Source organism: Serratia proteamaculans, from assembly GCF_946227095.1.
Taxonomy (GTDB): domain Bacteria; phylum Pseudomonadota; class Gammaproteobacteria; order Enterobacterales; family Enterobacteriaceae; genus Serratia; species Serratia proteamaculans_E.
In genome coordinates this window covers 115,344-173,014 of the sequence record NZ_CAMISV010000007.1, presented here as the reverse complement: position 1 = coordinate 173,014, position 57,671 = coordinate 115,344, and the positions used below count along the sequence as shown (strand labels likewise).

At 56.3% G+C, this 57,671-nt stretch carries 50 protein-coding genes and 2 tRNA genes (2 of these 52 cut by a window edge); 18 read left to right on the top strand and 34 right to left on the bottom strand.

Annotated elements, in window-relative coordinates; genetic code table 11:
• The 5 genes in view from OC597_RS15760 to OC597_RS15740 are tightly spaced (at most 10 nt apart) and all read right to left on the bottom strand, a layout consistent with a single transcriptional unit that may run on beyond the window.
• Positions 1 to 82 carry the 5' end (the start) of a putative FMN-dependent luciferase-like monooxygenase gene (locus OC597_RS15760; protein WP_261256005.1) on the bottom strand. Its footprint begins 965 nt before the window's first position, so the window shows 82 of its 1,047 coding nt (coding positions 1-82); it begins with the start codon at positions 80 to 82; its stop codon lies beyond the left edge, outside the window.
• On the bottom strand, positions 72 to 1,745 hold the full coding sequence (locus OC597_RS15755; RefSeq protein ID WP_262209448.1) for a dipeptide ABC transporter ATP-binding protein: 1,674 nt from the start codon (positions 1,743 to 1,745) through the stop codon (positions 72 to 74). Before OC597_RS15755 ends, OC597_RS15760 begins: the two co-directional genes overlap by 11 nt.
• Positions 1,742 to 2,632, bottom strand: a complete 891-nt coding sequence (locus OC597_RS15750; protein ID WP_262209446.1) for an ABC transporter permease — start codon at positions 2,630 to 2,632, stop codon at positions 1,742 to 1,744. The genes OC597_RS15755 and OC597_RS15750 overlap by 4 nt, the downstream gene beginning before the upstream one ends.
• Positions 2,629 to 3,573, bottom strand: a complete 945-nt coding sequence (locus tag OC597_RS15745) for an ABC transporter permease (RefSeq protein ID WP_261285179.1) — start codon at positions 3,571 to 3,573, stop codon at positions 2,629 to 2,631. Before OC597_RS15745 ends, OC597_RS15750 begins: the two co-directional genes overlap by 4 nt.
• A gap of 10 nt (positions 3,574 to 3,583) precedes the next feature.
• Positions 3,584 to 5,209 (bottom strand): TIGR04028 family ABC transporter substrate-binding protein, encoded by a 1,626-nt coding sequence (locus OC597_RS15740; RefSeq protein ID WP_261255998.1) that lies wholly within the window; start codon positions 5,207 to 5,209, stop codon positions 3,584 to 3,586.
• Positions 5,210 to 5,384: 175 nt separating this feature from the next.
• Here OC597_RS15740 and OC597_RS15735 point away from each other — a divergent pair, with 175 nt between their 5' ends.
• A complete protein-coding gene (locus OC597_RS15735; protein WP_261255995.1) occupies positions 5,385 to 5,633 on the top strand; it encodes a hypothetical protein in 249 nt (82 codons plus the stop codon).
• Positions 5,634 to 5,648: 15 nt separating this feature from the next.
• Here OC597_RS15735 and OC597_RS15730 read toward each other — a convergent pair whose 3' ends face one another.
• Positions 5,649 to 6,944, bottom strand: a complete 1,296-nt coding sequence (locus tag OC597_RS15730) for an MFS transporter (RefSeq protein ID WP_261255993.1) — start codon at positions 6,942 to 6,944, stop codon at positions 5,649 to 5,651.
• Between the two features lie 300 nt (positions 6,945 to 7,244).
• Between OC597_RS15730 and OC597_RS15725 the strand changes: the two genes are divergently transcribed.
• Entirely contained in the window at positions 7,245 to 7,961 is a 717-nt protein-coding gene (locus tag OC597_RS15725) for a FadR/GntR family transcriptional regulator (protein ID WP_261255991.1), read from the top strand.
• A 42-nt stretch (positions 7,962 to 8,003) separates the two neighbouring features.
• Here OC597_RS15725 and OC597_RS15720 read toward each other — a convergent pair whose 3' ends face one another.
• Positions 8,004 to 9,257, bottom strand: a complete 1,254-nt coding sequence (locus tag OC597_RS15720; RefSeq protein WP_261255989.1) for an enolase C-terminal domain-like protein — start codon at positions 9,255 to 9,257, stop codon at positions 8,004 to 8,006.
• Positions 9,258 to 9,594: 337 nt separating this feature from the next.
• On the opposite strand from OC597_RS15720, the gene OC597_RS15715 reads away from it, so the two are divergent.
• The 3 genes from OC597_RS15715 (at position 9,595) to idnD (ending at position 12,880) form a co-directional block, all read left to right on the top strand.
• Positions 9,595 to 10,362, top strand: coding sequence for an SDR family oxidoreductase (locus OC597_RS15715; protein ID WP_099064573.1), 768 nt, complete (start codon positions 9,595 to 9,597; stop codon positions 10,360 to 10,362).
• 107 nt (positions 10,363 to 10,469) lie between these two features.
• On the top strand, positions 10,470 to 11,834 hold the full coding sequence (locus OC597_RS15710) for an MFS transporter (protein ID WP_261255985.1): 1,365 nt from the start codon (positions 10,470 to 10,472) through the stop codon (positions 11,832 to 11,834).
• Positions 11,834 to 12,880: an L-idonate 5-dehydrogenase gene (idnD, locus tag OC597_RS15705; protein ID WP_261284963.1), complete on the top strand. Its 1,047-nt coding sequence runs from the start codon at positions 11,834 to 11,836 to the stop codon at positions 12,878 to 12,880. The genes OC597_RS15710 and idnD overlap by 1 nt, the downstream gene beginning before the upstream one ends.
• A gap of 27 nt (positions 12,881 to 12,907) precedes the next feature.
• Here the strand turns inward: idnD and OC597_RS15700 are convergent, their stop codons facing one another.
• Positions 12,908 to 13,537 carry an alanyl-tRNA editing protein gene (locus OC597_RS15700; RefSeq protein WP_261284964.1) on the bottom strand — a complete coding sequence of 210 codons (630 nt, stop codon included), beginning with the start codon at positions 13,535 to 13,537 and terminating at the stop codon, positions 12,908 to 12,910.
• 84 nt (positions 13,538 to 13,621) lie between these two features.
• On the opposite strand from OC597_RS15700, the gene OC597_RS15695 reads away from it, so the two are divergent.
• The gene (locus OC597_RS15695) at positions 13,622 to 14,557 is read left to right on the top strand and encodes a LysR family transcriptional regulator (protein WP_262209442.1); all 936 of its coding nucleotides are present in this window, start codon (positions 13,622 to 13,624) and stop codon (positions 14,555 to 14,557) included.
• Here the strand turns inward: OC597_RS15695 and alkB are convergent.
• Positions 14,540 to 15,187 (bottom strand): DNA oxidative demethylase AlkB, encoded by a 648-nt coding sequence (gene alkB, locus OC597_RS15690; RefSeq protein ID WP_176979563.1) that lies wholly within the window; start codon positions 15,185 to 15,187, stop codon positions 14,540 to 14,542. The two genes, OC597_RS15695 and alkB, sit on opposite strands and share 18 nt — an antisense overlap.
• A gap of 140 nt (positions 15,188 to 15,327) precedes the next feature.
• On the opposite strand from alkB, the gene rarD reads away from it, so the two are divergent.
• Positions 15,328 to 16,221 carry an EamA family transporter RarD gene (gene rarD / locus OC597_RS15685; protein ID WP_262209440.1) on the top strand — a complete coding sequence of 298 codons (894 nt, stop codon included), beginning with the start codon at positions 15,328 to 15,330 and terminating at the stop codon, positions 16,219 to 16,221.
• Between the two features lie 25 nt (positions 16,222 to 16,246).
• Here the strand turns inward: rarD and OC597_RS15680 are convergent, their stop codons facing one another.
• The 9 genes from OC597_RS15680 to citC all read right to left on the bottom strand — a co-directional run bounded on the left by OC597_RS15680 (position 16,247) and on the right by citC (position 25,120).
• Entirely contained in the window at positions 16,247 to 16,942 is a 696-nt protein-coding gene (locus tag OC597_RS15680; RefSeq protein WP_262209439.1) for a 4'-phosphopantetheinyl transferase family protein, read from the bottom strand.
• 103 nt (positions 16,943 to 17,045) lie between these two features.
• Complete coding sequence (gene agp, locus OC597_RS15675; RefSeq protein WP_261255970.1) at positions 17,046 to 18,275, bottom strand: bifunctional glucose-1-phosphatase/inositol phosphatase; 1,230 nt, start codon at positions 18,273 to 18,275, stop codon at positions 17,046 to 17,048.
• 150 nt (positions 18,276 to 18,425) lie between these two features.
• Positions 18,426 to 19,889: an anion permease gene (locus tag OC597_RS15670; RefSeq protein WP_261462733.1), complete on the bottom strand. Its 1,464-nt coding sequence runs from the start codon at positions 19,887 to 19,889 to the stop codon at positions 18,426 to 18,428.
• A 28-nt stretch (positions 19,890 to 19,917) separates the two neighbouring features.
• Positions 19,918 to 20,802, bottom strand: coding sequence for a triphosphoribosyl-dephospho-CoA synthase CitG (citG, locus tag OC597_RS15665; protein WP_410071717.1), 885 nt, complete (start codon positions 20,800 to 20,802; stop codon positions 19,918 to 19,920).
• A complete protein-coding gene (citX, locus tag OC597_RS15660; protein ID WP_262209438.1) occupies positions 20,780 to 21,328 on the bottom strand; it encodes a citrate lyase holo-[acyl-carrier protein] synthase in 549 nt (182 codons plus the stop codon). Before citX ends, citG begins: the two co-directional genes overlap by 23 nt.
• Before the next feature lie 4 nt (positions 21,329 to 21,332).
• Entirely contained in the window at positions 21,333 to 22,838 is a 1,506-nt protein-coding gene (gene citF / locus OC597_RS15655; protein WP_261425988.1) for a citrate lyase subunit alpha, read from the bottom strand.
• The gene (gene citE, locus OC597_RS15650) at positions 22,838 to 23,758 is read right to left on the bottom strand and encodes a citrate (pro-3S)-lyase subunit beta (protein WP_017893387.1); all 921 of its coding nucleotides are present in this window, start codon (positions 23,756 to 23,758) and stop codon (positions 22,838 to 22,840) included. The genes citF and citE overlap by 1 nt, the downstream gene beginning before the upstream one ends.
• A complete protein-coding gene (gene citD / locus OC597_RS15645; RefSeq protein ID WP_262209436.1) occupies positions 23,742 to 24,050 on the bottom strand; it encodes a citrate lyase acyl carrier protein in 309 nt (102 codons plus the stop codon). Before citD ends, citE begins: the two co-directional genes overlap by 17 nt.
• On the bottom strand, positions 24,047 to 25,120 hold the full coding sequence (citC, locus tag OC597_RS15640; protein ID WP_262209434.1) for a [citrate (pro-3S)-lyase] ligase: 1,074 nt from the start codon (positions 25,118 to 25,120) through the stop codon (positions 24,047 to 24,049). Before citC ends, citD begins: the two co-directional genes overlap by 4 nt.
• Positions 25,121 to 25,442: 322 nt before the next feature.
• Between citC and dpiA the strand changes: the two genes are divergently transcribed.
• From dpiA to OC597_RS15615, 5 genes are all read left to right on the top strand, one after another.
• Positions 25,443 to 26,129 carry a two-component response regulator DpiA gene (gene dpiA / locus OC597_RS15635; RefSeq protein ID WP_262209432.1) on the top strand — a complete coding sequence of 229 codons (687 nt, stop codon included), beginning with the start codon at positions 25,443 to 25,445 and terminating at the stop codon, positions 26,127 to 26,129.
• A gap of 113 nt (positions 26,130 to 26,242) precedes the next feature.
• Positions 26,243 to 29,332 (top strand): beta-galactosidase, encoded by a 3,090-nt coding sequence (locus tag OC597_RS15630; RefSeq protein ID WP_262209430.1) that lies wholly within the window; start codon positions 26,243 to 26,245, stop codon positions 29,330 to 29,332.
• A 113-nt stretch (positions 29,333 to 29,445) separates the two neighbouring features.
• Positions 29,446 to 29,521: transfer RNA gene (locus OC597_RS15625), tRNA-Asn, on the top strand.
• A gap of 298 nt (positions 29,522 to 29,819) precedes the next feature.
• Entirely contained in the window at positions 29,820 to 30,797 is a 978-nt protein-coding gene (locus tag OC597_RS15620; protein ID WP_262209428.1) for a DUF1852 domain-containing protein, read from the top strand.
• A gap of 27 nt (positions 30,798 to 30,824) precedes the next feature.
• Complete coding sequence (locus OC597_RS15615; RefSeq protein ID WP_261462726.1) at positions 30,825 to 31,856, top strand: methionine synthase; 1,032 nt, start codon at positions 30,825 to 30,827, stop codon at positions 31,854 to 31,856.
• A 68-nt stretch (positions 31,857 to 31,924) separates the two neighbouring features.
• Here OC597_RS15615 and OC597_RS15610 read toward each other — a convergent pair whose 3' ends face one another.
• Positions 31,925 to 32,536: an NAD(P)H oxidoreductase gene (locus tag OC597_RS15610; protein ID WP_262209427.1), complete on the bottom strand. Its 612-nt coding sequence runs from the start codon at positions 32,534 to 32,536 to the stop codon at positions 31,925 to 31,927.
• A 101-nt stretch (positions 32,537 to 32,637) separates the two neighbouring features.
• Between OC597_RS15610 and OC597_RS15605 the strand changes: the two genes are divergently transcribed.
• Both OC597_RS15605 and katG read left to right on the top strand, forming a co-directional pair.
• The gene (locus OC597_RS15605) at positions 32,638 to 33,555 is read left to right on the top strand and encodes a LysR family transcriptional regulator (protein WP_262209426.1); all 918 of its coding nucleotides are present in this window, start codon (positions 32,638 to 32,640) and stop codon (positions 33,553 to 33,555) included.
• 334 nt (positions 33,556 to 33,889) lie between these two features.
• Positions 33,890 to 36,088, top strand: coding sequence for a catalase/peroxidase HPI (katG, locus tag OC597_RS15600; protein ID WP_262209425.1), 2,199 nt, complete (start codon positions 33,890 to 33,892; stop codon positions 36,086 to 36,088).
• Positions 36,089 to 36,137: 49 nt separating this feature from the next.
• Here the strand turns inward: katG and OC597_RS15595 are convergent, their stop codons facing one another.
• Positions 36,138 to 37,025, bottom strand: coding sequence for a LysR family transcriptional regulator (locus OC597_RS15595; RefSeq protein ID WP_262209422.1), 888 nt, complete (start codon positions 37,023 to 37,025; stop codon positions 36,138 to 36,140).
• Between the two features lie 175 nt (positions 37,026 to 37,200).
• Here OC597_RS15595 and OC597_RS15590 point away from each other — a divergent pair, with 175 nt between their 5' ends.
• The gene (locus OC597_RS15590) at positions 37,201 to 38,730 is read left to right on the top strand and encodes an MFS transporter (RefSeq protein WP_262209420.1); all 1,530 of its coding nucleotides are present in this window, start codon (positions 37,201 to 37,203) and stop codon (positions 38,728 to 38,730) included.
• A 22-nt stretch (positions 38,731 to 38,752) separates the two neighbouring features.
• Here OC597_RS15590 and OC597_RS15585 read toward each other — a convergent pair whose 3' ends face one another.
• The 6 genes from OC597_RS15585 to OC597_RS15560 form a co-directional block, all read right to left on the bottom strand.
• A complete protein-coding gene (locus tag OC597_RS15585; RefSeq protein WP_262209418.1) occupies positions 38,753 to 40,378 on the bottom strand; it encodes an MFS transporter in 1,626 nt (541 codons plus the stop codon).
• A 117-nt stretch (positions 40,379 to 40,495) separates the two neighbouring features.
• Complete coding sequence (locus tag OC597_RS15580) at positions 40,496 to 41,317, bottom strand: alpha/beta fold hydrolase (protein ID WP_261255937.1); 822 nt, start codon at positions 41,315 to 41,317, stop codon at positions 40,496 to 40,498.
• 151 nt (positions 41,318 to 41,468) lie between these two features.
• Positions 41,469 to 42,890, bottom strand: a complete 1,422-nt coding sequence (locus OC597_RS15575; protein WP_410071721.1) for an MFS transporter — start codon at positions 42,888 to 42,890, stop codon at positions 41,469 to 41,471.
• 190 nt (positions 42,891 to 43,080) lie between these two features.
• Positions 43,081 to 44,271: a sugar transporter gene (locus tag OC597_RS15570; protein WP_099063765.1), complete on the bottom strand. Its 1,191-nt coding sequence runs from the start codon at positions 44,269 to 44,271 to the stop codon at positions 43,081 to 43,083.
• A 161-nt stretch (positions 44,272 to 44,432) separates the two neighbouring features.
• Positions 44,433 to 45,374, bottom strand: coding sequence for a sugar phosphate isomerase/epimerase family protein (locus OC597_RS15565; RefSeq protein ID WP_261425974.1), 942 nt, complete (start codon positions 45,372 to 45,374; stop codon positions 44,433 to 44,435).
• 24 nt (positions 45,375 to 45,398) lie between these two features.
• A complete protein-coding gene (locus OC597_RS15560) occupies positions 45,399 to 46,577 on the bottom strand; it encodes a Gfo/Idh/MocA family protein (RefSeq protein ID WP_261255930.1) in 1,179 nt (392 codons plus the stop codon).
• Positions 46,578 to 46,897: 320 nt separating this feature from the next.
• On the opposite strand from OC597_RS15560, the gene OC597_RS15555 reads away from it, so the two are divergent.
• Both OC597_RS15555 and OC597_RS15550 read left to right on the top strand, forming a co-directional pair.
• Entirely contained in the window at positions 46,898 to 47,929 is a 1,032-nt protein-coding gene (locus OC597_RS15555) for a LacI family DNA-binding transcriptional regulator (protein ID WP_261255928.1), read from the top strand.
• Positions 47,930 to 47,976: 47 nt separating this feature from the next.
• Positions 47,977 to 48,663, top strand: coding sequence for an aspartyl/asparaginyl beta-hydroxylase domain-containing protein (locus tag OC597_RS15550; protein WP_261255927.1), 687 nt, complete (start codon positions 47,977 to 47,979; stop codon positions 48,661 to 48,663).
• On the opposite strand, the gene OC597_RS15545 is transcribed toward OC597_RS15550, so the two are convergent.
• The 5 genes from OC597_RS15545 to OC597_RS15525 form a co-directional block, all read right to left on the bottom strand.
• Positions 48,660 to 49,376, bottom strand: coding sequence for an ABC transporter ATP-binding protein (locus OC597_RS15545; protein ID WP_261255925.1), 717 nt, complete (start codon positions 49,374 to 49,376; stop codon positions 48,660 to 48,662). The two genes, OC597_RS15550 and OC597_RS15545, sit on opposite strands and share 4 nt — an antisense overlap.
• Entirely contained in the window at positions 49,373 to 50,248 is an 876-nt protein-coding gene (locus OC597_RS15540) for an ABC transporter ATP-binding protein (protein WP_099063759.1), read from the bottom strand. The genes OC597_RS15545 and OC597_RS15540 overlap by 4 nt, the downstream gene beginning before the upstream one ends.
• On the bottom strand, positions 50,245 to 51,531 hold the full coding sequence (gene livM / locus OC597_RS15535; RefSeq protein WP_261255922.1) for a high-affinity branched-chain amino acid ABC transporter permease LivM: 1,287 nt from the start codon (positions 51,529 to 51,531) through the stop codon (positions 50,245 to 50,247). Before livM ends, OC597_RS15540 begins: the two co-directional genes overlap by 4 nt.
• Positions 51,532 to 51,541: 10 nt before the next feature.
• On the bottom strand, positions 51,542 to 52,456 hold the full coding sequence (locus tag OC597_RS15530; RefSeq protein ID WP_085117590.1) for an ABC transporter permease subunit: 915 nt from the start codon (positions 52,454 to 52,456) through the stop codon (positions 51,542 to 51,544).
• A 150-nt stretch (positions 52,457 to 52,606) separates the two neighbouring features.
• The gene (locus OC597_RS15525; protein ID WP_099063757.1) at positions 52,607 to 53,725 is read right to left on the bottom strand and encodes a branched-chain amino acid ABC transporter substrate-binding protein; all 1,119 of its coding nucleotides are present in this window, start codon (positions 53,723 to 53,725) and stop codon (positions 52,607 to 52,609) included.
• A gap of 489 nt (positions 53,726 to 54,214) precedes the next feature.
• Here OC597_RS15525 and OC597_RS15520 point away from each other — a divergent pair.
• Positions 54,215 to 54,290: transfer RNA gene (locus tag OC597_RS15520), tRNA-Asn, on the top strand.
• A gap of 192 nt (positions 54,291 to 54,482) precedes the next feature.
• Here OC597_RS15520 and OC597_RS15515 read toward each other — a convergent pair.
• The 3 genes from OC597_RS15515 to OC597_RS15505 form a co-directional block, all read right to left on the bottom strand.
• Complete coding sequence (locus tag OC597_RS15515; RefSeq protein WP_262209412.1) at positions 54,483 to 54,611, bottom strand: hypothetical protein; 129 nt, start codon at positions 54,609 to 54,611, stop codon at positions 54,483 to 54,485.
• A gap of 314 nt (positions 54,612 to 54,925) precedes the next feature.
• Positions 54,926 to 56,539 carry a restriction endonuclease gene (locus OC597_RS15510; protein WP_262209411.1) on the bottom strand — a complete coding sequence of 538 codons (1,614 nt, stop codon included), beginning with the start codon at positions 56,537 to 56,539 and terminating at the stop codon, positions 54,926 to 54,928.
• A 246-nt stretch (positions 56,540 to 56,785) separates the two neighbouring features.
• Positions 56,786 to 57,671, bottom strand: the 3' portion of a protein-coding gene (locus OC597_RS15505; protein ID WP_262209409.1) for an IS30 family transposase. Its footprint extends 275 nt past the window's final position; the window shows 886 of its 1,161 coding nt (coding positions 276-1,161); the start codon falls outside the window, past its right edge; the stop codon is at positions 56,786 to 56,788.

Sequence of the window (57,671 nt, the reverse complement as noted above, 5' to 3'; positions counted from 1 at the left end):
GCTCGGTTGCCAACCGATAACGCTGTTGTGCACTGCCCTGATCCAGCAGGCGGGTGAAAAAACCCAGTCTTTTACTGCTCATAAATTGCGTCCTTAATCTTGGGCTGTTCGGCATAAAACTGACGGCCGGGAATGGCCTCAATCAACTGACGGGTGTAATCACTGCCCGGCATGGCGAACAGCTCGCCGGTCGCGCCGCTGTCCACCTGTACCCCTCGATGCAACACCGAAACGCTGTGTGAAATCTGCCGTACCGTGGCCAGATCGTGTGAGATAAACAAATAGGTCAGCCCCAGTTCCTGCTGCAAATCCTGCAACAGCCGCAGGATCTGCGCCTGTACCGTGACATCCAGGGCCGAGGTCGCTTCGTCCAGCACCAGTACCCGTGGTTGCAACACCAGCGCCCGGGCGATCGCCACCCGCTGACGTTGGCCGCCGGACAGCTCGCGCGGCTTGCGACTCAGCAACTCGTCCGGCAGCGCCACCCGTTCAAACAGTTCACGTACCCGGCGATAACGCTCGACTTTGCCCAGCGGTTCAAAGTTCAGCAACGGCTCTTCAATCACCTGATACAGCGTCTGCGACGGATCGAGCGAACCGAACGGGTTCTGATACACCAACTGAATGCGACGACGGAACTGCCGCAGCGCTTCGCCCTTCAACTGGGTGAAGTCGACGCCGTCGATAATGATTTGCCCGGCGTCCGGCCGTTGAAAACCGAGCAGGCAGCGTGCCAGCGTGGTTTTGCCGGAGCCGGATTCCCCTACCAGCGCATGGGTGGTACCACGCGGCACGCTAAACGACACCTGATCCAACGCACGGTAAGTTTTGCCCCCCACACCGGCCAGGCGGAAATCTTTCACCAACCCATTAACCTGGATCGCCAGCTCTTGCGTACTGTTCCGGGGTTGCGGCACCGCTGCACGGGTCAGCGATGGCACATCGGCAAACAATCGGCGGGTATAATCGCTGGTGGGGGCACGCAGCACTTCGGCGGTCACGCCCTGCTCCTGAACCCGACCATGGCGAAACACCAGCAGCCGGTCGGCACGCTCCGCCGCCACTGCCAGATCGTGGGTCACCAGCAGCACCGCGGTACCAAACTCCTGCCGCAGTTCGTCGATCAGATCGAGAATGCGCTTTTGCACCGTGACATCCAGCGCGCTGGTTGGCTCATCGGCGATAATCAGCGCCGGTTGCAGCGCGATAGCGATGGCAATCAACACCCGCTGTTTCATGCCGCCGGAAAGTTCATGCGGATACTGACGCGCCCGCAGCTCCGGGTGGGTCAGACCAACCCGGGTCAGTAATGCCACCACCCGCTGCTGCACCTGTTTGCGCGGCAGGCGACGGTGAATATTGAGGATTTCCGCCACCTGTTCGCCGATCGTCTTCACCGGGTTAAGCGAGCTGGACGGATCCTGTGGGATCAAACTGATTTGCGCGCCCCGCACCGCGTCCAGACGTCGTGATGACCAATGGCTGATATCGGTGCCGTTGAGACGGATAGCGCCCTGCTCCAGACGGCCATTTTCCGTCAGCAGGCCAATGATTGCCTGCGCGGTGGTGGTTTTGCCCGAACCGGACTCGCCGACCAAAGCCACCACTTCCCCCGGCTGAATGGCGAACGACACCTGATGCACCACCCGCTGGCTACCGGTCGCGCCCTGATAGGCAATCGACACCTGCTCCAGCGCCAATACCGGCGTGGCCGCCGCCCGTTGTAATGCCGTCTGAATACTCATGGCTGCGTTCTCCCCAATGCACGGCTGATGCGGTTGGCCGCCAGCACCACTGCCACCACCGCCAGCCCCGGAAAGGTAGTCAACCACCAGGCGGTGGAAATGTAGTTGCGCCCTTCGGCGATCAGCAACCCCCACTCCGGCGTCGGTGGCGGGGTGCCATAACCCAGGAAGCTCAGGGTGGCGATCGCCAAAATAGCGCTGCCAAACTGCAACGCCGAGAAGGCGATCACCGAAGTCAGCGAGTTCGGCAGAATGTGCCGCCACAGCACCGCCCAGAAGGTACCGCCGCTGCCATAGGCCGCCTCGACGTAATCACTGTGCCGCACCCGCACTACCTCTGCGCGCGCCAGGCGGGCAAAGTTGGCGACGGAAGTAATCCCGACGGCAATGGCGGCATTAACCGTGCCAAACCCCAGTAAAATAATGATGCTCAGCGACAGCAGCAGGCCGGGAATAGACAGCAAGACGTCGACAAAGCGCATCACCGCTTCGTCCGCGATGCCCCCCACCGCACCGGCAATCAGCCCCAGCGCGGCACCCAACAATAAACCCAGCGCGACTGCCACCAGCGCTGCAGACAGCGTCTGCGAGGCACCATAGACAATGCGCGCATACAGATCGCGCCCCAGTTGATCGGTGCCCAGCCAGTGTTCGCCGCCCGGCGCCAGCCGCTGCGCACCGGCGATACCTTCGGTGCCGCTGTAGGCGGTGAATAGCTGGGGCGCCAGCGCCCACAGCACCGCAATGGCGATCACCGCCCAGGCCAGCAGCAAGGTCAACGGCACACGACGACGGCGTGGACGGCTGGTCGGTAAGGTTCCTTCACTTTCCAGACCGCCCAGATCTCGCTCCGGTACGACCGCTTTTTCATAGGAGATACTGCTCATACGGCGACTCCTGTGTGGGTTTTCAGTCGTGGATCCAACAGCGGGAACAGCAGATCCACCAGCAGATTGAGGGTGACGAAAGCGGCGGCGGAGATCACCACGATCGCCTGCAGTACCGCCACGTCCTGATTCAGCACCGCCTGCAGGGTCAGTTGTCCCAGCCCGCTGCGGCCAAACACGGTTTCGGTGATCAGCGCGCCGGCAATCAGTTCACCAAGCAGAATGCCGGCTATGGTCAGCGCCGGCAGCATGGCGTTGCGCGCCACATGCCGCCACAGCACCCCGCTACGGCTGGCACCTTTGGCGCGTGCCACGGCGACAAACGGCTGGGTCTGCACCTGGTCAATGCTGCGGTTCAGGATCTGCGCCAGCGGGGCGGAGATCGGCACCGCCAGGGTCACAATCGGCAGGATAAGCCCTTGCCACTCACCTGGGTTGATCACCGGGATCAGCTTGAGTTGGAACGAAAACACCTGGATCAACACAATACCCAGCCAGAAGGTCGGCACCGAAACGAACAGCGACGGCAGCGATTGCAGGGCCGATCTCAGCCAGCCAAAGCCGGTCAGATTGGAGATAAAGGCAATCGCCAACGCCAGCAGCAGCGCCAGCGTAAAGCCCAGCACCGCCAGTTGCAGCGTGGCGGGCAGGTTGGTGGCCAACAGTTCGGTGACCGGTACCCCGGCCTGAATGGAGTAACCCAGATCCCCCCGCAGCACGTTACCCAACGCATGCAGATACTGCTGCCACAGCGACACATCGGCACCATAGGCGGCACGCATATCGGCGATCTGAGCCGGACTGAGTCCCATGTCCGGATTCTGGAACTTAATCAGGATCGCATCGCCCGGCAGCACCTGCAGCAGGAGAAACGACAGACTAAAGGTCGCCCACAGCACCAGCAGCGCTTGTGCGATACGCCGCGCCAGATATCGGCTCATCATGGTCTCCCTAATGTTTCTCTAACCAGGCGCCGTAGAAACTCGGGCGACCCACGGCTTCGAAACTCACCCCCTTCAGATAAGGCGCGCCGGCAAATACCTGCGGCTCCTCAAAGAATGGGATCACGTACGCCTGATCGAGCAGGTAATTTTGTGCCTCACCGGCAATCTGCAGGCGTTTTTGCGCATCCACCTCAGAGGCAATGCCCAGCAGTAGCGCGTTCAGCTTGTCGTCGCTGAACTGGCTGTTTTTACCGGAGCCGCCTTGCTGCAACAGCGCATCGCGGTTGGTCGGGTAGAACTGGCTTTTAATCACGTCCGGATCGGCCCGCCCCACTTCCACCACCGCCGCCGGGGTTTTCTGCGGGTCGAGGTTATCGGCCACCCGGCTACCGGCGTCACCGGCCAGAATGTTCAAGCGCGCGCCGACCTTGCCCCACTGCTGCGAAACCAGTTGCAACACCGCCTTGTTCTGCGGTTGCGGCAGTGATTCATAGACATTCAGCAGCAGTTTTTTACCGTCTTTCTCACGCAGGCCGTCGCTGCCCTTTTTCCAGCCCGCCTCATCCAGCAGGCGGTTGGCCAGTTGCGGATCGAACTTCAGCTTGGCGGACAAGTCGACAAAACCAGCGGCGGAAGAGGCAATCACCGATTTGGCCTGTGGGTAGTTAACCGAGAACAGCGTATCGACGATCTGCTTGCTGTCGGTGGCATGCAGTAGCGCCTGACGCACGCGCAGGTCGCTTACCAGCGGGTTATCCGGTCGGAAGGCGACGCTGTCATTCACGCCACGCGTTGGGGCCGCGTAGATGGTGAAACCCTGATCCTGAGTCTGCTTCTCGTCGTAGGCCTGGATCTGGCGAATAAAGTCTGCCTGCCCGGCTTGCAACGCACCAATGCGCACACTGTCCTCACCGGTGACAATCACCTTGATCGCGTCCAGATTGGCGCGCCCTTGCTGAGCCAGCCTGGCCGGACCCCAGTGATAATCTTTGCGAACGCTAAGGCTGACCTCACGCCCCAGCGTCTCGGCGCTGACCACAAACGGGCCGGATCCGATGATATGGCGCGCATCGCCGAGTTGGTCATAGTTGCGGTTCAGGGTGCTGAGCGAAACCAACCCCGAGCCAATCGTGGCGGTACCCTGCAGGAAACCTGGCGACGAGTGCTTGAAGTAAAATTTGACGGTTAACGGGTCGATCACTTCGCTGTGGTCGTAGTTATTGATGACTTCAGACACCGGCAGGCGTTTCTCTTTATTGCCCAGGCCATAGGTGTCGAAGTTTTTCGCTACCGCGCTAGCATCCAGCGGAGTGCCGTCGGAGAAGGTCACGCCCGGCCGCAGCTTGAAGGTGTATTCGGTTTTGTCGGCGTTGCTGCTCCAGGATTCGGCGATCCACGGCTCAATCTCCAGCGTTTGCGGGTTCTGGTAGGTCAGTTTGTCAGTGATTTGATTGAGGATGCCGCCATTGGGGTAGAAACCGCCGGAAGGCGGGTAGAGGTTGGTGTGCGCCTGCTGTTCCAGATAGATCAATGTGCCGCCCTGCACCGAGGCCAGCGCCGGACTCATCGCCGCCGCCAGGCCCAATGCCACCGTTATCCCGCTGGTTAATCTATTGAAAGAGAAATTAAACATCGTATGCCACGCCTTCTTTATTTCGGAATGTTATGGGTTAGATAACAAACCAAATCGGCGAGGAGTTGAACGAACTAATTTCGCTAACCAATGGCGGAAAATGCACAAGGCATCGGTGGTTGGCAGAACGGATGTTTTGTTATAACGTATCAGAAATCAAACCGGGAAGACCAAAATGAAAATTCAGCTCTCGCTGTTGTTCCTTGGCTTGTTAGCCGGACGCGCCGCCGCGTTTCAGTCCAGGGTGCCAGAACCCCAGCCTGAACAGACGCGCGCAGCGGAAAATAATATCGAGAATAGGTTTTACGGCTTTCATGCGCTGGATGCGCAAACGGTCAATGTCGGCACCTGCGCCGCCTTGCCGCAGGCCGGATGCCAGTGTGCTTTCTGCACCATGCTGCGACAGGCCGGGCCGACGAAATAACCGGTCCGGCATAGCTTATCGGCAGGCTGCGACGCCAGGGGTCACAACTTTTTGTGGTGTGTTAGAGAAACGGGTCAGTGCCGTCAGTACCACCGCGATGACCAGCGAAGTGCCCATAAAGATATAGGAAGCCTGCGGCCCCTGCGTAATACCGTTGAGATAGCCGACAATCCAGGCCCCCACAAATGACCCCAGTGCGCCAAAACTCACGATAAATGCCATCGCCCCCGCCATCACGTTGCGTGGCAATAGCTCCGGGATCGCCGCAAAGAACGGGCCATAAGGCGTATACATAGCTCCGCCGGCAATCACCAGCAAGACGTAGGACAACCAAAAATGGTTAGCACCCAGTGTGAAAGACGCGCAGAAACAAACCGCCCCCAACCCCAGAAACAACAGCACCACCAGCTTGCGCTGTTGATACTTATCAGAGAAATAGGATGCACCAAGCATCAGCGGCACCGCCAACAAATAAGGTGCAGCAGACAACCAGCCGGTAGCGACAATCCCCATGCCGGAAGCGGTTTTCAAGATCGACGGCAGCCACATAATGAAACCGTACATACCGATATTCCAGAAGAAATGAATAAACGACAGTGCCAATACCTTGCGTGACCGAAAGGCCTCGCCGTAATTTTTAATCGGTTGCATACCGGTCTGTTCAGCGGCGAGGGCGGCCTCAAGAGCAGCTTTCTCCTGCTCACTGAGCCAGGTGGCATCTTTTGGCCGATCGACAAAGATCACCCACCAGATTGCCGCCCAGATAATGGCCGGCACCCCTTCAATGATAAACATGCCACGCCAGCCAAAGGCGTCCACCAGATAACCGGACAGTATCGACATCCACAGCACGGTAATCGGGTTGCCAAGAAACAGGAAAGTATTGGCTTTCGAGCGTTCCTGCTTGGTAAACCAATGGCTGAGGAACACCAGCATCGCCGGCATCACGACGCTTTCCGCCACCCCAAGCAGGAAGCGGATCGCCGCCAACGTTGCCACATTGCTGACCAAACCGGTAGCGGTGGCCAAAATGCCCCACAACACCAGGCTCCAAAAAATCAGCCCCTTGGCACTGCGTTTCTCGGCGTAAATTCCTCCCGGCACTTGGAAAAAGAAATAACCGAGGAAAAATAGCGCCCCCAAGAGTGAAGACATACCCGGCGTAATATTGAGATCGTGCGCCAGCCCTGCGGCCGCTCCAAATCCGTAATTGGCACGATCCAGGTAGGCCAGGCTGTAGGTAATGAAAGCCAGCGGAATAAGCTTTCGCCAGCGGATCGGTGCCAGCTTGGTGGGTAAATTGATGCTCATATTCGTTTTCCCCAGGAATTTTAATGGATGCCGGTTTATACCTAATGACCGCGCTTGTTGGTGCCCTTTTAAACATCTGATGTCATACCTTAACCTGTATGACATCACTCAAGGTTAAAAATGAATCACATTTCGGTCGTATTCAATGGCCAGTGCTTCGAATTGAAATGACGATCACAAAATAAATTTATTCTCCCGACCTGGTGTCAGCCACGCAAAAATGTGGCGAACAGCTTCACACCTGCGGCATGGCGTGCTATACCACAGGCATGTTGTAGGACAACTTATGCGATGGATATCATGAGTCTTCAATCAATCCAAAAACACAACGTGGTCAACGCGGTCTATGAGCAAATAAAGGAAAAACTGTTGGACGGCAGTTGGCCGCCTGGCAGCAAACTCCCCTCAGAAGCGGAACTGACCACCTCTTTCAACGTCAGCCGGGTCAGCATTCGCAGCGCGGTGCAGCGTCTGCGCGATCTGGGCATCGTGGTGACCCATCAGGGCAAAGGCAGTTTTGTCGCCCAACACCTCAATCCACAGAGCCTGTTCAATGAACAGCAACCGATCATGCACCTCAGCCGTGAAGAGTTTCACGACATGATGGTGTTCCGCCAAACGGTGGAGTTCAAATGTATGGAGCTGGCGGTATTAAACGCCACGCCCGAGGACATTACCGCGCTGGAACAAGCCCTGAACCGCATGCTGATCAACAAAGACGATTACAAAAAGTACTCTCAGGCCGATTTTGAGTTTCACCTGGCCATAGCCAAAGCGTCACAGAACAAGGTGTTCTACAACGTGATGAACTCAATCAAAGACACCTATTACTACTACCTGGAAGAACTGAACCGGGCATTGGGGATTTCTTTGGAAAGCGTCGAGGCACACATCAAGGTGTTTATGGCGATTAAAAACCGCGATTCTTCTACCGCCGTTGCAGTACTCAACGAGGCGATGGCGGACAACGTCACCGCCATCGAAAAACTCAGACAGGCCACACCGGACACCGAGTGATGCACTTTCAAAGGGCGCAATTAAATGCGTCCACAGGTGAGGTTAAGGCCGTGACGCCGTGCCGTCCGGCGTACGTGCCAGAGTCCAGGACGGGATACCGCCGATACACGGGTACTGCGCCGCTTTTTGCTCATCGATATCTATACCTAACCCTGGGCGAACGCTCAGGTAGGCATAACCCCGCTCAATTTCCGGACAGCCGCTAAACACTTCACGCAAGGCGTCATTCATCGGCGTGTATTCCTGAATACCAAAATTGGTCACGCTCATATCCAGGTGCAGGTTGGCGGCGACGCCGACTGGAGAAATGTCGCCCGGCCCGTGCCAGGCGGTACGTACCCCATGGATTTCACTCAGCGTCGCCAATTTTTTCGCCGGGGTAATACCGCCAATGGTGCTGACGTGACAACGGATATAGTCGATCAGGTTATTGGTAATCAGCGGTTTCCAGTCATTGACGTTGGTGAACAGCTCCCCCATTGAGATCGGCGTGGAGGATTGTTGGCGCAACATTTTCAGCCAGTCGATATTTTCAGGTGCCACCGGGTCTTCGAGGTAAAACAGTTGGTATGGCTCCAGCGTTTTGGCCAGTTGAACGGCGGCGATTGGCGTTACCCGCTCATGTACATCATGAATAAACTCAATGCCGAAGCCCAGCTTATTGCGCAGGTGTTCAAACAGACGCGGCACGCTTCTCACGTAGGCATCCGGATCAAAATAGATGCCCGGCGTACTGCCGCGCGGGGAACGTTTGGGCTGAATATTTTTTGCCCGCGCCAACTGGGTAGCAATCAGTTTCAGATCGTCCGTGCCCGCCCCGCCGTACATTCCCATCTGACAACGCACATATTGGTAGCCCTCTTCCATGCGTGCACGGATGTTGTCCTCTACCTCAAACTCATCGCTGCCGTCGGTATGGCAATACAGCGCAATACCGTCGCGGCATTGGCCGCCCAAGAGTTCATAAACGGGCAGACCGGCGACTTTCCCTTTGATGTCCCACAGCGCCATATCCACACCGGACAGGGCATTGTTCATGATCGGACCGCTGCGCCAGTAGCCGCTTACGCAGGCAGACTGCCAGATATCCTCGATGCGCGATGGATCCTTACCGATTAGAAACGGTGCCATATAGTCGTCGATGGCCGTTTTCACCGCATGAATGCGTTGAGTGAAGGTCGCGCACCCCAGGCCATATAGGCCCGGTTGGTTCGTCTCGACCTTCACTACAGCCAGATCGATACCGCCTGGCGCGGTGAGAATAGTTTTCACGCCGGTGATTCTTAGATTACCCACTGTAAACTCCTTTGCCGCCAACTCATCAGTTGTCCTACAAGGTGTGGTTAAATTTATATCATCGATAGTGCATGGGCTAAAGCGTCGTTCAAAAATTATGTGCGCTGTGTCATGAAAACAAACCCAACCAATTGTTTTACATTGCAATTGTTTAATGTTGGATTTTTCTTTTGTGATCCGCGCTTCAAAAACCATTTAACAGAATTGATTTCTGCCAAGGCTTAACGCAACGTTTATATGAATGATGTCATACATGTTGAACGGCACTAAGCTTAACACGATGCCAATAACGGTACATGCCGAATCAGGATCCTATAACCAACAGTAAGAGGTTGATATGTCTGCTCTGTTCGATTTAACGGGGAAAACGGCGCTGGTCACCGGTTCTTCTCGCGGATTAGGTTTTTCCTACGCTGAGGGGTTGGCTGCGGCCGGAGCCAGCGTCATTTTAAACGGTACGCAACCTGCAACGGTACAGGCCGCGGTCGAGCGACTGCAATCTCAAGGTCTGCAGGCGCGCGGTTTCGCCTTTGACGTTACCGATGAACAAGCCATAGAGGCGGTATTCAATCAGCTCGACGAGGAACGGGTTGAGGTTGATATTGTGATCAATAATGCCGGTATTCAGTACCGTAGCCCCCTGCTCAACCTGGAGTTGGAACAGTGGCAGCGGGTGCTCGATACCAACCTGACCAGCGCATTTATCGTTGGTCGAGCCGCCGCTAGGCGGATGATCGCCCGCGGTAAAGGGGGGAAAATCATTAACATCGGTTCGCTGACCAGCCAAGCCGCCCGCGCCACGGTTGCGCCTTATACCGCCGCCAAAGGTGGCATCAAGATGCTCACCTGTTCAATGGCCGCCGAGTGGGCCGAGTTTAATATTCAGTCCAACGCCATCGGTCCGGGTTATATATTGACCGATATGAATGCCGCGCTGGTTGATAACCCCGAGTTCGATGCCTGGGTGAAAGCCAGCAATCCCTCTAAACGCTGGGGTAAACCAGAAGAGCTGATCGGCACCGCCGTGTACCTCGCGTCCAATGCTTCCAACTACGTGAATGGACAGATTATTTACGTCGATGGCGGTTGGTTGGCCGTACTGTAACCCTGACCCGCTTTAAATCTGTTTACTTACCCGTGGCGTATGACTGTTACGGGGGCATCTCTGTAGCCAAAATTTATAAAAATAAACACCCTGACCAGGACAACACTATGAAAGCAACAAAATCGCGATTCTTTATTCTGTCGCTGTTGTTTATTGTGACGGCTATAAATTATATGGACCGGGCCAACCTGTCCGTCGCCGGCAGTAAAATTCAGTCTGAGTTCGATCTCAGCGCCACCCAACTGGGTTTACTGTTTTCCATGTTTACCTGGTTCTACGCCGCCAGCCAGATCCCGGTTGGTTACGTACTGGATCGCATTGGCTCACGGATACTTTACGGCAGCGCCATTATTCTGTGGAGCGTCTTTACTTTCCTGATGGGCTTCGCCTCGCATCATTTGTTCGCCACTGCAACAGCATCATTCTTAATGCTGCTGGCCTGTCGGGCGCTGATTGGTATTGCCGAAGCCCCCTCCTTCCCCTCCAACACCAAGATCATCGCCAGTTGGTTCCCCGACCACGAGCGGGCACGCGCCACGGCGATTTATTCCAGCGCACAATATATCGGGCTGGCACTGTTAACCCCGGCGTTGTCCTTTGTGGTGGCGGATTACGGTTGGGAGATGTCATTCTACCTGTCCGGCGGCGTTGGCATCCTGTTTGGCATTTACTGGTTAGTTAAATATCGCGATCCGCAACACAGCAGTAAAACCAACCAACAGGAGTTGGATTACATTCGTGAAGGCGGTGGCTATGGTTCAAAAAACCAGGCCTGTGTCAGTGAAAAAGTGCGCTGGCGCGATATCGCCTTTTTCCTGAAGAATCGCACCGTCTGGGGCCTGTTCATCGCCCAGTTCGCTTGCTCATCCACACTCTATTTCTTCCTGACCTGGTTTATTGTTTACCTGGAGAAAGGTCTGCACTTACCGATCGCCAAAGCCGGGCTGGGTGCTTCATTCCCCTATCTGATGGCGATGGCAGGCGTACTGTGTGGCGGTACGCTGAGTGATATGCTGCTGAAAAAGGGCAAATCCCGCACCTTTGCCCGCAAACTGCCGGTGATGTCCGGCCTGTGTCTGACCATGATTATCTGCCTGGTCAATTTTTTCGAAGATCAACCGGTCATCGCCATCGCCATCTTGTCCATCGCCTTTTTCGCCAACGCCTTTTCCAATCTGGGTTGGGTGGTCTGGAGCGATGTGATCCCACGTAATTTTATCGGCACTATGGGCGGCTGCCTGAATATCTGCGGCAACCTTTCCGGCATCATCAGTCCAATAGTCATTGGCGTCATTCTGCAACGCACCAATAACTTCCACTATGCAATGTGGTATATCGCCGCCGTAGCCCTGATGGGTCTGTTGGCCTACACCTTCCTGGTCGGCAAGATTGAAGTGATCGTACCCCCGAAATCCGATCAACCTTTAGCACCGCGCTCCAACGCGGATCTCCACAAACTTGAGGCAAAATAATGAGCAAACGGATCCTAAGCTGTAAAGCCTGCTTCGCCTACGGTGAAAAAGATGTGCGCGTTGAGCAACGCGAGCTGGAATACGATGAGAATGACGTACTGGTGAAGGTCGAACGCGGCGGTATCTGTGGCTCGGATATCCATTATTACCAGCACGGCCGTGCCGGCATGTCGATCCTCAAACACCCGATGGTCGTCGGGCATGAATTCGTCGGTACCCTTAGCCAGGTGCCGGCCGGTTCGGCATTGCGGGTGGGACAGAAGGTGGCCATCAATCCGTCGCAACCCTGTAATCATTGCGAATACTGCCTGGCAGGCAAACAGAACCTCTGCGCCACTATGCGTTTTATGGGCAGTGCGCAGTTTAATCCGCACGTTGACGGCGGATTTTCCGAATACGTGGTAGCCACAGAACAACAATGCATTCCCTATCGCGATGACGTATTCCCACAGATCATGGCCTTTGCCGAACCGCTGGCGGTTGCCATTCATGCCGTCAATGTCGCGGGCACGCTAGTGGGCAAACGTGTGCTGGTGATCGGTGCCGGCCCTATTGGCTGTTTGATCCTGGCCGCCGCCCGCAGTGCCGGTGCCGCCGAACTGGTGGCTTCCGACGTCAGTGAACGCTGCCTGGAGCTGGCGCGACAAATGGGCGCGACCAACACCTTTAACCCGCTGGAGGAAGGCAGCGCTACTGTTTATCAGAGCAATAAAGGCTATTTCGACGTGGTGTTTGAGGCCTCCGGCAGCCCGGCGGCCATCGCATCCACCGTGGCGCTGGCCCGCCCTGCCGGTACCGTGGTGCAGGTAGGCATGGGAGCCACTAACGTTGACTATCCGGTCATGCCGATGCTGGTGAAGGAAATCCGTTGGGTAGGTTCATTCCGTTTTGTCGATGAATTTGCCACCGCCGTTAAATGGCTACAGGACGGCCGTATCGATCCACTGCCACTGCTCAGCGGTGAATATCCACCGGAAGCCATCGAAAACGCACTGATCGCAGCCGGTGACAAAACGTTGTCTTCCAAGGTGCAGATCAAATTCTGATCCCCTGCCGAGCCGGGCTGAAAGCACTCAGCCCAGCTCATACTGCACAATCAACTGCCCTTTTTTCATCTTGAGCGCGGTGATGTTTACCGCCCCCAACTCACCCAGTGAAGATACATGGGTGCCGCCGCAGCCATAGGCAGGCAGCTCGCCGAACCCCACCTGACGCATGCCGTCGACTTCTACTTGCTTGCGAGGTAAATCCGCCGCGATCAGCCGCTCCAGCTCCGCGTCCAGAAAATCCTGATCCAGAGTTTGGGGCTCAGCGCCCGGTGCAAAAGTAATGCGCCCTTCACCCGGCCAGTGGTGCGCCTTGACCGGTTGCCAGCCGCGCGTTTCGCCCAACCAGCCAATCAGGTGCCCGGCGGAGTGCCAGCGGGTATGTAACCGGCGCTGCTCGCCCTCAACCTGCACGCTGACCGGGCCAAGAGGCACGGGGTCGGCGGTAAAATGCAGCACCTGATCCCCCTGTTGTGCCACACGCAACACCGCAATAGCACCCAGCCTGCCGCCATCTGCCGGTTGTCCGCCGCCCTGAGGGTGAAACAGCGTGGCGTTCAGTGTTATCGCGTATCCGCCGCCTTCAACCGGAGTACAGGCCAGCACCTGCGCTTCAGCCTGCAAATCGTCGCTGTAAAAATAGAGTCGTTCGGTCATGATTTTTCTCCTGGTTAGAGGCCCCATTATATTCATGCCATAATCAAAGCATAATCCATCAACTTTACAATGGACCTTTGCGCTGTGAGCACAAATCTCTCTCATTCACTACTGGCCGAAATGGCCGTATTTGTTCAGGTGGTGGAAAGCGGCAGTTTTTCCGCCGCCGCTCGTCAACTGGGCACCTCTCCCTCTGCCGCCAGCCGCAGCGTGGCCAAACTCGAACAGGCGTTGGCGTTGCAACTGCTGCACCGTACCACGCGCAAACTGCGCCTGAGTGAACAAGGTGAAGAGGTGTTTCTGCGCTGTCGCAGCATGCTGGACGCCGCGCACTCGGTGATGGCCTTCAGCGGTCGGGGCGCGGTAGAACCGGAGGGGCTGGTCAGCGTCAGCGTGCCCAAGGCGGTGGGCCGCTTTGTATTGCATCCGCATATGCCGGAGTTTTTACGCCGTTACCCCAAGGTAGATGTTCGCCTGCGGCTGGAAGACCGCTATATGGATCTGATTGACGATCGGGTCGATCTGGCGCTACGCATTACCGAACGCCCCTCTCCCGGCTTGATCGGCCGCCAGTTGATGACCATCGAACACCTGCTGTGCGCCACCCCCGGTTATCTGGCACAGCACGGCACGCCGCAGCATCCGCAGGATTTGGCGCAGCACAGCTGTATTTATCTGGGGGAAACGCCCAACGACGCCCGCTGGAAATTCCGTCAGGCCGGTAAAACGGTCACGGTGAACGTGCACGGGCGCTATGCCGCCAACCATACCGGCGTGCGGCTGGATGCGGTGAAACAGCACATTGGCATTGGTAGCCTGCCGTACTTTACGGCCCGGCAGGCGCTGGACAGCGGTGAGGTGGTGCAGGTGCTGCCAGAATGGGACTTTCTCAGCAGTTATCACGGCGGCCTGTGGCTGCTGTATGGCCCCAACCAGCATCTGCCGCCCAAACTGCGGGTGTTTATCGATTATCTGGTCGCCTGTCTGGCGAAAGAACCACAGCTAAAGCGCCTTGCGTAGGGTGATATTGATCCGGTGTGGGCCCACCAGCGAATGATAGCCCTCTTTGATCGGCATAATACCGTGGAAGCACAGCCGCGACGGGCCCCCCCACACCACTACGTCACCGTGCGCCAGCGGAATGCGTTGGGCGCGGTCACTGCGCTGCATGCCACCAAACTGGAACACCGCCGGTAGCCCCAGTGAGACCGAAACGATCGGCGAGCCGAAATCATGCTCGTCTTTATCCTGATGCAACGACAGCTTGCTGCCCGGATCGTAACGGTTCATCAGGCAGGAGTCCGGCACGAAAGGGGCAAAGCCCGCTTGCTGCGCCGCTTCATCCGCCAGCGCCATCAGAATCGCCGGGATCGGCGGCCAGCGCTTGCCACTGCGCGAGTCGCGTTCGGAGTAACGGTAGCCCCGGCTGTCACTGCTCCAGCCATTGCCACACCAGCTCATCGCCACCGACATCACGTGGCCACCCGGGGTGGTCATGTGCCGCCAGGGCACCTGGGCGATCACCCCATTCACCGCGGCCAGCAACTCCGGGCCATGATCGCGCACAAAGCCGTGCATCACCACCGCTCCTGGGGCAATCTGCTCCCGCCACGGCGGCGGTACGGCGTCTTCAAAAAGATCGAGGGTCATCACAAAACACCTGTATTAATACACAGTACTTATTTTAACCCGCCAGCGCCGATTGTCCAGTGTGATGCGCGGCATTGTTGTCGGCACCAAACTTCACTAGAGTAGGCGGCAATAAAATCAATCACTTTTCAGGACAGTCCGTGATTAAAGGAATAACCCTTTCCGTTATCGCCTCGATATTGTTCGGCGTGATGTATTACTACACCTCCACCCTGACCCCGCTCGACGGCGAGCAAGTGTTTGGCTGGCGCACGCTACTGACGGTGCCATTTTTGACCCTGTTTATGGTGATTTCCGCCGACTGGCGCAAAGTCAGCGAAACCCTGTGCTGGATAAAACAACGGCCGCGTCGCCTGCTGTTTCTGCCGCTGAGTTCGGCACTGTTGGGGGTTCAACTCTGGTTGTTCCTGTGGGCACCCTTGCACGGCAAAGCGCTGGAGGTATCACTCGGCTATTTCCTGTTGCCGCTGACCATGGTGCTGGCAGGCCGTCTGATCTTCCGCGATCGGCTTTCTCTGTTGCAAAAATTGGCGGTTGCCTGCGCGATCATCGGCGTTGGCAATGAACTGTATCAGGTGGGCGGCGTCTCCTGGACCACGCTGGTAGTGGCGCTGGGCTATCCGGTTTACTTTATTCTGCGCCGACGTTTCGGCACCGATAATCTCGGCGGGCTGTGGTGTGAACTGACGCTGATGCTGCCGGTCGCTGCCTGGTTTGCCTTCGGGGGTAACGGACCGCTGGCCGCGCTGAGCGTCAGCCCGACGCTGTATTGGCAAATCCCTCTGTTGGGGGTGATCAGCGCCGCTGCACTGGTGTGTTATATCCTGGCCAGTCGCCTGTTGCCGTTCAGCCTGTTCGGTTTACTGAGCTACGTGGAGCCGGTACTGCTGGTGATCGTGGCGCTGTTGCTCGGCGAGAGCATCGGCGGGAATGAATGGCTGACCTATATTCCGATCTGGCTGGCCGTGCTGTTGTTGGTGTCGGAAGGTGCTGGTCATCTATTGCGCCGGCAGCGGATAAAATCAACCACGTGACAGTGCAACGCATTTATTACATTGATTACAAACAAATAAATGTAGTGACATCGTCACTTTCATGCCAGTAGCGGCCACTAAAACGTCGGCCGACATGGCAATGCGGCGTGAGCTGTTTAAGCAGTTCCAATTCAAAAGTCTGCTGTTGTGGATCGAGTTCCACCAGGCGCGCATCGAGAAAATCAAAATAGCTGCGCACCTGTGGGTACAAGGCCTTGAACAAGCTTTCTTTGGCGGAGAATACCAGCGTCAACAGCTGGTTAAATGCCAGTGGTTGTGCGCGCAACTGATCACACTCCGCCTCGCTGACAATAGCGCGCCACAACTCCTCCGCCCGTGCGGCAGGGATCAGCGTTTCAACGTCCAGCCCCACGCCACCCAACCCCGTTTCCCGATGTACGGCGCAAAGCGCAGTATCCGCATTATGACTGAGCGCACCGGCAATGCCCGGCGGCCACTGCGGCGCACGGTCCTCGCCACGCAATAAGGTGAAGTCGGCAAACCCCAGCGACGTCAGTAACTCTCGTGCCAGGTAACGCCCGGCCAGATACTCCGCCCGCCGCTTTGGCACCGCCCGTGACAGATGATCGGGCAGTGTCATGCCGATTTCGTCAAAACAGCTGTCCTGATAATGGGCCAAAGAAAAGTGGCAACGCGCGACCTGCCCCGGGTAATTGTCCAGGTTCAGCCATTCAATACTGGGGATAAAAGAAGAGAACACTTGCCGTCCATGTTAGGTGTGTAAGCGCTAATCTTAGACGCCGAACCCACGGGCAACAATGATTATTCCTCTCCCCCGACATTGAGGGAGAGGAACGGCAAGATTACAGAATGCCTTTCATGGTTTTTTCGAAGTCGCTCCAGGCGCAGTAACCCTGTTTATCTATCGGGCAACCTTTCAGCGCCAAAGTTACGCGCTGCGGCGGGGTTTTCAGCGTCAGCGGGCTGGCATTACGCAACTGATCGGTGGATTGATACACGTACTCAATCTTCAGCAGGTCACGATCGTTTTTCTTGTCGTGCCAGCGCTGGAACACCAGCTTGCCGCCAATCGGCGTTTTCTCATATTGATGCGGCAGTTGGTACGGTTGGAACTCCATCGCCGACAGCAGAGAAGCGATGTTGGAATCGTGGCCCACCAGCACCGTCACTTTCGGTGAATCCGGCTTGCGTTCGCCAATCAGTGCGCCGTTGATGTAGGTCAGCAGCGGTTTGGCCACGTTCTGCGCCACCACCGGCGAGGTGAACAACGAATCCTGATAGCCGTCTTTCAGCTGCGCCAACTGTTTCCACTGCTGCGGCGTGGTGATTTTGCCCCAGGCCACGTCCTTCATCGGGAAGCCTTCGTAATATTGCAACATGAAGGCATCCACCAGCGAGTTGCCCACCCGCAGCGGGCCGGCGACGCCCGGCTCTTTGCCCGGTACCGCACTCATTTTGCTGGCTTCTTTGGTCAGATCGCAGTGCTTGTCGGTTTTACAGCTGCTGGAATCTTTGTAATCGATGATTTTCGCCAGTTGTTTATAAGCCGCATCCAGCTTCAGCGAGGCCAATTCTTTGTTCATCGCCCCCAGTGCCTGTTGATTGAAAGCGTCGCTGTTGTCGGTGATGATTGGATTGAAGGTCGGATCCATCTCCCCCATTTTATCCTGGTGATGCACGCTGATGTCACAGCCTGGGAAAGCGCCGTTGGTAAAGAACTGCGCGGTCGCTACCGTGCGTTGCAGGCTATTGGCATAAACATAAACGCTGCCGGCCGTCGGGCAGCCTTCCTGCGGCAGTACTCCGGTTTGTTTCAGCCACGCATTAAAATAGTGGCCCATATACACTTCCAGCACCCCGCCCTTGGTGGTCAACAGGCCACCCGGTGTGTCCCAGGCCGGCCAGGCTTTAGGCGTGGACTGTGCCAGCACGCTGCCGTTATTGGCCAGTGGCGCACGCAGGTTATGGCGGCTCATCACCAGCACCTGATCCAATTGATAGTCGTTGGTTTCCGCCAGGGCAGTCCCGGTCATTAATAACGGCAAGCACAGCAATAAGGCTTTTCTTTTCATCCGCAGAGGCTCCAGGAAAATGATTATTTTTAATGTGTTAGCTTTTGCTTCGCTATGATGGAGAGGTTAACGGGGAAAGTGTGTGATGGGTATCACAAGGAGAGGTCTGCCCAGCGGCCATCCGCAGATGACCGCCGTTAACTCAAAAAACTACAGCCACAAACGCATGATTGGCCAGCCGATCAACAGCAGCGCGGCGATATACACCACGCCGAGAATACCGCCCATGCGCCAGTAGTCTTTCGACTTCACATAGCCGCAGCCGTAGATGATCACCCCAGGGCCGGTGGCGTACGGCGTCAGCACGCCCATGATGCCGATCGACAGTACCAGCAGCATCGACAGTTGCTCCATCGGCACCCCCGGCAACCCTTTACCGACCGCCAGGATCACCGGCAGCATAGTCGCCGTGTGTGCCGACAGGCTGGCAAACAGGTAGTGGGCAAAGTAGAACACCAGCACCAGCGCCACCACCGTCATATTCGGTGAAAAACCGTCCAGGTGGGTGCTCATGGTTTGGGCGAACCAGTCGATAAAGCCGGAACGCGTCAGGCCGTTGGCCATCACCACCAGCGTCGCCAGGTTAACCAGCGTATTCCAGGCGCTGGAATATTTGGTGATCTCCTTCCACGACACCACGTGCAGCGCCAACATCAAGGATACCGCCAGCAGGCAAACCGTGGTGGCATCCAACAGCTTACCGCCAAACACCCACAGGCACAGGCTGAGCAGCACCAGGCCAATCAGCGTGTATTCCTTGCGTGTCAGCTTGCCCATTTCGGCCAGCGCGGTATTGGCCCAGGTTGCCACCTCGCTGCTGTGGGTCACGCCCGGTTTGTACAGGTAATAGGAGATCAACGGCGCGATAATCAACAGCAGCAGCCCGACCGGCAGGAAGGCCAGGAACCACTGCATCCAACTGATATGCACCCCGGCAATCTTGCTGACGAACTCGATCCCCAGCACGTTCGGCGCGGCACCGGTGACAAACATCGAGGAGCTGATACTGGTCCCCACCACCATCATCCACATCAGGTAGCCGCCGATACGGCGCGCGGAGGGATCATTGGGGAAGGAGTCAAACAGCGGCGGCAGGTTTTTCACCACCGGGAACACGGTACCGCCAGTACGGGCGGTATTGGACGGGGTAAAGGGTGCCAGCAGAATGTCGATGATCACCACCGCATAGCCGAGCGTCAGAGTACGCTTGCCCATAAACTTCACCAGGAACAACGCAATACGTCGCCCCAGCCCGGTCGCTTCGTAGCCGAGTGCGAAGATAAAGGCACCGAACACCAGCCAGACGGTGGTGCTGGAGAACCCCGCCAGCCCCCATTTCAAGGCCTCTTTACCGGCCTTAAAGCCCGGTTCTGCCAGCTCCTGCGCACCGAACAGCACCCAATTGGCACTCAACACGCTGAGGGTCACGGCGATAAAGCTGATCGCCGTCGCCGGGATCGGCTCCAGGATCATGCCGACAATCATCGCCACAAAAATGGCAAAGTAACGCCAAGCCTGCGGCGGCATGCCGTCCGGCGTGGGTATCCATAACAGGATAGCCAGCACCAGCAACGGCGTTAGCGCTTTCCAGATTTTTTCCTTGGTTTCGGACATAAGTTTCTCCAGAGACGGGATATTGTTTTTAGTTCGGTAACTGCGCCAGTAGCCAGGTAACGATTAACAGGTCGGCGCTGCCGCCGGGGCTGAGGTTGCGCATGATGCAGTCGGCGTCAAACTGCCGCAGGCGCTGTATGCCCTGCTCGCCCTGCGCCCCACCTTGTGCCAACAGCCCGGCGGCACGCTGCTGAAACCAGTGCAAGCCTTCGATGCCGCCGCGCGAAGCGACGTTGGTGTCATCGTTGTGGGCCATCAGCCACAGCAGGCTGTCCATCAGCGCGGTCTGTTCATCACAGCCGGCGTTCAGCCGTTGTCGGTACAGCGGTAAAGCGCCGTTAATCACCCGATCGAAGCCGGATTCGGCCTCGCCGCGCGCGCCACTCAGGCCATGCTCGGCAAACAACCGCTGACCGGCAGTCTGCAACGCGTTGTGCTGTTGCAGTTCACGCACCACCAGCCCGTCACACATCGTCGCCACTTCGGCGCACAAGGTTTTGGCGTTGATATGGCGTTGCTGCTGATCACAACGACCGTAGGCGGCACACAGCAGGCCAAGTGAAAACACGCTGCCTTTGTGGGTGTTGACGCCGCCGGTGGCCTGGAACATGTGGTTTTCGCAGGCCAGTCCCAACGGACGCAGCCGCAATAACTGCTCGGCTGCCGGGCGGAAAGCATCGTCGCGGCCCTGGCGGATAAAGCGCGGCAGCCAGATGCCAATGGCACGGGCGCTGCGGTAAAAATGACCGAGGTTCATATCCCGATGTGCGCCGTTGTTATGACGATCCACCAGGCCCGGTTTGGGGGTCAGATTCACTTCCACCAGCAGCGCCCGGTAGGCCGCATGGGCGAAGTCCCCGACTTGCGTTTGGGGGACGAATCGGACGGGATCAGCGGGTAGCGAGTGCATCATTGAGCATCCTTTCCATTTCCTGCAGCAGCTGTTCACTGCTGTGCTGCCGTTGGCGGGCGCAGAGTTTGGCCGGTTGGCTGCACAGCAGACAGCGACGTTCCGCCAACCCCAGGTCGCGGCGCGACAAAATGCGCCCCTGTGAGTCCAGCACGTCGATATCCCACAGTCGGCCAATCGGCTGCTGCACTTCCAACTGCATGGCGCAGTCTTTCACCCGCTGGGCATCGGCCTGTAGCGCCACAAAACCTTCGCAGCCGGTGGACAGCGGCAGCGTTTCAGCCTGCAGGCAGTGCCAGCCCTGCTCGACCCACATGTGTTGCAACGCCTGCCAACCCAGGTTGAAGATATTGCGCGTCAGCGCGCTGTCTTTTACCCCACCGGGCACCACCAGCGTCAGCACCAGCAAGGTAGACTGATGCTGTGCCAGCCACGCCTGCTGGCGGGCCTGACGACATTCGCGGCTGGTGAGCAGTTCCGGCAGGCTGACTGCGCGGTTGGTGGCCAGTTCAGGAAGGACGCTAGCCATAGGATTACTCCGCCACCTGATGCACCACGTCGATCACCGAACCGTCGCGATAGCGCACGACCGCCACCACCTTGTCGGTAAAGACGATCGGCTCCGGTTCACCGGTCAGCAGCAGCGCCCGCTGGCGCAGCCAGTCGATGTCGACCACCGGCAAACCGGCCTCTTTCAGCCGCTGCGCCAACTCTGGCCGCGCCGGGTTAACGGCAATACCATGATCGGTAACCAGAATGTCGATGCTGGAGCCGGGCGTGACACAGGTGGTCACCTGCTCGACCAGCGTTGGGATGCGCCCACGCACCAGCGGTGCCACGATGATCGCCAGCCGCGCCGCCGCCGCAGTATCACAGTGGCCGCCAGAGGCACCGCGCAGCACGCCGTCGGAACCGGTCAGCACGTTAACGTTGAACCCGGTGTCGATTTCCAATGCGCTCAGCACCACCACGTCAAGCCTATCGACCGAGGCGCCCTTCGAACTGAAGTTGGCGTATTGGTTGGCGCTGATCTCAATGTGATTAGGGTTACGCGCCAGCGACATCGCCGCCGCGCGGTCGAAGCTCTGCACGTCCAGCAGCCGGGTGATCAGCCCTTTCTCATGCAAATCCACCATGGTTGAGGTAATGCCACCGAGTGCAAAACCGGCGCGAATACCGCGCGCGCGCATCTTGTCTTCCAGAAAACGCGTCACCGCCAATGAAGCGCCACCGGTGCCGGTTTGCAGCGAGAAACCTTCGGTGAAGTAGCCGGAACCGGCGATCACTTCGGCAGCCCGGCGGGCAATCAGCAGTTCACGCGGGTTGGAGGTCATACGCGTGGCGTCGGCGCCAATCTTATCGGCGTCGCCCACCTGCGCCAGTTGAACGATCAGATCCACCCGATCCTGCGCCAGGCTGGCCGGATGATGCGGATAAGGCACAATCGCCTCGGTCAGCAACACCACGGTGCCCGCCGCGTCGGCATCCACTTTGGCGTAACCCAGCGAGCCGCAGCAGGCTTCGCCGCTGTAGCCATTGGCATTGCCGAACTCATCACAGGCCGGTACGCCAAGGAAGGCGACGTCAATCGCCAGTTCACCGGATTCGATCAGGTTAACCCTGCCACCATGGGAGTGGATCTGCACCGGTTCGGCCAGCAGGCCGCGTGAGATCGCGTCCGCCAGCGGGCCGCGCACACCGGAGGTATAAATCCGGCTTACCACTCCGTTGCGGATATGGCCAACCAACGGCGCATGGCATTCGCTCAGCGAGCTGGAGGCCAGCGTCAGGTTGCGGAACCCCATCGCCGCCAGCGTTTCCATCACCTGATTCAGCGCCAGATCGCCACCGCGAAACGCATGGTGGAAAGAAATGGTCATGCCGTCCTGCAATCCGCTGCGGCGCACCGCCTGTTCCAGCGTGTCACAGCGTTTGATATCGCGGGGTTTACGCGCCTGTTGGTTAGCCTTGGAAGAGTCCTGATAGCAGCGCAAATCCGCCAGGTTGTTCAGGGTCATCAGTCGTTGTTGACGTTTCATTATGCTTCCTCTCCATGCTGAACCGAGGCTTCGCGGATGCCGGAAAGCGCTGCGCGCTGCAACACCAGCCGTGCGCGCTCAATCACCGGGCTGTCGACCATCTTGCCGTTGAGCGACACCACGCCGCGCCCTTCCTGCTCCGCCGCTGCGGCGGCATCCACCACCCGCTGGGCATGGGCCACCTCTTTGGCGGTAGGCGCATACAGGTTGTGCAGCAGTTCGATCTGCCGGGGGTTAATCAGGGATTTGCCGTCGAAACCGAGCTGTTTGATCAGCGCCGCTTCCTGCAGGAAACCGGCTTCGTTATTGGCGTCGGAATAGACCGTATCAAACGCCTGAATGCCTGCGGCCCGCGCCGCCTGCAACAGTGAGCAGCGCGCAAACAGCAGCTCGATGCCCTCGGGGGAACGTTCGGTACGCAGGTTGCGTACATAGTCTTCCGCCCCCAACGCAATACCGATCAACCGTGGCGAAGCATGGGCGATAGCCACCGCCTGAGTGATGCCCGCCGCCGACTCAATCGCTGCCAACAAGCCGGTGCTGCCGACCGGGCGTCCGCAGTCGGCTTCAATGGCGGCAATTTCGCGATCCATATCCACCACGTCCTGCGCGCTGTCAGTTTTCGGCAGGCGCACAATGTCGGCCCCACCACGCACTACCGCCTGCAGATCTGCCAGGCCGTAAGCAGAATCCAGCGCGTTAACCCGCACAATGGTTTCCACCTCCTGATACAGCGGATGTTGCAACGCGTGATAGACCAGCCGCCGCGCCGCGTCTTTCTCACGCAGGATCACCGAGTCTTCCAAATCAAACATCAGCGCATCGGCCTGATAGATAAAGGCATTACTCACCATCGCCGCATTGGCTCCGGGCACGAACAACATGCTGCGGCGCAGGCGGTGTTTATTCAGCGTTTTCATTAGGCGCCTCCCACGGCAACTGACCATTTTCACTGGCACGCATCAGTGCGGTTTCCAGCCGGGCCCGCAGCACGCAGTCGAGCGCACCTTTGTCGTCCACCATCACCTGCACCGGCTCCACCTGGTAGTGTTGCAGCACCTGCAGCAGCGTCTGGCGGATGGCTTCGCCGAACTGTTTTTCCACGCTGCTGGCGATCAGCAGATCGTGTTCCGGCCCCTCAGCGGGCGCGATGCGCACCATGACATCGCTGGACTCCAGCGTGCCGGCCATTGCTTCTCGGATAATTTTCATCTTTCACCTGATTGTGCGGATTCAAAGGGGGTGACTGCCGGTTTGGCCCGGCGCTGCGTTTGCAAATCTTGCAGGTAATACAGGGTGTCTGGCGGTACCAGCGGCGCGGCGGCGTGAAAATCGCCTGCCGCCAACAGCTTGCGTACCCAGGAGGCGGAGATCGCCGTGCCCTGATATTGCAAACGCTCAATTTCTACCAGCGCGATCGGCGGGCTGGGCAATGCTGGAGTTTCCAGCCAATAACGCATATCGCGGTTGTACTTCGCGGTGACCACGCAGAATGGCTCGTTGCCGACAAAACGGTGGGTGATACCCAGCGCGGGGGCCAGATACTGGCGAAAGATCTTGAGATCGATTTCGGTGTAACAGTCGTCGGCAATGCCCTGATCTTTAATGAAGTAACAAGGGAAAGTGGCGCGGGAAATGACGTATTGCGAACCTTCATGCACCGTCAGGTTAGGGATATCCGTAGTCCCTGCCAGTACCAGCCGCCGCCGGTCTTCATAGCTGAAACGCGAGGTGTTTTCCTTGACCAAAAACAGATGCAGCCAGTCGCATTTTTCTGCCGCCTGGCGCACCAGATACTGGTGACCGCGGGTAAAGGGGTTGGCATTCATCACGATGCTGCCAATGGTGTGGCCCGGCTGTCGCTGGCCCGCCAACTGGGCGGCGTACCGCTTCAGGCGGCACGGGCTGTTTTCCATCAGCACCACAATGCCCGGCACCTGGGCTATCGGATAAAAACCGCACTGGCGGAACAACGCTTCATTTTGGATTTTGGTGTAAATAAATAGCTGGGTGTGGTGGCGTTCATAAGCCAGATTGACCAGTTCAGTCGCCAGCCGCAGTGCCAACCCTTCGCCACGCATTTGTGGGCTGATAGCGACGCATTTGATAATATTGTCTGCAATGCCGCCGCAGGCGACCAATTCATCGTTTTGTGTCACGGTAATAAACATTTCAACCGTAGTATCAATATTCAGGTCGTTACTCCGCAGAAAGGCATTAATCTGCGCTATATTCTTATGATCTGATCTTCTTACTCGGTCAAATACGGCATCGCCCAACATAGCACACTCTCTGGGTTAACTAATAAATAACAAATTAAACAGAAAATAAACATCAATTAACATCTTTAGGAATAATTAAAACCTTAAAAACCATAAAGATAAAAGCGTTAAAACCACCGGACACATTTAATAAAACAATAGTAATCAGAAAAAAATAGCGAATTATTGACCTATTTCACAAACACCTTCCGGTTAATAAGTTATTTAATGTTCTTTATTTACTTAATTATTTTTATGGTGTTTATTATTAAGATAATCTTTAATTTATGACGCAATAAAATTACATTTACGTAGCATATTCATTGCAACTGGAAGATGTCATATGGAATGGTTGAACATACTGATCGTCGAAGATGAAACGCCGCTGGCGGAAATGCATGCGGAGTTTATCCGGCAGAACGGCGGTTGCCGGCAAATCTGGCTGGCCGGCACCCTGGCGCAGGCACGCATGATGAGCGAGCGCTTCAAACCGGATCTGATCCTGCTGGACAACTTCCTGCCCGATGGCCAGGGCATTGAGCTGCTGCGTGAACTGACCCTGAGCGGCTATGCCGGCGGCATCGTGTTTATCACCGCCGCCAGCGACATGGACACCGTAGCCGAAGCGCTGCGTTATGGGGTCTTCGATTACCTGATCAAACCGCTGGCCTACGATCGTCTGGCCCACACGCTGCTGCGCTTTAGCCAGCGGCGGCAGGCGTTGAAAGACAAAGCGCGGCTTAGTCAACACCGCATTGATCAGATGTTCAACACCTACGCACGCGGCGAACAGCAGGCGAGCTTGCCGGCAGGCATCGATGAACTGACGCTGGTAAAAATCCGCGCCTTGTTCGAGCACGCTTCCACCAGTCACACCGCTGAAAGCGTTGCGCAAAAAATGGGACTAAGCCGCACCACCGCACGGCGTTATCTGGAGTTTTGCACCGCCGACCAGCAGCTGCGTGCAGAAATCATTTACGGCAAAGTGGGCCGTCCGCAGCGGATTTACCGCCCCAACCTGCCAGAATAAGCGGTTATTTGATCGCCCCTGCAAGCTTGAATGTAACCGCTTTACTTTTATCACTATCCTCAGCATCTTATTCGGCATGATGCCTCTATAATCCGCCGACAGGACGATCGCTGATGAGTAGCCTGCCCCTTCCTTCCCTGAAAGACCTTCTCGCCCGCCGGGACTGGCAAAATCCGGCCTGTACCCATTATCAACGGCTGGCTGCACATCCGCCTTTCTCGAGCTGGCGCAGCCTGAATGCTGCACGTGACGATGAGAGCAGCGGTAGTCGGCAACTTCTGAACGGCGACTGGCAGTTCAGCTATTTCGGCAGTCCACAGGCGGTGCCCGACAGTTGGTTGCAACAAGACCTGGCCGACGCCGATACCCTGGCGGTGCCGTCTAACTGGCAACTTGCCGGTTATGACGCGCCAATCTACACCAACGTCCGCTACCCGATCCCGGTCGATCCGCCACGGGTGCCAGAGGAAAACCCGACCGGCTGCTATTCGCGGCAGTTTACTGTCGATCCCGCCTGGCTGGCTGAAGGCCAGACGCGCATTATCTTTGACGGCGTCAACTCGGCGTTTTATCTGTGGTGCAACGGCCACAGGGTCGGTTATTCACAGGACAGCCGCCTGCCTGCCGAGTTTGATCTCAGCCCCTGGTTGCAGGCCGGTGAAAACCGGTTGGCGGTGATGGTGCTGCGCTGGTGCGATGGCAGCTATCTGGAAGATCAGGATATGTGGCGCATGAGCGGTATTTTCCGCGACGTCAGCCTGCTGCATAAACCCGCCACGCATCTGAGCGATATCCGCATCACCACCCCGCTGTATGACAATTTCCGCCGATGTGAACTGGTGGCAGAAGTGCACGTCAACCGACCCACACAGCATCGGGTTCAGTTGCAGCTATGGCGTGATGGTCAGTTAGTGGGGGAGAAAACCCAGGAGTTCGGCAGCGAGATTATCGACGAACGTGGTGCCTATGAGGATCGCACCACCCTGCGCCTGCCAGTAGAGCAACCGGCACTGTGGAGCGCGGAAACGCCCACGTTGTACCGCGCAACGCTGGCCCTGCTGTCGCCGGAAGGGGAAATTATTGAGGTGGAAGCCTATGACGTCGGCTTCCGTCAGGTGGAAATCAGCCATGGGCTGTTGAAGCTTAACGGCCAGCCACTGCTGATCCGCGGCACTAACCGTCACGAACATCATCCGCAGCACGGCCAGGTGATGGACGAAGCCACAATGCGCCATGACATCCTGCTGATGAAGCAGCACAACTTCAACGCGGTGCGCTGCTCACACTACCCGAACCACCCGCTTTGGTACCGATTGTGCGACCGCTACGGGCTGTATGTGGTGGATGAAGCCAATATTGAAACCCACGGTATGCAGCCGATGAACCGGCTGTCTGACGATCCACTTTGGCTACCGGCCATGAGCGAACGCGTGACGCGCATGGTGCAGCGCGATAGCAACCATCCCTGCATTATTATCTGGTCGCTGGGCAACGAGTCTGGTCATGGCTGCAACCATGACGCGCTGTATCGCTGGGTGAAAAGTCAGGATCCTACTCGCCCGGTGCAGTACGAAGGCGGCGGTGCCAACAGCGCCGCGACCGATATTATCTGCCCGATGTATGCTCGGGTGGATCAGGATCAACCGTTCCCTGCCGTGCCCAAGTGGTCAGTCAAAAAATGGATCGGCCTGCCGGATGAACATCGCCCGCTGATCCTGTGTGAATACGCCCACGCGATGGGCAACAGCTTCGGTGGCTTTGACCGCTACTGGCAGGCCTTCCGTCAGCACCCACGCCTGCAGGGTGGCTTCGTCTGGGACTGGGTTGATCAGGCACTGACCCGCCGTGATGAGAACGGCGACGAACACTGGGCTTACGGTGGTGACTTTGGCGACACGCCGAACGATCGGCAATTCTGTCTGAATGGGCTGGTATTCCCCGATCGCACTCCACATCCCGCGCTATTTGAAGCGCAGCGCGCACAGCAGTTTTTCCAGTTTACTTTCGATGCCAACTCGCTGACGCTGACCGTCAGCAGCGAGTATCTGTTCCGCGCTACCGACAACGAACGCCTGAACTGGCGGCTGGAACTGGATGGCATCGAGCGCGCCAGCGGCAGCTTCGATCTCACCCTGAAACCTCAGGGTAGCGCCAGCGTCCAACTGCTCGAGCGCTTGCCGATGCTCCATCAACCCGGCGAACTGTGGCTGAATGTGGAAGTGGTGCAACCGCAGGCCACCGACTGGTCCGAGGCCAACCATCGCTGCGCCTGGGATCAATGGCTGGTGCCCCGCACGCTGCATCTGGCGCCGTCGACATCGGCAGGCTCGCCCCCACAGCTCAGCCAAGATGACCAAACAATCGATATTTCCCATGGCAATCAACGCTGGCAGTTTACGCGCGACGACGGCTGTTTAACTCAGTGGTGGCACCTCGAACACCCTCAGTTGCTGACGCCACTGCGTGATAATTTTATCCGCGCACCGCTGGATAACGACATCGGCATCAGTGAAGTCGAACGCATCGATCCCAACGCCTGGGTCGAGCGCTGGAAGCTGGCGGGCATGTACCGGCTGGAAGCACGCTGCACGCAGTTACAGGCCGACTTGCTAAGCGATGGCGTGCGTGTGGTAAGTGAACACCTGTTCGGGGCCGATGGGCAAACGCTGTTACGCAGCCGTAAACAGTGGCTGTTCGACAACCAGGGCGCGGTCAGTATCAGCGTTGACGTGGAAATCGCCGCCAGCCTGCCGCCACCGGCACGCATTGGCCTGAGCTGCCAACTGGCAGAAACTCATCCACAAGCGCAATGGTTGGGCCTGGGCCCGCATGAGAACTACCCTGATCGTCGCCTTGCCGCGCAATTCGGACGTTGGCAATTGCCGCTGGAAGAGTTGCACACACCGTACATCTTCCCCGGCGAGAACGGCCTGCGCTGCGAGACCCGCAGCCTGCAGTACGGTGACTGGCATATCGACGGGCTGTTCCACTTCTCGCTCAGCCGCTACGGCCTGCGCCAGTTGATGGATTGCAGCCACCAGCACCTGCTGCAACCGGAAGCCGGTACCTGGCTCAACCTGGACGGTTTCCATATGGGAGTGGGTGGCGACGACTCCTGGAGCCCGAGTGTTAATCAGGACTACCTGCTCAACCGCAGCCATTACCACTATCAACTGCGTCTAAAACGCGCGGTACTAGGATAAATCTGCCAAAAGCTCAACGGGTTGCGCATTCTGTAAGCAAACAGTCACAGAATGCGTAATCCGCCTTTGACATGCTGCCAACACCCCGTTATGATTCCGGCCGTTCAAACGATTCCTCTGTAGTTCAGTCGGTAGAACGGCGGACTGTTAATCCGTATGTCACTGGTTCGAGTCCAGTCAGAGGAGCCAAATTAGAGAAGCCCGCTTAAGGAAACTTAAGCGGGCTTTTTGGTTTTCGGGAGCGCCTTCTCAAAGCTTATTGGCCCCTCACTATCGGCACCTCCCCCCAACCGTACCCCAGATCATGAATATGGCTCATGTTGTAATGAAATTAAGTCGCTTTCACTCATCCAATGGCTCTGGCATAAAAGATGCAATGTTAACTTATTGACAACATGAAGACTGACGAATGAGAAACCCAGTAGTTTCTGGAGAATCAAAAAGTTAGATTCAGTTTTCATACCAGAACTCAGGGTGCAAGAACGCGATGAATAAAAATTTTACATTTACGGTTAAGAGCAGTAGTTTCGATGAAAACTATAACCCCTCAGAAAATACGCGTATTACTACCAACTTTGCCAATTTGGCCAGAGGAAAGAACCGCCAGGAGAACTTGCGCAATACTCTGGTGATGATTGACAATCGTTTCAATACATTGGCGCATTGGGATAACCCCAAAGGCGATCGTTATGCTGTCGAACTTGAAATCATTTCTGTCGAGATGAATATTGAGGGCAATAGCGATAGCTTCCCAGTGATTGAAATATTGAAAACCAACATTATTGACAAGAAAACCAACAAACGCACTGAGGGCATTGTAGGAAATAACTTCTCTTCTTACGTGCGAGATTATGACTTTAGCGTATTGCTGTTAGAGCACAATAAGAACAAAGCCGAACTTAGTATTCCTGATAATTTTGGCGCTTTGCATGGGAATATATTTAAACACTTCGTTAACTCAAACGAATACAAAAATAACTTTAACAAACCGCCGGTGATCTGTCTGAGCATTTCAAGCAAAGACACCTATTGTCAGACAGGAAATCAGCATCCTGTATTGGGTATCGAATACCAGCAAGATAATTCCACGTTGACTGAGCAATATTTCGAAAAAATGGGCCTGCAGGTACGCTATTTTATGCCGAAAAATAGTGTTGCTCCTTTGGCTTTCTATTTTTCTGGTGATTTACTCAGTGATTACACTGATCTTGAGCTTATCAGTACCATCAGCACGATGGAGACTTTCCAAAAGATTTATCGCCCTGAGATTTACAATGCAAACTCTGCAGCCGGACAATACTATCAGCCGGCCCTGAATCACCAGGATCATTCATTAACAAAAATTGTTTATGACCGTGAAGAGCGTAGCCAGCTGGCTATTGAGCAGGGGAAATTTACTGAAGAAAACTTTATCAAACCCCATAAGACTATTTTTGAGCAATGGTCTGCTCACTGCGCGCTTTGATTAACCAAAAATAAAAGGTCATCCATTATGAAAATATTATTACCTACTTCGACTGCCGGCAGCTTACCCAAGCCTTCCTGGCTGGCACAACCTGAGACACTTTGGTCTCCCTGGAAACTGCAGGGTGAGGAACTGATTGAGGGGAAACAGGATGCTCTGCGTTTGTCCCTGGAAGATCAACTCCGAGCAGGCATTGATATTGTCAGTGATGGCGAGCAAACGCGCCAACACTTTGTCACTACCTTTATTGAGCACCTCAGCGGCGTTGATTTTGAAAAACGGCAGACGGTTAGAATTCGTAATCGCTATGATGCCAGTGTACCAACGGTCGTCGGTGCAGTGACTCGTCAAAAACCCGTCTTTGTTGAAGATGCCCGATTTTTACGTCAGCTAACCAAGCAACCTATCAAATGGGCCCTGCCAGGCCCGATGACCATGATAGATACGCTTTATGATAGCCACTATAAAAGCCGTGAAAAACTGGCCTGGGAATTCGCAAAAATTCTCAATCAGGAAGCCCGGGAATTAGAGGCGGCGGGTGTCGATATTATCCAGTTTGATGAACCCGCGTTTAATGTCTTTTTTGATGAAGTAAATGATTGGGGCATCGCCGCCTTAGAACGAGCCATTGAAGGGCTTAAATGTGAAACGGCGGTGCATATCTGCTACGGGTATGGCATCAAAGCCAATACCGATTGGAAAAAGACTTTGGGGTCAGAATGGCGTCAATATGAAGAGGCTTTTCCCAAACTGCAGACCTCTAATATCGATATCATCTCACTGGAATGCCATAACTCGCATGTTCCAATGGACTTGCTTGAACTGATCCGCGGTAAAAAAGTGATGGTAGGCGCCATTGACGTGGCAGCCAATACCATCGAAACACCAGAAGAAGTCGCCAGTACTTTACGCAAGGCACTGCAGTTTGTTGATGCCGACAAGCTCTATCCTTCGACCAACTGCGGCATGGCTCCCTTGGCTCGTCAGGTAGCCACAGGCAAGTTAAATGCTTTAAGCGCAGGCGCGGAAATCATCCGTAAAGAACTAGCCGCTAAATAAACGCTCCAGATTAGAAAAGCAGGCTTCCCCGGAAGTCTGCTTTTTGTATTTTAGCCAGGCGTTACTGTTCAGGCTTCACTGGTTTCTCTCAGAGAACTTACAACCTCGCGCGCCTCGGCGAACAGTTTATGGTAGTGGGCTTCGCCGTCGGTAATCCCCTCCTCTACTCCGATGGTGTTATAGAGAAAATCGATCTTCGCATCCTCCACGCCCAGATATGCCATGCCGCCATTAATGTAATCGGTCATGTTCTTTTCCCAACCGTACTTAATGAATCCTGACTGAGAACCACCCACCAAAGCCAACCAGCGAATTTTTTTATCCTTCAGTCTATTTTCGTCGCCATAGGCCAGCCCATAGTTCCAGACACGCTCCAGGTAACCTTTAAGCATCGCCGGGAAGGAGTACCACCAAACCGGGAACACCAGAACCAATGTGTCCTTATCCTCCAGCTCATTGAAAAGTCGATGTACTTCCTCCGAATAGATTTTTTGCGGATTATCCCAGTCCGGCTCATCCTCCACCTTGAGTATCGGGTCAAAATCGCTGCGGTAGAGATCAAGGCTGGAAACGTTGTAGCCATGACGCACCGCCTCGCTCTGCATTTCGTTCACCACCTGCGCGGTTAAAGAATCGGACCGAGGGTGAGCCCAAATAAAGTAAATATTATTTAATTTCATGAAATTACCTTAACATTCCGTGGAGGAACTATTACTTTACGGTCGCAAGATAGTTCTGTAAAACGTAGTATTTGAGATGGGTTATTGAGGAAAATTCACTAATGCAGCCAAACTTTTCAGACTTTGCTTCGTTTATTGCCGTCGCACGCTACAAAAGTTTTCGGGCGGCGGGTGATAAATTGGGACTATCCCCCTCCGCCATGAGTCATTCGGTCAAGCAGTTGGAGCAGAGATTAAAAGTCCGATTATTTAATCGCACCACTCGCAGCGTGGCACTTACCGAGGCGGGGCTAACCCTTTTTGCACGACTACGTCCGGTCTTTGATGAGTTCAATACCATACTTGACGAGATGAATTGCTTTCGCGATGCCCCGATGGGCACCCTGAAAATCAATACTTCACGCCTGGCCTCGCGTCTCTTTCTGCTGCCGACCATCACCGGATTTAGCCGCAAATACCCGGACATAAAAGTGGCGATTACCACCGATGACAAACTGGTGGATATTGTCCAACAGGAGTTCGATGCGGGGATCCGCCTGAATAATAAAGTAGAAAAAGACATGATTACCGTCCCCATTGGGCCGAAAATCAAACTGGTGGTCGCCGCCACACCGGATTATCTCAAGCATCATCCCGCACCTACGCATCCGTGCGAGCTGGTTAATCACCAAAGCGTCGTGTTTCGTTTCCCGAGCGGCCGCCCGTATCTCTGGGAATTTGAAAACTCGTCGGAAAAACTTGAAGTGGCTCCGATCGGCAATATCATGCTGGACGATATGGATTCCGCGCTCGAGGCTGTTCTGGGCGGAGCTGGACTGGGGTATCTGTATTACGAACAGGTGAAAGAACATCTGACAAGCGGCAAGCTGATCCAGGTCCTGGACGACTGGCTCCCCGAGCGCCCCTGCCTGCAGCTCTACTACCCTAATCGCCAATATATGTCTGGTCCATTACGCGCCTTTATTGACTACATAAAAGAGACGCAGAGATCGGCTAAAAAGAGTCATCAGGAGAATTGAGTCTGATCACGGCAGTGAATTTGCTGACAAAGGCGAACCAGTCAGCAATCCCCTATCAATTGGTAACAACTCAATAGTCACAGACTATTACAACATTCAACCATTCCTATTTTATCTATCGGCTTCCACTGACTAAGCTTAGTCATGAGTGTCAGTGCGAGCCCCATCCGCGGTTGGCGAAAAACTCATGTCTTATTATTTAAAATCAGTTGATTAGATAAACCATTAGCGCAACACCCGACGTGGGCACTTACCCGCGATGTCAAGTTAACAGCTCCTCAGGTACAGACAGACAGGGCCTGAAGAGCGAACCTACAGAAGCAGAGAGCGCATCATGACAACTGAAAGCAAATGTCCATTTTCGGGCGGCGGTAAGCCGAACACTCCGCGCCGCGGCCCTTCCAATCAGGACTGGTGGCCCAACCAACTTAGCCTGAAACCGCTGCACCAGCATTCCTCCCTTTCCGACCCGATGGACTCCGATTTCGATTACGCCAAAGCCTTTAACAGCCTCGATCTGGCCGCCGTTAAACAGGATCTGCACGCCCTGATGACCGACTCACAGGAGTGGTGGCCGGCAGACTTTGGCCACTATGGCGGCCTGTTTATCCGTATGGCCTGGCACAGCGCCGGTACCTACCGCATTGGCGATGGCCGCGGCGGTGCAGGTGAAGGCCAGCAACGTTTTGCGCCGCTCAACAGTTGGCCCGACAACGTCAGCCTCGATAAGGCCCGTCGCCTGCTGTGGCCAATCAAACAGAAATACGGCCGCAAAATTTCCTGGGCTGACCTGATTATCCTGACCGGTAACGTCGCGCTCGAATCCATGGGCTTTAAAACCTTCGGCTATGCCGGTGGCCGTGCCGATACCTGGGAGCCGGATGACGTCTATTGGGGATCGGAAAAAATCTGGCTTGAGCTGAGCGGTGGCCAGAACAGCCGCTATTCGGGCGATCGCGACCTGGAAGATCCGCTGGCGGCGGTTCAAATGGGCCTGATCTACGTTAACCCGGAAGGCCCGGACAGCAACCCGGATCCGGTCGCTGCGGCACGTGACATCCGCGAGACCTTCGCCCGGATGGCGATGAACGATGAAGAAACCGTGGCGCTGATCGCCGGTGGCCACACCTTCGGCAAGACCCACGGCGCAGGCCCGGCCTCGCATGTCGGTGACGATCCGGAAACCGCTGGCCTCGAATTGCAAGGCCTCGGCTGGCAGAGTAGCTTCGGCACCGGTAAAGGTAAGGACGCCATCACCAGCGGCCTGGAAGTGACCTGGACCACCACCCCGACCCAATGGAACCACGACTTCTTCAAGCACCTGTTCGAATACGAGTGGGAACTGACGCAGAGCCCGGCGGGTGCACACCAGTGGGTAGCCAAAGACGTTGGCGAGACCATTCCCGATGCGTTCGATCCGGCGAAGAAACAGCGCCCGACCATGTTAACCACCGACCTGTCGCTGCGCTTTGACCCGGCATACGAGCAGATCTCTCGTCGCTTCTATGAACATCCTGACCAGCTCGCCGATGCTTTCGCCCGCGCCTGGTACAAGCTGACCCACCGCGATATGGGGCCACGCGCCCGCTATCTCGGCCCGGAAGTGCCGGCTGAAGAGCTGATTTGGCAGGATCCGATCCCGGCAGTCGATCATCAGTTGATTAACGATCAGGATATCGCCGATCTCAAAACCCGGATCCTGGCCTCCGGCCTGCCGCTCTCGGTGCTGGTGTCCACCGCCTGGGCTTCAGCCTCCACCTTCCGCGGCTCCGACAAACGCGGCGGTGCCAACGGTGCGCGCATTCGTCTGGCACCCCAGAAAGACTGGGCAATCAACCAACCGGCTCAACTGGCGCCAACGCTGGCCAAGCTGGAAGGGATACAGCAGGCGTTCAACAGTGCCCAGTCAGGCAACAAACGTGTCTCGCTGGCGGATGTGATCGTGCTGGCCGGTGCCGCAGCCGTCGAACAGGCCGCAATCAACGCCGGGCATCCGGTGAGCGTGCCCTTCGCACCGGGCCGTATGGATGCCACGCAGGAACAAACCGACGTCGACTCCTTCGAAGCGATGGAGCCGGTTGCCGATGGTTTCCGTAACTACCTGAAGCGCCAGTTCAGCATTCCTGCCGAAGCCTTGCTGGTCGACAAAGCGCAGCTGCTGACGCTGACGGCGCCGGAAATGACGGTGCTGGTCGGTGGGCTGCGGGTGTTAAACGCCAACGTCGGCCAGAGCCAGCATGGCGTGCTGACCCAGCGGCCGCAGGCACTGAGCAATGACTTCTTCGTCAATCTGCTTGATGGGGCGACGACCTGGAAAGCGGCAGACGAGGACGGTGTATTCGAAGGCCGCGACAGCCAAACCGGCGCGCTCAAGTGGACGGCGACCCGTGCCGATCTGATCTTCGGCTCACATTCCCAACTGCGTGCGCTGGCGGAAGTGTATGGCAGCTCAGACGCCCAGGCGAGTTTTGTCCACGACTTTGTCGCCGCCTGGAATAAGGTGATGAACCTCGATCGGTTCGACCTGGCCTAAGCCAGAACAGCAGTAACGCCGCCCGCTTAAGGCAACTTAGGCGGGCTTTTTATTGCCCACTGACCGGGAATAACCGCTCGCCAAGAAAGTCGATAAAAACGCGCAGTTTGGGCGCCAGGTATTTGCTGGAGGGCCAGATAATGCGAAAAGCGCCCTGGTGCTCGACAAACGCCTCCAGCACCTTTTGCAGTTCGCCGCGCTGCAACGCCGTCTTCACCATAAAATCCGGCAGGCAAGCAATGCCTAACCCGGCCTGCACCACAGGCAACAGCGCCTCGGTGGTATTGCAGATCATGGTCGCCGGCAGTTCAGGTAAGGCTTCCCCCAGCAGCGGCCAGCTTTCAAAGCGCCCGGTAGAGGGGAATTTATGCTGCAAGCAGGCATGGTTGAGCAAATCCACCGGTTTCTCTGGCACACCACGTCGCGATAAATAATCCGGCGACGCCACCAGCACCAGTTGAAAGCCGCCCAGCCGGCGTGATACCAGCCGCGAATCGGCCGGCTCACCGGTACGCACCACCGCATCAAACCCCTCTTCGACGATGTCGACCATGCGATCGGAAAAGTCCACGTCCAGTTCGATATCCGGATACTGATGCATAAAGTCCGTCAGTACCGGCATTAGCAACCCACTGACCAGCGGCAGGCTAATACGCAGCTTGCCACGCGGTGCGGCGCGGCTGTCGGCCAGTTCAAGTTCAGCGGCGGCGATCTCCGCCAAAATGCGACGGCAGCGCTCAAGAAACAGCGAACCTTCTGCCGTCAGCGTCACACTGCGGGTGCTGCGGTGAAATAAACGCACCGCCAGCCGCTGTTCCATACGCGCCACGCTCTTACCCACCGCGGAAGACGAAACGCCCAACTGCCGCGCAGCATCGGAGAAACTGCGTGTTTCCGCAACCTGCACAAACGCCAGAATGCCATTAAGACTGTCCATCACGCGTGATCTCTTATTCCGGACATTTTGTCCGATATCTATGGAAATTTAGCCTATTTTTCTCCACTGCGGGAAGCATTACCTTGATGGCAACGCAGTCAGCAGGCCATTACCCGGCGCTTAGCGCTGCGCAGCACCCGCTTGCGGGCTTTTTCACCAGAGACAGATGAGCACCATGACGCAAATAACCTCCACCACAGACCGCATTGAAATCCGGGCATGGCTGCAATTACTGGCCGCCTGCCTGACCGGTATCCTGATCCCACTGAGCTTTACCGGCCCGGCGGTGGTCTTGCCCTCTATCAGCCATTCGCTGGGCGGCAGCGCCGTACAACTGAGTTGGGTGGTCAACGGTTACATCCTTACCTATGGCAGCGCCATGATGGCCGCCGGCAGCCTGACCGATATTTATGGCCGCAAACGGGTCTGGTTGTTCGGGCTGGGCGCGTTCGCCATTCTGACCATGATGATCCCCTTCGCCCCGTCGGTGGTGGGCATAGATATTTTGCGGCTGGCGCAGGGGCTGGCCGGTGCGGCAGCTTTTGCCGGTGCGATGGCATCGCTGGCGCAGAGTTTCCACGGGCCGGTTCGCACCCGCGTTTTTAGCCTGCTGGGCACCACATTCGGTATTGGCCTGGCTTTTGGGCCGCTGGCCTCGGGCTGGCTGGTGGTGACCGCAGGCTGGCCATGGGTATTCTTCGCCACCGCGTTGATTGGCCTGGCGGGCTTGGCACTGGTGGCGCTCAGCGCAACGGAATCCCGCGATCCCCATGCGGCGGGGTTGGACTGGCCCGGTGCCATCAGTTTTACCGCTGCGCTGGCGTTGTTCACCTACGCCATTCTGCTGGCGCCGGAAAACGGTTGGGGCAGCCTGTCGGTGGCCGGTTCATTGCTGCTGTCGCTGGCGGTCTTTATCGCCTTCGTGCTGATTGAGCGTCGGGTAGCACGCCCAATGCTCGATCTGACGCTGTTCCGCAGCACCCGCTTTATTGGGGTTCAGGTGCTGGCTGCCTCTCCGGCATTCTTTTTTGTGGTATTGATCGTCATGCTGCCGGGGCGCTTTATCGGTATTGATGGGCAGAGCGCGCTCGAAGCCGGTAAAACCATGATTGCTCTGGCGGCCCCGTTGCTGTTGGTGCCCTTTCTTGCGGCACTGCTGGCACACCGTTTTACCTCTGGCGTGCTCTCCGGTATCGGGCTGCTGTTGGTCGCCGTCGGGCTGGCCTGGCTGGGTCATGCACTGACGGCAAATAGCGGCCACGGCTTGATAGCGCCGATGCTGTTGATCGGCACCGGTATCGGCCTGCCCTGGGGATTGATGGACGCCATGGCGGTCAGCGTGGTGGAAAAAGAACGGGCGGGCATGGCCACCGGGATATTCAACGCGGTGCGTGTCTCGGCCGACGGTATCGCCATTGCGATTGCCGGCGCGGTACTGGCCATGCTGATCCAGGGCGGTCTGTTTGCTGCACTCTCCGGCAGTGGCGGCACGCAACATGTGCTTGAAGCGGCCAATCGCGCGGCACTGGGTGACCTGAACAGTGCCGCCGCCCTGCTGCCCGGGCAACGCCAACTGACGCTGCAAATTTATGATCAGGCGTTCTGCAACTTGCTGTATATCCTGGCGGTAGCCTCTGCCGCCTGTGCGTTACTGATATTTGCGCTATTGGGACGTTTGCATGCTCACGATAGCGCGGCGGAGTAAACCGGCCCCCGCCGCAGCTGTTTTACTCTTTCACCGCTTGCCGCTCCAGGTGCCGCAGGTCAAGCGACAGGAAGTGGTGTACCACCGGCTTCTCCGGGCCGATATGGAACTGCAGCGCCTCCTGCTGCAGGTCGGCATCGGCATGCGAAACCCGCTGGTGCTGGCGTAGGTGTTCGGCCCAGGACTCCACCATAAACCACTCCATCACGCACTGCGGATCGGCGGTATGCTCGGTCAGCCCCCAGGCGTAGGCACCGTCACGCCGGCGTACCCGCGAAAGCCGTTGCAGCGTGCGCAGAAACTGCGGACGATCTTCTGGTCGCACCCGGTACTCCACCTGGATCATCACCGGCCCGCGATCGTTTTCAACCGGGGTATTGAGCAAGGGCTCCGGCCAGTGGTTGGACGGCTGCAGATCGGCTTCGCCCTCCGGCAGGCGAATACGGTGAAACACCAGCGAAATCACCAATAAACCCACACCGCCCGCCAATAGCGTGGCGGCCACACCAATCTCCTGGGCAATCAACCCCCACAGCAGGCTACCGGCAGCCATCGCGCCATTAAACACCATCAGATAAATCGCCAGCCCGCGTCCGCGCACCCAGTTTGGCAACACGCCCTGTGCTGCGCCGTTCAGGGAGGTCAGCGCGATAATCCAACCGCCGCCCAGTGCCAGCAGCAGCAAGACCGCCAGCCACTGCGGCGGTGCCAACGACAGTAGCGCCATCACCACGGCGGTGATCACCGCGGCCAACAGCACCAGACCATCGGCGTTCAACCGCTGACGCAGCCGGGGTAATAACACCGCGCCGCCTATCGCGCCAGCCCCCACGGCACCGAGCAGGATGCCGTAGAAACCGGCGGTGCCACCCAGCATCTGCCGAGCTACCAACGGCAGCAGCGCCCAGACCGAGCTGGAGAACACAAAGAACACCGCCGCCCGCAGCAGCACCACGTGCAGCTCACGGCTGGCGCGGGCATAGCGAATACCGGCACGGAAAGCGCCGAAGAAATGCTCGGAAAGTCCGTTGTCTTCCACCTTCGGTCTGCGCCACCACAGCAGGGCGGCAACTACGAACACATAACTCAGTACATCGGCACCGTAGGCCGCACCGGCACCAAAGCTCGCCAGCAGCAGCCCCCCGGCCGCCGGGCCGATGGCACGGGCGATATTGATCCCCAACGAGTTCAGCGCCACCGCATTTCTGAGATCGGCGCGCGGTACCAGCTCCGGCACAATGGATTGCCAGGTCGGCCTCATCAGCGCCCCGCCGATGCCACCGATAAAGGTCAGCGCCAGTAAGTACTCGACGGTCAGCGCGCCGCTTTGCGACAGCAGTAATAAAGTGCCGCTGACGCTGGCCAGCAGGATCTGGACAAAAATAAGGAAGCGGCGGCGATCGAGAATGTCTGACAACACCCCTGCAGGGATCGCCAACAGGAACACCGGCAGCGTGGCGGCGGTCTGCATCAGTGCCACCGCCGACGGGTTAGAGGACAAATCCGTCACCAGCCAGGAACTGGCGACGTCACGCATAAAGCTGCCGACGTTGCCCAGCACCGTGGCCCCCCACAACACCGCGAATACCGGGATTTTCAGCGGCGCGAAACCGCCGGGTGCTGCCTTATTCTCAGCCGGTTCGGCCATCTTTTTGTTCCTTCAGATCGTACAACGCCACCAGCATCAGCCAGCGGACAGATAAAAGCGGCAGTGCTCATGGTCGGCTCCGGTTCACAGGCAAAGCCCACCGCTCGGGGATAGGGGTCAAGACTGGATAAACGCCAGCAGATCGGCATTAAACTGTTCAGGGTCTGCTTGCGCCAGCCCGTGCGAAGCGCCCGGATAGACTTTCAATTCAACCTGCCTGATAAGCTTAGCGGCTTTCAACGCGGATGCGGCGATTGGCACAATCTGGTCGTCGTCGCCATGCACTAGCAGCGTCGGCTTGTCGATGGCCAGCAGATCCGCGGTGTAATCGACCTCGGAAAACTCACGCACGCAGTCATACAACCCCTTCACTCCACCCTGCATGCCCATCAGCCAGAAACTGTCCGTCAGCCCAGCATTGGCCTTCACGCCGTGCCGGTTATAACCGTAAAAAGGCACCGCCAAATCCTTAAAGAACTGGGAGCGATTTTCTGCCGTTCCGCTGCGGATGCCGTCGAATGCCGACATCGGCAACCCCTCAGGATTCGCCGGGCTTTGCAGCATCAACGGCGGCACCGCTCCCACCAGCACCACCTTTGCCACCCGTGCGCTGCCGTGGCGGCCAATATAGTGCGCCACTTCGCCGCCCCCGGTGGAGTGCCCCACCAGGATCAGATCCCGCAGATCCAGCGCTTCAATCAACTCAGCCAAATCGTCCGCATAGCGATCCATGGTATTGCCGTCCCAGGTTTGGTCGGAACGACCATGGCTGCGGCGATCGTGCGCAATAACGCGGTAACCGCTTTGGCCAAAGAACAGCATTTGATTATCCCAGGCATCCGCGGATAGCGGCCAACCGTGAGAAAACAGAATTGGCTGCCCACGCCCCCAATCTTTATAGAAAATGCGCGTGCCATCTTTGGTGGTCAGGATGCTCATAGGTTATCTCCCGGAGGTAATAGGGGTAAGTCTTCCGGGTTAACAGTAAGGCAGGAGGCGAAACGGTGATAACGGAATTATTTTCGGATGATCGCGAGTTTTTTTGCTGAAGATCCCGGCCTGGCTTCAGGGCACACGCCGGGTGGTTGCGTCAGATATTTTCCAGGTCAATACCGCGGGTTTTGGGGCCAAACACCCCGATCACCACCATCACAATCAGCATGCTGGCAACGATAAATGCAATCACCCCCACCGAGCCGCCGTATTGCAGGATCATGCCGATAATCAGGCTGCTGAATACCGTCGACAGTCGGCTGAACGAATAGCAGAATCCGACCGCACGGGCACGGATGTAAGTCGGGAACACCTCTGACTGGTAGGAATGGTAGCTGTAGGTCAGCCAGGCATTGGACCAGGTGATAAAGAACCCGCACAGAATCAGCCACAGGGGATTATTCTGCATGGCAAACAGTGAGCCGAAAATCACCGTGACCAGGCAGGAAAGGACGATCTGCCATTTGTTTTCCATCTTGTCGGCATAGCGACTACACAGCAGCGACCCCAACGGATAAGCCAGGGTAATAAAGAAGGCGTACAGCAGGCTGTGGGTGACTGAAGCGCCCTTTCCAGCCAGCAAGGCCGGCAGCCAGTTGCCAAAACCAAAGAAACCGATCGCCTGGAAGAAATTCATCACCACCAGCATCAGGGTGCGGCCACGGTAGCGCGGCGACCAGATATCTTTAAAGCTTCCCTGGGCCGGCGTTTCGCTCTGCAGCCCGGCGTCGCGCAGCGGGAACTCCGTGCTATGAGTGACACCGCAACGGCGTTCCATTGCCAGCATCACTTGCCGGACCTCCGGATAACGTCGCTGTTGTGCCAGCCAACGTGGGGATTCCGGCAAGCCTTTACGCACCAGCCAAATCACCAGCGAAGCCACGGCACCGGCGATCACCACATAACGCCAGCCACTCAGGCCCAAAATGGTCTGCGGTACCAGCCACCACGACATCAGCGCCACCGTTGGCACGGAAAGAAACTGAATGAAAAAGGAAAAGGCGAAAGCCCGGGTACGGAGATGCGCAGGCACCCACTCGGTCAGATAGGTATCTATGGTTACCAACTCAATCCCCAGCCCAACGCCGACCAAAAAGCGCAGGAAGATCACCCATTCCGCCTGATGCTGGAAAGCCAGGCACAGCGAAAACACGCCATACCAGGCCAGAGCAAACATAAAGGTGGTGCGTCGGCCAAAGCGGTCGGCATAAGGGCTGAGCAGGCTGGCGCCGATAAACAGGCCAAGGAAAGTTGCGGAGGCAAACGCCGCCTGGTCAGAGACGCCGAACACGCCTTGCGCCCCGGTATGGAATATCCCCTCGGCGATTAAACCGGTGCTGATATAACCGGTCTGAAACAGGTCATAAAGCTCAAAAAAACCGCCCAACGCCAGCAAAGCGATAAACCGCCACAAACCGGCAGAGGTGGGCAACGCGTCAATTCTTGCCGACAAATCCCGTTCATGGATCGGTGACTGGGCCACCGCCTCGCTTCCAGCAACTAAAGAGTCACCCACCATTAACCTCGCCATAACATAATCAATAACTTTCTATGCTATAGGCTCGGTGTCGGAGTTAAATATTTAATTAGCAGGCTACGAAAATTAATTAAGCATAAAAAACTGCAGCAATCTGTTTTGCTGAGAGAAAATTTAGCCTGTGGCCCGGTGCCTGATAGCAAGCCGCGGCTTGCTATCAGGACGAAGGGAGTTAGCGGCTGTGGTGGTGTTGCAGGCGTTCGCTGCGGTAAAAATTCAGCAGGCACCAGCCAAGGGCGATCAATGCCAGCGGGGCGCCGACAAAGCCGATGTTACCCATGCCCAGATACTGGCTGACCTGATTGCCCAGTAGTGCGCCGGCACCTATACCAAAGTTGTACAGCCCGGAATAGATCGACATCGCCACGTCGGTCGCGTCCGGCGCCAGGTTCAATACCTTAGCCTGCATCGACAAGCCAATCGCCATGATCGCCATGCCCCATACCGCAAACAGCACCGTCAGGTGATTTTCATCGCCGGAGGCCGGTAACAACAGCAGCAGACTCAGCATCAATAAGGCGATAGCTCCGATGAAAAAACCCGACGGGAAACGTTCGCTGAAGCGACTGAACAACAGGCTGCCGATGATACCAGCGGCACCAAACAGCAACAGCATCAGGGTGGTGAAGTTTTCCGACAGCCCGGCCACGGTCTGAATAAAGGGTTCGATATAGCTGTAGGCGGTGAAATTCGCCGTCACCACAATAATGGTCAGCATATACAGGCTGACCAGCGCCGGGCGCTTGAACAGCATAGGCACGCTGGCCAGCGAGCCGGAATGTTCGCTTTTCAGCACCGGCAGCAAGCGCCACAACAGCACCAGCGCCAGGGTGGCGCAGACGGCGATGCCGATAAAGGTCATGCGCCAGCCGAGGATTTGGCCCACGATACGGCCCAGCGGCAGGCCAAGCACCATCGCCAACGCGGTTCCCCCCGCCAGCAGGCTCAACGCCTGCGCCTTCTTGCCTGCCGGGGCGACCCGGATCGCCAGCGAGGCGGTGATCGACCAGAATACCGCATGGGCCAGCGCCACACCGGCACGCGAGATAACCAGCGTGGTGAAGTTCCACGCCACGGCGGTCAGCACATGGCTGGCGATAAACAGGATAAATACCCCGATCAGCAGTTTTCGCCGCTCAATCCGGCTGGTCAGCAGCATACACACCAGCGAACTGGCGGCGACGATCCAGGCATAAATGGTGATGATCAACCCCACCTGCTCGGTCTGCATCGAGAAGCTTTGGGCAATATCGCTCAGCAACCCCACCGGAATAAACTCGGTGGTATTGAAGATAAAGGCCGATACGGCAAGAATGACCACGCGCAACCAAGCGGTTGAGCGAGAGACCTGGGTTTGTTCCATGTTAAACGGGATCCGGGCAGGTGCGGGAAGTAGCGATATTTTAACCAATCGGTGTGGTAAATGCGATATGCGTCACACTTTTATTAGGCTGTTTTTTTCGACAGTCTTTTGCCATTCAACGGCCTGTATCCTGACAGGCCGTTGGCGCAAGCGGATGCCGTTTACTGACTGATACAGCGCTGTAATGCCTCCACCGAAGTATTGATACCGGCATCGACTGACATAGTCAGATCCTCCATTTCCAGCGATACCCAGTCGTTATAGCCCATCATGCGTACCACCGAGAAAAACTCCTTCCACCACTGTAAATCCTGGCCGCAGCCGACCGCCACATAATTCCAGGCACGCTCCGCCACCTGCTCCACCGGTCGGGTTTCCAGCAGTCCGTTAACCGCCACTATTCCCCTTTCCAACCGCACATCCTTGCCATGCACGTGATGGATAGCGTCCCCGAGGCGACGCGCTACTGCTATCGGATCTGCCCCCATCCAAATCAGGTGGCTGGGATCAAGGTTCAGCCCGACCATCGGCCCGACCGCGTCACGCAGCCTGAACAGCGTGTCCGGGTTCCACACCAGCATGGAGCTGAAGTTTTCCAGCGCGAACTTCTCGATGCCGAACGCCTGCGCCTTATCCACCAGCCGCTGCCAGTACGGGATAGCCACTTCGTTCCACTGGTAGTCCAGGCAGTTTTTCAGCGTCGGCGGCCAACTGACGGTATAGGTGATCCAATTAGGAATGCTGTCGCCGGGGGCCGCAGGGGGTAATCCGCTCATCATGACGATTTTTTTCACCCCCAGACTGGCAGCCAGCGCCAGCGTATTGTCGGTATCGTGACGGTGCTTTTCACCCAACACTCCCGGCTCCAGCGGGTTACCGGAAACGTTCAGCGCGGCAATCTTCATGCCACGGCTCTCCAGTGCCGCCAGCAACCGTCGGCGCTTGCCAGCGTCCTGCAACAGCGCAACGGTGTCCAGATGCGGTGCCGAAGACCAGCCGCCGGTGGTCATCTCCACGCCAAACACCCCCATTTCACCCAACCGATCAAGCATGGCTTCAAACGGCAAATGGCCCAAACTGTCGGTACAGAAGGAAAGCTTCATGTCATATCTCCGCAAACAAAAAGGTTATTCAAAGGCCACCCAGCGCGCACCCTGATCGGCTGAACGCACGCAGTTTTCAATCCAGCGCACCCCGTCGATCCCGGCGTCGATGTCCGGATACACCAACTGCGCCAACGCCTGCCGATCGCCCCGGTTTGTGGCATCAATAGCCAGGGCGAATTTCAGGTAGATGTTGGCCCAGGACTCGGTCAGCCCCTCGGTATGCAGCGCCCCCAGCCGTTCCCAGGCGTTGCAGGTTTCGTCCAGATAGGGCATGCCGCGATACAGCGTCTGGTTCGGTTGCCCCTGTACCTCGTAACGCAGCTCGCTGGGGTTGATATCGCTCCATTCCAGGCTGGCTTTCGAGCCGACGATACGGATGCGCTGGCTGCTCATGGCGCCGGCATTGACCGACGAGGCCCACATCCGCCCTACCGCGCCGTTGGCATAGCGCATCATCACCAACGCGTTGTCTTCCAGCGGGGCACGCGAGGGAATAAAGCTCTGCCGATCGCACAGCAGTTCGCTGATCTGCATCTGTGGCATCACCAGTTGCGACAGGTAATAGGTGTGGGTGGATATATCCCCCAGCACAAAGCTGGGGCCGGAAATCTTGGGGTCAATGCGCCATTTCTGCGCTTCGCTAAGGCGATCTACTTCGTCGGTGGCATTAAAACCGTGGGTATATTGCAGATCCACCATGCGCACTTCACCGATCTGCCCGTTGGCGATCATCGCGCGCATCTGCAACAGCAACGGATGGCCGGAGAAACCGTAGGTCACGCCGACAATGCGGTTTTTTTCCGCCGCCAGCGCCTTGATTTCATAAGCTTCCTGGCTGGAAAAAAACAGCGGTTTCTCGCAAATCACGTGCAGCCCGGCCAGCAGCGCCGCGCGGGTAATTTCGTAATGGGTGCCGTTTGGCGTGGCGATGGACACCACTTCAATGCCGTCCTCTCGCTGAGCCTCTTGAGCAAACAGCGTGTGGTAATCCGCATAGCAACGCTCGGCATCGACCCCCAGATTGACGCCGAACTCGCGGCCACGCTCCGGGACAATATCAAACGCCCCGGCCACCAGCGCAAAAGCAGTGTTATCCCGCAATGCGCCGCAGCGGTGCTTATAACCCACCTGCCCCAGGCGCCCGCCGCCGACCATCGCCCAACGCAGAGGACGTGCCGTTTTTCTTTCACCATTCAACATAGTTGCTCCCGAAGCCTAAGATTACGCTACTTTCGCCGCATTGCACCCGGGTGCAAATTTTAAATGCACCCGGGTGCAAAATTGGGTGGCAACTTGACCGCGAAACAAATGCCACTTGCGATGGACTATTGGAGATGGTCAAAAACAAGTCAAATACGCAATGATAAATCTGCCGCTCAGGATCACAATTTGCCGATAAAAGGATCGGTGGAGTTGCCCTGTTTGTTCCGTGGATCCCACCGCAGGTGGCAGCAACTCCCGCATCCGACAAGGCTGTGCTAATCTGTTGAACCCATACCGTTTTTTCATCACGAGCAAAGATGATGGCGAAGAAACCCGGCGCTCCCCCCGCGCCCCCTGCACGCAAGGCGACGGCCAGTGATGTAGCTGCCCGCGCCGGCGTGTCTAAATGGACGGTATCGCGTGCTTTTACCGATGGCGCTTCGATCTCGCCCCATGCATTGCTGCGCGTTCAGGCCGCAGCGCGTGAATTGGGTTACCGCCCCAATCTGCTGGCGCGCAGCCTGTCGAAAAAGAGCACCCGCATCATCGGACTGGTGGCGGACGAACTGAAGAATCCGCATATTTTTACGCTGCTGGATGAGGTCACCCGACAGTTGCAAAGCCGGGGTTATATGGCCCTGCTGCTGAATATCACCTCGGAAAACGACTATGAATCGGTGCTGACGCTGGCCGATCAGATGCAGGTGGATGGCCTGCTGTTTCTCGGTACCCTGCTTAACGATCGGCTGATTACGCTGGCGCAGGATATTCATCATATTCCGCTGGTGGTGCTGTATCGCTATAGCGACAGCCCCTATATCCAGGTGTTAGCCACCAACGGCTATCAGGCCGGGCGTGAAATTGGCGAACTGTTGCTGACACAGGACTATCAGCGCATGGGCTATCTGGCGGGCCCGGTGAGTGAATCCACCCGGTTACGCCGTCTCGACGGCTTCCGTGCCGCACTGGCGGAAAAACAACGCGATGTCAGCGTGCTGCTGCAGGCCCCGCACTATCAACGCCTTTGCGGCATGGAGGCTTTCTCGGCCTACCTGGCCGCCACCCCGGCGGAACAGCGGGTTGAAGCGATTTTTTGTGAAAACGATATTCTGGCGGTAGGCGTTATCGACGCCATTCGCGCCACGCCGGGCTGTGCGCCGATTGCGGTGGTGGGATTTGATGACATTGAACTGGCCGCCTCCCCCAGTTACCAGTTGACCACCTATCGCCAGCCGATGCAGTCGCTGATTGCCGATGGTATTCATTGCCTGACGCAGGCTTTTGAACCGGGCGGCCAAAGCTTGTATAACGGAGAATTAATCGTCCGACAGTCGCATATTAAACAATAATGATATCAACAGACGGCGAGAACTCGGGTCACGCTTATTGAGGTCATATGTCAGCTCTCTATGATTGGTCGGTATTGGCATTACGCCGTATTTACGATCGCCGCATCAGCGGTGAACCGGTGCTCGACAGCGCCCGCCTGTTCCCCGACGCGCAGCGTTTTACTGCCCAGTGGCCGCAGATCCGTGACGAGGCACTGACCGTGGCGCAAGATCTGCGCAATATTCCGCGATTTCATGAGATCATGAGCGAACAGGCGTCTATCTCCGCCAATGATGCGCGTGACTGGCGCATGTTTATTATGCAGGCTTATGGTCAGCCAATACCCCGCAATCTCGCCCGCTGCCCGCAATTGGCCAGCCTGATCGCGTCTTCCCCGGATGTGCTTTCAGCCTCATTGTCCTTCCTGGCGCCCGGCAAGCAGGTGCCGGCGCACCGTGGCCCGTTCCGGGGCATTCTGCGCGGTTACCTGGTGCTGTCGATGCCCAAACGCGCCGACGGTCTGCCCGCCGCCGTGTTGAAAGTCGACGGGCAAGAATACCGGCTCAATGAAGGGGAATTTATGCTGTGGGACGATACCTTCGAACATGAGGTGTGGAACGACAGCGACCAGGTGCGCACCGTGTTGCTGCTGGATATCCGCCGCCGCGATTTACCCACCGGGCTGCGGATGTTATCCAACGGCATCGTTGCGCTGGTACGGCTGAACGTGCGCTGGATCCAGCGCCAGTTCTAGGCGCCGCCCAGATAGGCTTTCCTCACCTCCTGATCGTTCAACAGCTCCGCACCGCTGCCGGTCAGGCGGATTTGGCCGTTGACCATCACATAGCCGCGATCGGACAGTTTGAGCGCGTGGTTGGCATTCTGCTCCACCAGAAACAACGTCATGCCGCCACGGGTCAGCTCCCGTAAAATGCTGAAGATCTGTTTGACGATGATCGGCGCCAGCCCCAGGCTCGGCTCGTCCAGCAACAGCAGCTTGGGCCGGCTCATTAGCGCCCGGGCAATCGCCAGCATCTGCTGTTCACCACCGGACATGGTCATCGCCCGCTGGTTACGCCGTTCCTTCAGGCGTGGGAACAGCTCAAACATGCGCAATAAATCCTCATCCACGTAGCGATTACCGATGGTAATGGTGCCCATCAGCAGGTTTTCCTCCACGCTCATGTCCGGGAAAATGCGCCGCCCTTCTGGTGCCTGGGCGATGCCGCTGCTGGCAACGTAATGAGTGGAACGCTGGCTGATGTCCTCGCCGCGAAACAAGATCTGCCCACCGCTGACGCGCGGCTGGCCGAAGATCGACATCAGCAGCGTCGACTTGCCCGCCCCGTTGGCACCAATCAACGCCACCGTCTCCCCTTCATTTACCTGTAGCGAAACCTGCTGCAACGCCTGGATCGGGCCGTAAAACACGTCTACGTTGCGAAACTCCAACATCACATTGCTCATCCCGCCAGCTCCTCTTCATCCGCGCCAAGGTAAGCGGCGATCACCGTATCGTTATGCTGAATTTCTTTCGGTGTGCCTTCGGCGATCACATCGCCGTGATCGAGCACAATCACCCGATCGGAGATCTCCATCACCATGCCCATATCGTGTTCTATCAGCAGCACCGTGATGCCGTGATGTTGACGCAGAAAACGGATAATGCGGCTCAGCGTCGCCGTTTCCACCGGGTTCAGCCCGGCGGCGGGTTCGTCGAGGCAGATCATTTCCGGCGTGGTGCACATCGCCCGGGCGATCTCCAGCCGTCGCTGCTGGCCGTAGGACATCTCCCCCGCCAACCGGTTGGCGCAATCCACCAGTTCCACCACTTCCAGCCAGTAAAAGGCGCGATCCAGTGCCTGGCTTTCCGCCCGGCGGTAGGCCGGGGTATTGAGCACGCCGGCGATCAGGTTGCGGTTGCTCAGCATGTGCTGCGCCACCAGCAGGTTCTCCACCACCGACATTTCGCGGAACAAGCGGATGTTCTGGAAGGTGCGCGCCAGCCCGGCGCGGTTGACCAGGTGGGTGCCGCCAAACATTTTGTAGTAAACACGCGAGCCCAGCCGTTTCGGGTTAACCCAGTCAGCGGCGTGGAATTTCTGCCCCAGCACCTGGATCACGTCGGTCGGCCGCTTGTGGGTGTTGAGCAGGATCGCGCCGCCGGTGGCACGATAAAAACCGGTCAGGCAGTTGAATACCGTGGTTTTCCCGGCACCGTTGGGGCCGATCAGTGCAGTTATGGAGCCGCGCTCCACCGCCAGATTGACGTCGTTCAGTGCCTTGATGCCGCCAAAATGCATCATCAGATGCTCAACCTGCAGGATAGCGTCGCTCATGGCTCCACCCCCTTGCGTGGAGCAAAACTGGAACGACTGATGCGCACCAGCCCACGTGGCCGCCAGATCATCATCGCCACCATCAACACGCCGAACAGCAGCACACGGTACTCGGCGAAACTGCGCAACAGCTCCGGGGCCACCGTGAGTACAAACGCCGCCAGCACCACGCCGATGGTCGAGCCCATGCCGCCCAGTACCACTATCGCCAGGATCAGCGCCGACTCAAAGAAGGTGAACGAGGTGGGGTTAACAAAACCCTGATAGGTGGCGAAAAACACCCCGGCCAGCCCGGCGGTGGACGCGCCCATCATAAAGGCCGACAGCTTCACCAGAACGTGGTTCAGCCCGAGTGAGCGACAGGCGATTTCATCCTCGCGCAATGCCTCCCAGGCGCGGCCGATTGGCATACGCGTCAGCCGGTGCTTGATGTACAGCACCAACAGAACCACCAGAAACAGCACAGCATAGATAAAGATAAACTTCAGGTTGGGGTTGTAGGCAATACCGAGAAACTCGTGGATCGGCACCCCACCGTCCTTGGCTCGTCGGCCAAACTCCAGGCCAAAAATCGTCGGCGCAGGCACCGAGACCCCGTTGGGGCCACCGGTCAGCGACATCCAGTTGTTCAGCACCAGGCGGATAATTTCGCCGAACCCCAGCGTGACGATCGCCAGATAGTCGCCGTGCATGCGTAACACCGGGAACCCCAGCAGCGCACCGGCCAGCGCCGCCATCAGCGCCCCCAGCGGCAACATCGCCCAGAACCCCAGCCCGAGATACTGGTAACCCAGCGCCAGGCCATAAGCGCCAATGGCGTAGAACGCCACATAACCGAGATCCAGCAGCCCGGCCAGCCCGACGACAATATTTAGCCCCAGCCCAAGCAACACGTAAATCAGCCCCAGTATCGCCACCGTCAGCAGATATTTGGTGGCAACAAACGGAAACAGCAGCGCGATCACCGCCATTAACGGGATGATCCAACGCAGACTGGTTTTGGCCCCTATCGGCCGGACATACACTCCGTCATTGCCGCCGTCAAAGCGCGTCAACAACTTGTGCCCTGGCGCAGTTTGCAGGAACAGGCTCAGCAACAGCCGCCCGGCCATCACCGCGGCGATAATCCACGCCAGGCGGCGCGGTTCAAAGTTAAAACTGTATCCGTTGAGAACAATACCGACGATCGGCCCGAACACGATCAGGGCGATCAGCCCGGCCAGCACCGCATCCAGCAGGCTGCGTTTAACGTTCAGCCCTGGGTGAGCTACAGATTGCGACATAGTTTTCCCCTCAAACCTTAGCGACCATTGGCCGACCGAGCAGGCCCTGAGGGCGGAAAATCAGGATCACTACCAGTAAACCGAAGGAGAATACGTCTTTGTAATCCGAGTTCACCATGCCGGCAAACTGCGCCTCCGCCACGCCCAGCAGCAGGCCACCGAGCATCGCGCCGGGTAGCGAACCAATGCCCCCCAGCACCGCGGCGGTAAAGGCCTTGATGCCGATGATAAAGCCGACGTAGAAATCAAAGGTGCCGTAGTTCATGGTGATCAACACCCCCGCCAGCCCGGCCATCGCGGCACCAATCACAAACACCAGGGAGATCACCCGGTCGGTGTTGATGCCCAGAATGGACGCCATCTTGCGATCCTGCTGGGTGGCGCGGCAGATGCGCCCCAGACGGGTGTGCTGAATGATGTAGGTGAGGATGGCCATGCCCAGCAGTGAGGCGACCAGGATAAACACCTTGGTGTAGGTGATTTGGATCACCCCGCCGTCAAAGTTGAGGCGGAACACGCCGTCCAGCAACGTCGGGATCCCTTGTTGGCGTGGCCCCTGGCTGATTTGCGCGTAGTTCTGCAAAATAAGCGACATACCGATGGCGGAGATCAGCGGTGCCAGACGCGTGGAGTTGCGCAAAGGTTTATAGGCGATACGTTCGATCACCCAGCCATACACGCCGGTGACCACGATGGTGAACACCAGCGTGCCGAGGATCAGCAGCGGGAAGGATTGCAGGCCGAAGAACGACAGCAGCGCCAGCCCGATAGCGCACAGGTAGGCGGAGATCATGTACACCTCGCCGTGGGCGAAGTTAATCATGCCGATAATGCCGTAAACCATGGTGTAGCCGATGGCGATCAGGCCGTAAACCGCGCCGAGCGTCAGGCCGTTGATCATCTGTTGCAGAAAGAAAACATCCATAATGAGCAGTCTCGCCTGGTGGGACCGCAAGCTAGTGCAGACGCGGCCCAAGGGAAGTATCGGCGCGGACCCGCCGAACACGCGGATCCGCTTATCAGTCATGTCGATCCAGCCCCCTGCGGGCGGGATAAACCTGATCCGTCGGGCTGATTAGAGTTGGTGATATTTGCCTTTATCGTCCCACTGATAGACCACGTAATCCGATACCTTCAGGTCGCCTTTCTTGTCCCAGGCCTTTTTGCCCATCACGGTATCCACATCATGCGATTTCAGCCATTCGCTGGCCTTGGCGCTGTCTTTGCCGCCGGTAGCGCTGAAGGCTGCGGCGATCGCCTGAATCGAAGCGTAGGAGTAGAGGGTGTAGCCTTCCGGCTCAAAACCGCTGGCGCGGAACTTGGCGATCACTGCTTTACCTTCCGGAATTTGGCGCGGATCGTTGCCGAAGGTCATCAGCACGCCGTTGGTGTATTGCGGCCCACCGGCAGCGGTCACCAGCTCTTCGGTTACGATGCAGTCGCCGGAGAAGAACTTGGCGGTCACGCCCTGCTCACGCATCTGGCGCACCAATGGCCCGGCTTCTGGATGACAACCACCGAAATAGACCACGTCAGGTTTGACCGAGGCGATCTTGGTCACCAGCGCGTTAAAGTCTTTTTCACCGCGTGACAGCCCTTCATACAGCACTTCCTTCACGCCACGCTTGTTCATTTCCGCCCTGGCGGCATCTGCCAGCCCCTGCCCGTAGGTGTCTTTGTCGTGGATCACCGCGATGCGTTTGGCTTTCAGGGTATTGAGCATGTAGTTGGTGGCGATCACCCCTTGCTGGTCATCGCGGCCGCACATGCGGAACATGTTGGTCATGCCGCGTTCGGTAATTTGCGGGTTGGTGGATCCGGGAGTGATGGCGATAATCCCGGCTTCGTCATACACCTCGGAGGCTGGCATGGTGGAGGAGGAGCAGAAGTGCCCGACCACCGCCGAGACCTTGTCCTGATCCACTAACCGGTTGGCGACCGAGACCGCCTGTTTGGGTTCGCAGGCGTCATCCCCCTGCACCAGTTTGATTTTTTCCCCTTTAATCCCGCCGGCGGCGTTGATATCCGCTGCCGCCTGCGAGGCACCACGCCAGTACTGATCGCCATAGGTCGCATTCGGCCCGGAGAACGGCCCGGCGACGCCGATAACGATATCGGCCTGAGCATAAAAAGCTGAACCTAAACAACCGATAAGCAGAGCAGCGAGCGGACTTTTAATTAATTTCGATGACATTGTTGTATTCCTCAGCACTGTTTTAGCGAAACGCCCAGGGGCGTGGAGCAGTCACTTTATGTGTAGACGGGGAAAATAATTTGCGCGAGAGCGCAGTCGCATTACCCGAATTTAGCTAAGCAAAAATCCAGCCATTGTGACGGCCAATACATATTTTCTGTTCATTCATCCTACATATCAGAGGAAAAACGAGGGGGTTCACTGCCGTCAGGAGGCGCTGTGGGGGGATCAAGTGGCAAACTCGCCGCAAAATTTTTCTGCTACTTCAGTCATTGTTCCCATGCAGTCTCCCCCTTCGCACCAGAAACGTGCAATGGCAGGTGCAACCCTGACGCCAGGGATTTTGTGGTGATAAACAACAGGGATAAACAGGATGAGTGCCGAAAAACAACGCAACATGCTCATTCCATCAGCAAACGCACTTTTCTCGCAGTTTAGTGCTTTGACAAACCCGCACCACCCCGCTATTATTCGCCCCGTTCACACGATTCCTCTGTAGTTCAGTCGGTAGAACGGCGGACTGTTAATCCGTATGTCACTGGTTCGAGTCCAGTCAGAGGAGCCATATTAGAGAAGCCCGCTCAGGGAAACCTGAGCGGGCTTTTTGCTTTTGTTAACTAAACGGCTGCTTAGAGCGGATGTTATGTCTGGAGCAGACATGACATGGCAGAGCCTAGATCACCTGTAGCAATTCACTGATTAAAGCTTGGCGGAATGGTAGTTAGGGTGTGGGTAATTCATCCACACCCTGAGTTACTTATTTTCCTGTGGATTTACTAGGTTTTAATGCCGGAGTATTACCAGGAGTATCTTTATTATCACGTCGACGTTTATCAGGTTCGCCTGTCGATTTAGCAATTGGTTTAGGACCAGGTTTAAGACCCATAATAGTTATCCTTTAGATGTTTAAGAGGGAACTCCTCTATACGGATATATGGGGTTTAGTAAAAGTTATCAAGGGAGGTTATCCGCCTCCAAGTGATTAACTCGCTATTGTGTGAGCAATGTCAGCTTCTGGCATAAAGTGGTCAGACAGAAGGACCTACAGGTCCGTGATGAGCGAAAAGCGAACTTACCAGTACGCTTATGGTTAAGGAGCATCAGGTACTAACAGCTATTCATGCCAATCGATTTAACACAGCTCAGATAACGCAATGAACTTAACGAAAGTGCTACCCTCAATGGCATCCTTAAAATTACTTAAAAATTTGGATTAATACGGGCAGATACGCCGGCGTGCTCCTTTAAGAGATAAAGAAGACCTCCGCCATCAATGAGTTCTATGGGTTTATCCTCACAAAACCGATAAGCGTCTTTGCCGTACTGACTGGTACAGACCAAAATCCCTTTGTTCGCGCCCTCATTCATCATTGTACCGTACAGGTCTCTGACGGCACTGACACCGACAGTATCTTTATATCTTTTGGCTTGAATAACAACTTTACCTCCCAGAATTGGACGTGTATCAAATGCAACCGCATCAACACCACCGTCTTTTGTGCCCCTTGTAAGTTTCGTATCTAATCCCATTTGCGTAAACAGGTTTGAAACCAATACTTCGAACTCCGATGGAGAAAGATCCATAAGGTTTGGGCGAGTTTCAAGGCCAGAAAGAGCATCACCTTGATCAATGAAGCGTTTATCAACCATATCAAACTCAAGAATAGGCTTCACTGCCTGGAGTTCATCAGGACGTCCTGAAACTTGAGCCCCTAGACTTCGAAGACATGCAACTTTTTCAACTCGTTCAAGTTTGATTTGCATAAAATCATCTTTGTGCGCTCGTGCTGAAACCAACGTAACGACGATATCATGGCCGCTGGTCGGATCAACGGTCTCGATAACACCGTTAAAAAGAACAGATGTTAAAGCTGAGGCCTTATCTGCTTCGAACAGCTCATGCAAAGTTCGTAGTGTAATTGCTGCAATTATATTTTGATAAAGTTCTTTGATTTCGTTAGCCTTTCTAGCCTTTTCCTCGATGGCATCTCTTGTCTTAACATACTTATATTCAAGCTGACTTGGGACAATAGATATCTCTGGCAAGCTATATTCAACTACCAATTCTTTATTTTCAGGTAAGTATGCGAGTCTAAATGATTGAGGAAAACCAACTTCTGGATATTCTGAGCGTGTCCGAACCATTTCACAATAAGCCAGCACGCTGTCAGGAACACCTTCCAGATAGTCTAATTCAAACTGATTGACTTCCTCATGCTGCCTTTCAATTTCTTCGAAATAGGCTTTTCTATGATTTTGATATTCTTCAACCAACGAATCTAACTCAGCCCTCTGGTTAGAAGCCTTTTGCAGATATTCGTCTTTTCTCCTAGAAAAAACATCTTCGGAACTTTGTAATTCTCGTTGGTATTTTTTTTGCACCCACGGAAAAATCATTTTCCATGCAGAAGGAACATTCACAATTTTCAGCTCAGGCTCTGCCTCAGGTAATAAGTGTCTAGGCGTTTTGAAATCTTCGAACTGAGGCGTTTTTTTTAAAGCGGAGAAATCTATCGAATCATCAAACTCGAGGGTATGCTCAAGTAAGGTTGAAAGGGTAATGTTAACCTCTTCCAACTCAGCGTTCAGGTCGGACACCTCATCCAGTCGCCCTTCTAAGTACGCGACTTTAGCTGCTTTTTCAGCCGCTTTATGTACGCGTAATATCTGAGCGTTTTCTCTTTTAGCTTCACGTTCTAAACGCTGAACCTCAGCAAAGTGATTTCTTTCTGACCTCTTCCGCTCACGCTCTGCTGCTGCTACCGCTCTAGCTGTTGCGCGAATAAAACCTTCAAATCCCGATCTGCGTCCCATCTCAGTCCTCAAGTGTCCCCTACTGAAAATCAGTCTATAACCTTAACAAGGTTGCCATAGGCAAGCATAGATTTCCTTTAACTTGTTCTCAATTTACTTCATTGACATTCACATGATCCAGAAAACTAGTAAAACCCTCCACCATCAGTAATTAGTTAGCTTTCGATTAATTAACAAATTGAAGAAAAAATTGATTTTTATTGCTGAAATGCCAGCGTGGCATTAAGGTTGCTACGAGTTGTGAGTTCAACTGATGGACGCAACACATTGGTTAAAACGCTCTGCGGGTGATTCATAGTCTAGCGTTTTTCTTGGCCTATCGTTGAGCTGCCTGGCAACACTGTTTAGTCTTTGCTGGCTGTGAACTGATAAGTCAGTTCCTTTTGGAAAATACTGCCTGAGCAATCTGTTCGTATTTTCATTGGAGCCGCGTTGCCAGGGGGATTGAGGATCGCAGAAGTAAACCTGAATATCTGTGGCTACAGTAAACCGGGTGTGGCTGGTCATTTCAGCGCCCCGGTCCCATGTTAATGTTTTATAAAGCTCAGCAGGTAATTCCCGGGCTTGTTTGATGAGTGCTGATATAACCGTTATGGTCTTGTTGTCCCTGACTTTGGCCAGCATAACAAAACGGGAATGACGTTCTACAAGGGTGACGATATAGGAGTTTTTAGAGCCCTGTATCAGGTCACCTTCCCAGTGACCGGGTATAGCTCTGTCAGCCGCTTCAGGTGGTCTTTCGCTGATAGAGATCGTATCCGGGATTGACCCTAATCCTTTCCCTTTAAGCGATGATGTTCTGGATCTACGCACAACTCTTCTGCTTCTGAGGCATTGCTGCAGTTCTTTTTTTAATGCTCCTCGGGTTTGTATAAAAAGTGTTTTATATATCGTTTCGTGTGACACATGCATTTCCTGATTATCCGGATAACAGCGTTTCAGCCAACCGGCGATTTGTTCCGGCGACCAGTCCTGATGCATCTTCTCTGCGATGATTTTACACAATGTGGGTTTTTCAATTAGCTTGCAGGGTTTTGGTCTCAGAGCATTTTCCCACGCAGCAGTATCCGCTTTTGATGCACGGTATTGTTTTGCACCACCGTGCCTCTTTATCTCGCGGCTAATCGTTGAA

Bases quoted from the DNA above. Each gene is read 5' to 3' on its own strand.
- OC597_RS15560 (WP_261255930.1), bottom strand. From the start codon at position 46,577: ATGTTGAATGGTGAAAGAAAAACGGCACGTCCTCTGCGTTGGGCGATG.
- OC597_RS15715 (WP_099064573.1), top strand. From the start codon at position 9,595: ATGTCTGCTCTGTTCGATTTAACGGGGAAAACGGCGCTGGTCACCGGT.
- OC597_RS15590 (WP_262209420.1), top strand. From the start codon at position 37,201: ATGACGCAAATAACCTCCACCACAGACCGCATTGAAATCCGGGCATGG.
- OC597_RS15550 (WP_261255927.1), top strand. From the start codon at position 47,977: ATGTCAGCTCTCTATGATTGGTCGGTATTGGCATTACGCCGTATTTAC.
- OC597_RS15725 (WP_261255991.1), top strand. From the start codon at position 7,245: ATGAGTCTTCAATCAATCCAAAAACACAACGTGGTCAACGCGGTCTAT.
- OC597_RS15745 (WP_261285179.1), bottom strand. From the start codon at position 3,573: ATGAGCCGATATCTGGCGCGGCGTATCGCACAAGCGCTGCTGGTGCTG.
- OC597_RS15580 (WP_261255937.1), bottom strand. From the start codon at position 41,317: ATGAGCATCCTGACCACCAAAGATGGCACGCGCATTTTCTATAAAGAT.
- OC597_RS15530 (WP_085117590.1), bottom strand. From the start codon at position 52,456: ATGGATGTTTTCTTTCTGCAACAGATGATCAACGGCCTGACGCTCGGC.
- OC597_RS15710 (WP_261255985.1), top strand. From the start codon at position 10,470: ATGAAAGCAACAAAATCGCGATTCTTTATTCTGTCGCTGTTGTTTATT.
- OC597_RS15605 (WP_262209426.1), top strand. From the start codon at position 32,638: ATGCAGCCAAACTTTTCAGACTTTGCTTCGTTTATTGCCGTCGCACGC.
- idnD (WP_261284963.1), top strand. From the start codon at position 11,834: ATGAGCAAACGGATCCTAAGCTGTAAAGCCTGCTTCGCCTACGGTGAA.
- OC597_RS15510 (WP_262209411.1), bottom strand. From the start codon at position 56,539: ATGGGACGCAGATCGGGATTTGAAGGTTTTATTCGCGCAACAGCTAGA.
- OC597_RS15755 (WP_262209448.1), bottom strand. From the start codon at position 1,745: ATGAGTATTCAGACGGCATTACAACGGGCGGCGGCCACGCCGGTATTG.
- OC597_RS15545 (WP_261255925.1), bottom strand. From the start codon at position 49,376: ATGAGCAATGTGATGTTGGAGTTTCGCAACGTAGACGTGTTTTACGGC.
- OC597_RS15515 (WP_262209412.1), bottom strand. From the start codon at position 54,611: ATGGGTCTTAAACCTGGTCCTAAACCAATTGCTAAATCGACAGGCGAA.
- OC597_RS15735 (WP_261255995.1), top strand. From the start codon at position 5,385: ATGAAAATTCAGCTCTCGCTGTTGTTCCTTGGCTTGTTAGCCGGACGC.
- OC597_RS15610 (WP_262209427.1), bottom strand. From the start codon at position 32,536: ATGAAATTAAATAATATTTACTTTATTTGGGCTCACCCTCGGTCCGAT.
- OC597_RS15555 (WP_261255928.1), top strand. From the start codon at position 46,898: ATGATGGCGAAGAAACCCGGCGCTCCCCCCGCGCCCCCTGCACGCAAG.
- OC597_RS15540 (WP_099063759.1), bottom strand. From the start codon at position 50,248: ATGAGCGACGCTATCCTGCAGGTTGAGCATCTGATGATGCATTTTGGC.
- citC (WP_262209434.1), bottom strand. From the start codon at position 25,120: ATGTTGGGCGATGCCGTATTTGACCGAGTAAGAAGATCAGATCATAAG.
- livM (WP_261255922.1), bottom strand. From the start codon at position 51,531: ATGTCGCAATCTGTAGCTCACCCAGGGCTGAACGTTAAACGCAGCCTG.
- alkB (WP_176979563.1), bottom strand. From the start codon at position 15,187: ATGACCCTCGATCTTTTTGAAGACGCCGTACCGCCGCCGTGGCGGGAG.
- OC597_RS15620 (WP_262209428.1), top strand. From the start codon at position 29,820: ATGAATAAAAATTTTACATTTACGGTTAAGAGCAGTAGTTTCGATGAA.
- OC597_RS15630 (WP_262209430.1), top strand. From the start codon at position 26,243: ATGAGTAGCCTGCCCCTTCCTTCCCTGAAAGACCTTCTCGCCCGCCGG.
- OC597_RS15615 (WP_261462726.1), top strand. From the start codon at position 30,825: ATGAAAATATTATTACCTACTTCGACTGCCGGCAGCTTACCCAAGCCT.
- citE (WP_017893387.1), bottom strand. From the start codon at position 23,758: ATGAAAACGCTGAATAAACACCGCCTGCGCCGCAGCATGTTGTTCGTG.
- katG (WP_262209425.1), top strand. From the start codon at position 33,890: ATGACAACTGAAAGCAAATGTCCATTTTCGGGCGGCGGTAAGCCGAAC.
- citG (WP_410071717.1), bottom strand. From the start codon at position 20,802: ATGATGCACTCGCTACCCGCTGATCCCGTCCGATTCGTCCCCCAAACG.
- OC597_RS15575 (WP_410071721.1), bottom strand. From the start codon at position 42,890: ATGGTGGGTGACTCTTTAGTTGCTGGAAGCGAGGCGGTGGCCCAGTCA.
- OC597_RS15595 (WP_262209422.1), bottom strand. From the start codon at position 37,025: ATGGACAGTCTTAATGGCATTCTGGCGTTTGTGCAGGTTGCGGAAACA.
- OC597_RS15750 (WP_262209446.1), bottom strand. From the start codon at position 2,632: ATGAGCAGTATCTCCTATGAAAAAGCGGTCGTACCGGAGCGAGATCTG.
- OC597_RS15570 (WP_099063765.1), bottom strand. From the start codon at position 44,271: ATGGAACAAACCCAGGTCTCTCGCTCAACCGCTTGGTTGCGCGTGGTC.
- OC597_RS15670 (WP_261462733.1), bottom strand. From the start codon at position 19,889: ATGTCCGAAACCAAGGAAAAAATCTGGAAAGCGCTAACGCCGTTGCTG.
- citX (WP_262209438.1), bottom strand. From the start codon at position 21,328: ATGGCTAGCGTCCTTCCTGAACTGGCCACCAACCGCGCAGTCAGCCTG.
- agp (WP_261255970.1), bottom strand. From the start codon at position 18,275: ATGAAAAGAAAAGCCTTATTGCTGTGCTTGCCGTTATTAATGACCGGG.
- dpiA (WP_262209432.1), top strand. From the start codon at position 25,443: ATGGAATGGTTGAACATACTGATCGTCGAAGATGAAACGCCGCTGGCG.
- OC597_RS15525 (WP_099063757.1), bottom strand. From the start codon at position 53,725: ATGTCATCGAAATTAATTAAAAGTCCGCTCGCTGCTCTGCTTATCGGT.
- citF (WP_261425988.1), bottom strand. From the start codon at position 22,838: ATGAAACGTCAACAACGACTGATGACCCTGAACAACCTGGCGGATTTG.
- citD (WP_262209436.1), bottom strand. From the start codon at position 24,050: ATGAAAATTATCCGAGAAGCAATGGCCGGCACGCTGGAGTCCAGCGAT.
- OC597_RS15730 (WP_261255993.1), bottom strand. From the start codon at position 6,944: ATGAGCATCAATTTACCCACCAAGCTGGCACCGATCCGCTGGCGAAAG.
- OC597_RS15740 (WP_261255998.1), bottom strand. From the start codon at position 5,209: ATGTTTAATTTCTCTTTCAATAGATTAACCAGCGGGATAACGGTGGCA.
- OC597_RS15565 (WP_261425974.1), bottom strand. From the start codon at position 45,374: ATGAAGCTTTCCTTCTGTACCGACAGTTTGGGCCATTTGCCGTTTGAA.
- OC597_RS15700 (WP_261284964.1), bottom strand. From the start codon at position 13,537: ATGACCGAACGACTCTATTTTTACAGCGACGATTTGCAGGCTGAAGCG.
- OC597_RS15585 (WP_262209418.1), bottom strand. From the start codon at position 40,378: ATGGCCGAACCGGCTGAGAATAAGGCAGCACCCGGCGGTTTCGCGCCG.